At 72.1% G+C, this 55,288-nt stretch carries 58 protein-coding genes and 1 riboswitch; of the genes, 36 read left to right on the top strand and 22 right to left on the bottom strand.

The features are described from left to right. Positions 1 to 118: 118 nt before the first annotated feature. Both ABZ860_RS36190 and ABZ860_RS36195 read right to left on the bottom strand, forming a co-directional pair. Positions 119 to 1,195 (bottom strand): exo-alpha-sialidase, encoded by a 1,077-nt coding sequence (locus ABZ860_RS36190; protein WP_357229330.1) that lies wholly within the window; start codon positions 1,193 to 1,195, stop codon positions 119 to 121. 92 nt (positions 1,196 to 1,287) lie between these two features. Continuing rightward, positions 1,288 to 2,400 (bottom strand): globin domain-containing protein, encoded by a 1,113-nt coding sequence (locus tag ABZ860_RS36195; protein WP_357229332.1) that lies wholly within the window; start codon positions 2,398 to 2,400, stop codon positions 1,288 to 1,290. A 295-nt stretch (positions 2,401 to 2,695) separates the two neighbouring features. Between ABZ860_RS36195 and ABZ860_RS36200 the strand changes: the two genes are divergently transcribed. From ABZ860_RS36200 to ABZ860_RS36210, 3 genes are all read left to right on the top strand, one after another. Next, a complete protein-coding gene (locus tag ABZ860_RS36200; protein ID WP_357229335.1) occupies positions 2,696 to 3,394 on the top strand; it encodes a gamma-glutamyl-gamma-aminobutyrate hydrolase family protein in 699 nt (232 codons plus the stop codon). 108 nt (positions 3,395 to 3,502) lie between these two features. After that, positions 3,503 to 4,432, top strand: coding sequence for an alpha/beta hydrolase (locus tag ABZ860_RS36205; RefSeq protein WP_357229338.1), 930 nt, complete (start codon positions 3,503 to 3,505; stop codon positions 4,430 to 4,432). Further along, entirely contained in the window at positions 4,429 to 5,220 is a 792-nt protein-coding gene (locus ABZ860_RS36210) for an enoyl-CoA hydratase/isomerase family protein (protein ID WP_357229341.1), read from the top strand. Before ABZ860_RS36205 ends, ABZ860_RS36210 begins: the two co-directional genes overlap by 4 nt. A 939-nt stretch (positions 5,221 to 6,159) precedes the next feature. Here ABZ860_RS36210 and ABZ860_RS36215 read toward each other — a convergent pair. From ABZ860_RS36215 to ABZ860_RS36225, 3 genes are all read right to left on the bottom strand, one after another. Next, entirely contained in the window at positions 6,160 to 6,639 is a 480-nt protein-coding gene (locus ABZ860_RS36215) for a hypothetical protein (RefSeq protein ID WP_357229343.1), read from the bottom strand. A 211-nt stretch (positions 6,640 to 6,850) separates the two neighbouring features. Further along, the gene (locus ABZ860_RS36220) at positions 6,851 to 7,663 is read right to left on the bottom strand and encodes a DUF4352 domain-containing protein (protein WP_357229345.1); all 813 of its coding nucleotides are present in this window, start codon (positions 7,661 to 7,663) and stop codon (positions 6,851 to 6,853) included. 157 nt (positions 7,664 to 7,820) lie between these two features. Further along, entirely contained in the window at positions 7,821 to 8,306 is a 486-nt protein-coding gene (locus ABZ860_RS36225; protein ID WP_357229525.1) for a hypothetical protein, read from the bottom strand. Here ABZ860_RS36225 and ABZ860_RS36230 point away from each other — a divergent pair. Continuing rightward, a complete protein-coding gene (locus ABZ860_RS36230) occupies positions 8,251 to 8,421 on the top strand; it encodes a winged helix-turn-helix transcriptional regulator (protein WP_357229348.1) in 171 nt (56 codons plus the stop codon). The genes ABZ860_RS36225 and ABZ860_RS36230 overlap by 56 nt on opposite strands. Before the next feature lie 146 nt (positions 8,422 to 8,567). Here ABZ860_RS36230 and ABZ860_RS36235 read toward each other — a convergent pair whose 3' ends face one another. The 3 genes from ABZ860_RS36235 to ABZ860_RS36245 all read right to left on the bottom strand — a co-directional run bounded on the left by ABZ860_RS36235 (position 8,568) and on the right by ABZ860_RS36245 (position 10,877). Beyond that, a complete protein-coding gene (locus ABZ860_RS36235) occupies positions 8,568 to 8,990 on the bottom strand; it encodes an SRPBCC family protein (protein WP_357229351.1) in 423 nt (140 codons plus the stop codon). Between the two features lie 76 nt (positions 8,991 to 9,066). Next, the gene (locus ABZ860_RS36240; RefSeq protein ID WP_357229354.1) at positions 9,067 to 10,248 is read right to left on the bottom strand and encodes an acyl-CoA dehydrogenase family protein; all 1,182 of its coding nucleotides are present in this window, start codon (positions 10,246 to 10,248) and stop codon (positions 9,067 to 9,069) included. A 38-nt stretch (positions 10,249 to 10,286) separates the two neighbouring features. Further along, positions 10,287 to 10,877 (bottom strand): methyltransferase domain-containing protein, encoded by a 591-nt coding sequence (locus ABZ860_RS36245; protein ID WP_357229356.1) that lies wholly within the window; start codon positions 10,875 to 10,877, stop codon positions 10,287 to 10,289. A gap of 172 nt (positions 10,878 to 11,049) precedes the next feature. Here ABZ860_RS36245 and ABZ860_RS36250 point away from each other — a divergent pair, with 172 nt between their 5' ends. From ABZ860_RS36250 to ABZ860_RS36320, 15 genes are all read left to right on the top strand, one after another. Next, positions 11,050 to 12,762 carry a histidine kinase gene (locus ABZ860_RS36250; RefSeq protein ID WP_357229359.1) on the top strand — a complete coding sequence of 571 codons (1,713 nt, stop codon included), beginning with the start codon at positions 11,050 to 11,052 and terminating at the stop codon, positions 12,760 to 12,762. Then, positions 12,759 to 13,448 carry a response regulator transcription factor gene (locus ABZ860_RS36255; protein WP_357229362.1) on the top strand — a complete coding sequence of 230 codons (690 nt, stop codon included), beginning with the start codon at positions 12,759 to 12,761 and terminating at the stop codon, positions 13,446 to 13,448. The genes ABZ860_RS36250 and ABZ860_RS36255 overlap by 4 nt, the downstream gene beginning before the upstream one ends. Positions 13,449 to 13,627: 179 nt before the next feature. Further along, entirely contained in the window at positions 13,628 to 13,780 is a 153-nt protein-coding gene (locus ABZ860_RS36260; RefSeq protein ID WP_357229365.1) for a putative ATP-grasp target RiPP, read from the top strand. A gap of 95 nt (positions 13,781 to 13,875) precedes the next feature. Beyond that, on the top strand, positions 13,876 to 14,892 hold the full coding sequence (locus ABZ860_RS36265) for an MvdC/MvdD family ATP grasp protein (RefSeq protein ID WP_357229368.1): 1,017 nt from the start codon (positions 13,876 to 13,878) through the stop codon (positions 14,890 to 14,892). Then, positions 14,873 to 15,844 carry a TIGR04500 family putative peptide maturation system protein gene (locus ABZ860_RS36270; protein WP_357229371.1) on the top strand — a complete coding sequence of 324 codons (972 nt, stop codon included), beginning with the start codon at positions 14,873 to 14,875 and terminating at the stop codon, positions 15,842 to 15,844. The genes ABZ860_RS36265 and ABZ860_RS36270 overlap by 20 nt, the downstream gene beginning before the upstream one ends. Further along, positions 15,841 to 16,017: a hypothetical protein gene (locus ABZ860_RS36275; protein ID WP_357229374.1), complete on the top strand. Its 177-nt coding sequence runs from the start codon at positions 15,841 to 15,843 to the stop codon at positions 16,015 to 16,017. The genes ABZ860_RS36270 and ABZ860_RS36275 overlap by 4 nt, the downstream gene beginning before the upstream one ends. After that, entirely contained in the window at positions 16,014 to 18,197 is a 2,184-nt protein-coding gene (locus tag ABZ860_RS36280) for a peptidase domain-containing ABC transporter (RefSeq protein WP_357229377.1), read from the top strand. Before ABZ860_RS36275 ends, ABZ860_RS36280 begins: the two co-directional genes overlap by 4 nt. 10 nt (positions 18,198 to 18,207) lie before the next feature. Continuing rightward, the gene (locus ABZ860_RS36285; RefSeq protein ID WP_079313915.1) at positions 18,208 to 18,774 is read left to right on the top strand and encodes a CDP-alcohol phosphatidyltransferase family protein; all 567 of its coding nucleotides are present in this window, start codon (positions 18,208 to 18,210) and stop codon (positions 18,772 to 18,774) included. Between the two features lie 3 nt (positions 18,775 to 18,777). Continuing rightward, a complete protein-coding gene (locus ABZ860_RS36290) occupies positions 18,778 to 21,282 on the top strand; it encodes a mannose-1-phosphate guanyltransferase (RefSeq protein ID WP_357229381.1) in 2,505 nt (834 codons plus the stop codon). 435 nt (positions 21,283 to 21,717) lie between these two features. Beyond that, positions 21,718 to 22,221, top strand: coding sequence for an FHA domain-containing protein (locus tag ABZ860_RS36295; RefSeq protein WP_079313913.1), 504 nt, complete (start codon positions 21,718 to 21,720; stop codon positions 22,219 to 22,221). Positions 22,222 to 22,240: 19 nt separating this feature from the next. Then, the gene (locus ABZ860_RS36300) at positions 22,241 to 22,897 is read left to right on the top strand and encodes a MerR family transcriptional regulator (protein ID WP_182902290.1); all 657 of its coding nucleotides are present in this window, start codon (positions 22,241 to 22,243) and stop codon (positions 22,895 to 22,897) included. Between the two features lie 76 nt (positions 22,898 to 22,973). After that, complete coding sequence (locus ABZ860_RS36305; protein WP_139577972.1) at positions 22,974 to 23,444, top strand: bifunctional nuclease family protein; 471 nt, start codon at positions 22,974 to 22,976, stop codon at positions 23,442 to 23,444. 155 nt (positions 23,445 to 23,599) lie between these two features. Continuing rightward, positions 23,600 to 24,217, top strand: a complete 618-nt coding sequence (locus tag ABZ860_RS36310) for a MerR family transcriptional regulator (protein ID WP_030506528.1) — start codon at positions 23,600 to 23,602, stop codon at positions 24,215 to 24,217. Positions 24,218 to 24,282: 65 nt separating this feature from the next. After that, positions 24,283 to 24,374: riboswitch (glycine riboswitch) on the top strand. 181 nt (positions 24,375 to 24,555) lie between these two features. Then, positions 24,556 to 27,381, top strand: a complete 2,826-nt coding sequence (gene gcvP / locus ABZ860_RS36315; RefSeq protein WP_357229385.1) for an aminomethyl-transferring glycine dehydrogenase — start codon at positions 24,556 to 24,558, stop codon at positions 27,379 to 27,381. 92 nt (positions 27,382 to 27,473) lie between these two features. Then, a complete protein-coding gene (locus tag ABZ860_RS36320; RefSeq protein WP_357229388.1) occupies positions 27,474 to 28,016 on the top strand; it encodes a hypothetical protein in 543 nt (180 codons plus the stop codon). A gap of 138 nt (positions 28,017 to 28,154) precedes the next feature. On the opposite strand, the gene ABZ860_RS36325 is transcribed toward ABZ860_RS36320, so the two are convergent. Further along, positions 28,155 to 28,565, bottom strand: a complete 411-nt coding sequence (locus ABZ860_RS36325; protein ID WP_357229391.1) for a hypothetical protein — start codon at positions 28,563 to 28,565, stop codon at positions 28,155 to 28,157. Between the two features lie 92 nt (positions 28,566 to 28,657). On the opposite strand from ABZ860_RS36325, the gene ABZ860_RS36330 reads away from it, so the two are divergent. Continuing rightward, positions 28,658 to 29,272, top strand: a complete 615-nt coding sequence (locus ABZ860_RS36330) for an alpha/beta family hydrolase (RefSeq protein WP_357229394.1) — start codon at positions 28,658 to 28,660, stop codon at positions 29,270 to 29,272. A gap of 40 nt (positions 29,273 to 29,312) precedes the next feature. Here ABZ860_RS36330 and sigJ read toward each other — a convergent pair whose 3' ends face one another. Further along, the gene (sigJ, locus tag ABZ860_RS36335) at positions 29,313 to 30,197 is read right to left on the bottom strand and encodes an RNA polymerase sigma factor SigJ (protein ID WP_357229397.1); all 885 of its coding nucleotides are present in this window, start codon (positions 30,195 to 30,197) and stop codon (positions 29,313 to 29,315) included. 227 nt (positions 30,198 to 30,424) lie between these two features. Here sigJ and ABZ860_RS36340 point away from each other — a divergent pair, with 227 nt between their 5' ends. The 3 genes from ABZ860_RS36340 to ABZ860_RS36350 all read left to right on the top strand — a co-directional run bounded on the left by ABZ860_RS36340 (position 30,425) and on the right by ABZ860_RS36350 (position 32,442). Next, a complete protein-coding gene (locus ABZ860_RS36340) occupies positions 30,425 to 30,820 on the top strand; it encodes a hypothetical protein (protein WP_357229398.1) in 396 nt (131 codons plus the stop codon). Positions 30,821 to 30,915: 95 nt separating this feature from the next. After that, a complete protein-coding gene (locus ABZ860_RS36345) occupies positions 30,916 to 31,428 on the top strand; it encodes a carboxymuconolactone decarboxylase family protein (RefSeq protein ID WP_357229401.1) in 513 nt (170 codons plus the stop codon). 240 nt (positions 31,429 to 31,668) lie between these two features. Continuing rightward, a complete protein-coding gene (locus ABZ860_RS36350; protein WP_357229404.1) occupies positions 31,669 to 32,442 on the top strand; it encodes a class I SAM-dependent methyltransferase in 774 nt (257 codons plus the stop codon). Between the two features lie 162 nt (positions 32,443 to 32,604). Here ABZ860_RS36350 and ABZ860_RS36355 read toward each other — a convergent pair whose 3' ends face one another. Together ABZ860_RS36355 and ABZ860_RS36360 are read right to left on the bottom strand one after the other, a co-directional pair. Beyond that, the gene (locus ABZ860_RS36355) at positions 32,605 to 32,805 is read right to left on the bottom strand and encodes a DUF5999 family protein (protein WP_079313908.1); all 201 of its coding nucleotides are present in this window, start codon (positions 32,803 to 32,805) and stop codon (positions 32,605 to 32,607) included. A gap of 325 nt (positions 32,806 to 33,130) precedes the next feature. Further along, positions 33,131 to 33,706, bottom strand: a complete 576-nt coding sequence (locus ABZ860_RS36360; protein ID WP_357229407.1) for a TetR/AcrR family transcriptional regulator C-terminal domain-containing protein — start codon at positions 33,704 to 33,706, stop codon at positions 33,131 to 33,133. 142 nt (positions 33,707 to 33,848) lie between these two features. Between ABZ860_RS36360 and ABZ860_RS36365 the strand changes: the two genes are divergently transcribed. Beyond that, positions 33,849 to 34,301 carry a hypothetical protein gene (locus ABZ860_RS36365; protein ID WP_357229410.1) on the top strand — a complete coding sequence of 151 codons (453 nt, stop codon included), beginning with the start codon at positions 33,849 to 33,851 and terminating at the stop codon, positions 34,299 to 34,301. Between the two features lie 106 nt (positions 34,302 to 34,407). Here the strand turns inward: ABZ860_RS36365 and ABZ860_RS36370 are convergent, their stop codons facing one another. The 3 genes from ABZ860_RS36370 to ABZ860_RS36380 all read right to left on the bottom strand — a co-directional run bounded on the left by ABZ860_RS36370 (position 34,408) and on the right by ABZ860_RS36380 (position 37,534). Continuing rightward, on the bottom strand, positions 34,408 to 35,772 hold the full coding sequence (locus tag ABZ860_RS36370) for an RNA polymerase sigma factor (protein ID WP_357229413.1): 1,365 nt from the start codon (positions 35,770 to 35,772) through the stop codon (positions 34,408 to 34,410). 166 nt (positions 35,773 to 35,938) lie between these two features. After that, positions 35,939 to 36,322 (bottom strand): hypothetical protein, encoded by a 384-nt coding sequence (locus ABZ860_RS36375; RefSeq protein ID WP_357229415.1) that lies wholly within the window; start codon positions 36,320 to 36,322, stop codon positions 35,939 to 35,941. Positions 36,323 to 36,361: 39 nt separating this feature from the next. Then, positions 36,362 to 37,534 (bottom strand): AMP-binding protein, encoded by a 1,173-nt coding sequence (locus ABZ860_RS36380; protein WP_357229418.1) that lies wholly within the window; start codon positions 37,532 to 37,534, stop codon positions 36,362 to 36,364. 69 nt (positions 37,535 to 37,603) lie between these two features. Here ABZ860_RS36380 and menB point away from each other — a divergent pair, with 69 nt between their 5' ends. The 9 genes from menB to ABZ860_RS36425 all read left to right on the top strand — a co-directional run bounded on the left by menB (position 37,604) and on the right by ABZ860_RS36425 (position 46,034). After that, positions 37,604 to 38,434 (top strand): 1,4-dihydroxy-2-naphthoyl-CoA synthase, encoded by an 831-nt coding sequence (menB, locus tag ABZ860_RS36385; protein ID WP_079313902.1) that lies wholly within the window; start codon positions 37,604 to 37,606, stop codon positions 38,432 to 38,434. 133 nt (positions 38,435 to 38,567) lie between these two features. Beyond that, positions 38,568 to 40,217: a 2-succinyl-5-enolpyruvyl-6-hydroxy-3-cyclohexene-1-carboxylic-acid synthase gene (gene menD, locus ABZ860_RS36390; RefSeq protein WP_357229421.1), complete on the top strand. Its 1,650-nt coding sequence runs from the start codon at positions 38,568 to 38,570 to the stop codon at positions 40,215 to 40,217. Positions 40,218 to 40,358: 141 nt separating this feature from the next. Further along, entirely contained in the window at positions 40,359 to 41,000 is a 642-nt protein-coding gene (locus ABZ860_RS36395) for a DedA family protein (RefSeq protein ID WP_357229424.1), read from the top strand. Between the two features lie 55 nt (positions 41,001 to 41,055). Beyond that, complete coding sequence (locus ABZ860_RS36400; RefSeq protein ID WP_357229426.1) at positions 41,056 to 41,598, top strand: DUF1203 domain-containing protein; 543 nt, start codon at positions 41,056 to 41,058, stop codon at positions 41,596 to 41,598. 73 nt (positions 41,599 to 41,671) lie between these two features. Then, positions 41,672 to 42,991, top strand: coding sequence for a serine hydrolase domain-containing protein (locus ABZ860_RS36405; RefSeq protein WP_357229429.1), 1,320 nt, complete (start codon positions 41,672 to 41,674; stop codon positions 42,989 to 42,991). Positions 42,992 to 42,998: 7 nt separating this feature from the next. Then, positions 42,999 to 44,597, top strand: a complete 1,599-nt coding sequence (locus ABZ860_RS36410) for a helix-turn-helix domain-containing protein (protein WP_357229432.1) — start codon at positions 42,999 to 43,001, stop codon at positions 44,595 to 44,597. A 163-nt stretch (positions 44,598 to 44,760) separates the two neighbouring features. Beyond that, a complete protein-coding gene (locus ABZ860_RS36415) occupies positions 44,761 to 45,222 on the top strand; it encodes an SRPBCC family protein (protein WP_357229435.1) in 462 nt (153 codons plus the stop codon). Next, the gene (locus ABZ860_RS36420) at positions 45,219 to 45,569 is read left to right on the top strand and encodes a metalloregulator ArsR/SmtB family transcription factor (RefSeq protein ID WP_357229438.1); all 351 of its coding nucleotides are present in this window, start codon (positions 45,219 to 45,221) and stop codon (positions 45,567 to 45,569) included. Before ABZ860_RS36415 ends, ABZ860_RS36420 begins: the two co-directional genes overlap by 4 nt. Before the next feature lie 21 nt (positions 45,570 to 45,590). After that, positions 45,591 to 46,034 (top strand): SRPBCC domain-containing protein, encoded by a 444-nt coding sequence (locus ABZ860_RS36425; protein ID WP_357229441.1) that lies wholly within the window; start codon positions 45,591 to 45,593, stop codon positions 46,032 to 46,034. A 51-nt stretch (positions 46,035 to 46,085) separates the two neighbouring features. Here the strand turns inward: ABZ860_RS36425 and ABZ860_RS36430 are convergent, their stop codons facing one another. Beyond that, entirely contained in the window at positions 46,086 to 46,610 is a 525-nt protein-coding gene (locus ABZ860_RS36430; protein ID WP_357229444.1) for a helix-turn-helix domain-containing protein, read from the bottom strand. 219 nt (positions 46,611 to 46,829) lie between these two features. Between ABZ860_RS36430 and ABZ860_RS36435 the strand changes: the two genes are divergently transcribed. Then, the gene (locus tag ABZ860_RS36435; RefSeq protein ID WP_357229446.1) at positions 46,830 to 47,240 is read left to right on the top strand and encodes a nuclear transport factor 2 family protein; all 411 of its coding nucleotides are present in this window, start codon (positions 46,830 to 46,832) and stop codon (positions 47,238 to 47,240) included. A 76-nt stretch (positions 47,241 to 47,316) separates the two neighbouring features. Here the strand turns inward: ABZ860_RS36435 and menC are convergent, their stop codons facing one another. The 4 genes from menC to ABZ860_RS36455 form a co-directional block, all read right to left on the bottom strand. Continuing rightward, positions 47,317 to 48,417: an o-succinylbenzoate synthase gene (menC, locus tag ABZ860_RS36440; protein WP_357229516.1), complete on the bottom strand. Its 1,101-nt coding sequence runs from the start codon at positions 48,415 to 48,417 to the stop codon at positions 47,317 to 47,319. Positions 48,418 to 48,491: 74 nt separating this feature from the next. After that, a complete protein-coding gene (locus tag ABZ860_RS36445; RefSeq protein WP_357229449.1) occupies positions 48,492 to 49,316 on the bottom strand; it encodes a GNAT family N-acetyltransferase in 825 nt (274 codons plus the stop codon). Then, complete coding sequence (locus ABZ860_RS36450) at positions 49,313 to 50,422, bottom strand: M20 family metallopeptidase (RefSeq protein WP_357229451.1); 1,110 nt, start codon at positions 50,420 to 50,422, stop codon at positions 49,313 to 49,315. Before ABZ860_RS36450 ends, ABZ860_RS36445 begins: the two co-directional genes overlap by 4 nt. After that, positions 50,419 to 51,468 (bottom strand): membrane dipeptidase, encoded by a 1,050-nt coding sequence (locus ABZ860_RS36455; RefSeq protein ID WP_357229454.1) that lies wholly within the window; start codon positions 51,466 to 51,468, stop codon positions 50,419 to 50,421. Before ABZ860_RS36455 ends, ABZ860_RS36450 begins: the two co-directional genes overlap by 4 nt. A gap of 132 nt (positions 51,469 to 51,600) precedes the next feature. On the opposite strand from ABZ860_RS36455, the gene ABZ860_RS36460 reads away from it, so the two are divergent. Beyond that, positions 51,601 to 52,221 (top strand): YigZ family protein, encoded by a 621-nt coding sequence (locus tag ABZ860_RS36460; protein ID WP_357229457.1) that lies wholly within the window; start codon positions 51,601 to 51,603, stop codon positions 52,219 to 52,221. A gap of 57 nt (positions 52,222 to 52,278) precedes the next feature. On the opposite strand, the gene ABZ860_RS36465 is transcribed toward ABZ860_RS36460, so the two are convergent. Beyond that, positions 52,279 to 53,502: an isochorismate synthase gene (locus ABZ860_RS36465; RefSeq protein ID WP_357229460.1), complete on the bottom strand. Its 1,224-nt coding sequence runs from the start codon at positions 53,500 to 53,502 to the stop codon at positions 52,279 to 52,281. A gap of 171 nt (positions 53,503 to 53,673) precedes the next feature. Between ABZ860_RS36465 and ABZ860_RS36470 the strand changes: the two genes are divergently transcribed. Beyond that, complete coding sequence (locus tag ABZ860_RS36470) at positions 53,674 to 54,489, top strand: GDSL-type esterase/lipase family protein (protein ID WP_357229463.1); 816 nt, start codon at positions 53,674 to 53,676, stop codon at positions 54,487 to 54,489. Between the two features lie 26 nt (positions 54,490 to 54,515). On the opposite strand, the gene ABZ860_RS36475 is transcribed toward ABZ860_RS36470, so the two are convergent. Further along, a complete protein-coding gene (locus tag ABZ860_RS36475) occupies positions 54,516 to 55,208 on the bottom strand; it encodes an FCD domain-containing protein (protein ID WP_357229465.1) in 693 nt (230 codons plus the stop codon). Positions 55,209 to 55,288 lie beyond the last annotated feature (80 nt).

The following is a 55,288-nucleotide window of genomic DNA, read 5'->3' on the forward strand; positions in this document are numbered from 1 at the left end:
CCGGGGCGGGGCCCCCCCCCCCGGCTCGCCGCGACCAAACCCAGGATCGACCCGCGCGGGGCGCCCCCCCCCCCCGCCCGCCCCCCGCCGCGGGGCGCGGCGCCCCCGCGGCGGCGGGTCAGAGGACGGCGGCCCGCACGCACAGCACGTCGGGCAGGTGACGGGCGATCAGCGACCAGCTCTCGCCCGCGTCGGCCGAGCCGTACACCTCGCCGTCCCGGGTGCCGAAGAACACCCCGGCGGGCCCGGCGGACATCGCGTCCCTGAGCACCGAGGCGTGCACCGGGCCCTCGGGCAGCCCGGCGCAGTGCCCGTGCCAGGTGGCCCCGGCGTCGTCGCTGCGGAACACCCGGTATCGGTGGCCGAGCGGCGTGCGGTCGACGTCGCCGTGCAGCGGGAAGACGTACAGCCTGTCCGGCTCGTCCGGGTCGACCGCGATCGGGAACCCGAAGTCGGAGGGCAGACCGGACCCGATCTCGGTCCAGGAGTCGCCGAAGTCGTCGGACCGGTAGACGCCGAAGTGGTGCTGCAGGTAGAGCCGCTCGGGCGCCGCGGGATGCTGCGCCACCTTGTGCACGCACTGGCCGAACTCGGGATACTGCGCGCCCTCGGGAAGGAAGGGCGCACGGATGTTCTTGTTGGACGGCCGCCAGGTGGCCCCCGCGTCGTCGCTGCGGAAGAACCCCACGGCGGAGGCGGCGACCCCGATGCGCCGCGGGTCGGTCGGGTGGGGGATCACGGTGTGGAGGCACAGGCCGCCGCCGCCGGGCTGCCACTGGGGCCGGGTGGGGTGGTCCCACAGGCCGTCGACCATGGTGTAGGTGGCTCCGCGGTCCTCCGACCGGAACAGCGCGGCGGGCTCGGCGCCCGCCCAGACCACGTCCGGCTCGGACGGCGACGGCTGGAGCTGCCACACCCGGGCCAGCGCGGCCCCGGTGCGCTCGGGGAAGGCGACCGGCGGGGTCTTCGCCTCCTCCCAGGTCTCGCCGAGGTCGTCGGACCACATCACCGACGGGCCGAAGTGGCCGTACTCGATGCCGGCGAGGAGGCGGGGCGTGCTCCCGCGGGTGTCGATCGCGACGGAGTGGATCGCGATCGTGGAGAACCGCACGGGCTCGACCTCGAACGAGCCGCCGTCCGAGGAGCGCGCGAGGAACAATCCTTTGCGAGTACCGATCGCGAGCAGTGCGGTCATATGTCCTCCCTGTGCCGATTTCGATGATGTTTTCGATTCGAATCCTGCCAGGAAACCCTCGACGTCGCCCGCCGTTCCGTCCGAACCTTGCTCTACGCTGTGTCTCCCTGTATCGGGTCGCGGTGGATCCGCGCGAGCGGCACCCCCGAGAGCTGCAGGCGCCGTACGGTCTCGTTCACCATCGCGGGCGGCCCGCAGACGTACGCCTCGTGGTCGGCCCACGAGTGGAACCTCTCGACCACGTCGGGGAGCCGGCCGCGCATCCCGTCGTAGGCCGGGTCGTCGGAGACCACCGGCACGACCCGCAGCCAGGGGAAGGCGGCCTCCATCCTCGCCAGGTCCGGCATGTCGTACAGGTCGCACGCGCGCCGCACGCCGAACAGCAGGTGGATGTTCGGGCGGTCGCCGGAGGCGATGACGTGCTCGACGACGGCCTTGAGCGGCGCGAGGCCGGTGCCGCCGGCGACGCAGAGGAGGTCGCGGTCGGATTCGGGCGGCGTCATCGTGCCCACCGGCGGTCCGAGCAGGAGCTGGTCGCCGATCCGGGTGTGGCGGACCAGCGCCGTGCTGACCCAGCCGCCCGGCACGGCGCGAACGTGCAGGCGGAGCGTGCCGTCCGCGCGGGGCGCGTTGGCGATGGAAAAACGCCGCCACACCCGCGGCCACCTGGCCGTCTGGACCGTGACGTACTGTCCGGGGACGAAGTCCATGCGCTGCGAGGGTCGCAGCGTGAGCACCGCGATGTCCCGGGTGCGCGGCTCGTGGTCGATCACCTCCGCCAGCCACCAGGCGGGCGCGGTCTCCGCGGCGGCGGCGTCGATCATGATCTTCGCCGCCATGGCGTACGCCTCGGTCCAGGCGGCCTCGATCTCGTCGGTCCAGATGTCGGCGGCGAAATGCCTGATCGTGGCGAGAAGTGCGCTTCCCACGGCTGTGTAGTGCTCGGGGGACACGCCGTACTTGCGATGGTCCCGCCCGAGCTGGGCGAGATAGGACGCCAGCCCCTCGGGGCTGTCGAGCATCCAGACGATCCTTGTGAGCGCGTTGAAGAGCCGGTCGCGCTGCACCTCCATGCCCGGCGGGAACATGCCCCGCATGTGCGGGCACTGCGTGAACAGTCGTCCATAGAAGTATCCCGCGGCCTTCCCGGCGACGGGCTCGACGACCGAGAAGCTCTCCTTGACGAGGCGCGGATTCAGCGGCATCAGTTGTGTCCCACCCTAGGGACCGGAAACGTGCTCCGGTCTGTCGATCCACCTCCCTGACGGCTCCGGGTGACGAGCGCCGGCGGCCCCGGCTCGACCGATCGCTCAACGGGGAGTGTTCCACTCGCTCTCGGGCGTCACAACCGATTCCCCGCAAGGCAACCTACTGTGAACACTTCGTTATTTTTCGTGACGCTCGCCGCTGTGACTGGTGTGACTCATGTGAAAACTCACAAAAAGGAAAACGATCTGCGCCATGATGGGCCTGCCTGCTCGCACACCCCAGGAGATGGCCATGGCGCGTCCCATCGTCGGCATCACCACCTATCTAGAGGCCGCGCGCTGGGGTACGTGGGTCCGTGAGGCGGCGGTCTCGCCCCAGGCGTACGCGCGCGCGGTGGAGAAGGCGGGCGGCGCGCCCGTCCTGCTGCCGCCGCTGAGCCCCGTGTCCGCCGGCGACTACGTGCGCCGCCTGGACGCGGTCATCCTCGCCGGGGGCGTCGAGGTCGACCCGGCCCTGTACGGCGAGGCGCCGGCGGGGGAGCCGGACGACGATGGGCTCGGCGGGCCGCAGCCCCAGCGCGACCGGTTCGAGACCGCGCTGGCGCAGGCGGCGGTGGAGGCGGAGGTGCCGCTGCTCGCGATCTCGCGCGGCATGCACGTGCTCAACGTCGCCCAGGGCGGCACGCTGATCACGTCCCTGCGGGAGGCCGTCGGCCACGACCGCCACGAGACGGCGGCACACGTCGTCACCGTCAGCGTGTCGAGCAAGGTCGGCAAGGCCGTGGGCGACCGCGCCGAGGTGACCGGCGCGCACCGCCGGGCCGTCCGGCGGCTCGGCACCGGCCTCATCGCCGTGGCCTGGGCGGACGACCAGATCGTCGAGGCCGTGGAACTCCAGGGGCACCGGTTCGCGGTCGGCGTCCAGTGGCACCCCGAGCGCGGCGCGGACAACCGCCTGGTCGAGGCCCTGGTGGACGCCGCCCGCCCCTGACCCGTACGGACCGCTGCCCCCGAGGCGGCGCGGGCGACCTGCCGGGCGGGAGAGCGCGCCAGGGAGGCTTCGGCGGTCGTGCCGGCGCTCGCTGTTACTGTGCGGAGCATGGCGTTGCATCCCCAGGCGGAGGCCTATCTCAAGCTGTTCCCCTCGGATCTCGGCGTGGACGTCGCCTCCCTCACCCGCGAGCAGATCGCCGAGATGCGGTCCCTGGACGGGATGGTGGAGCAGCGCGGGCCGAGGATCGACCTGCCCGCGGTCAGGGACGAGACGGCGGCCGGGGTGCCGGTCCGGATCTACCGCCCGGAGCCGGGCGAGCATCCGCTGCCGGCGCTCGTCTACTTTCACGGCGGCGGCTGGGTCTTCGGCAGCGTCGAGCGCAACGACGCCCTGGGCCGCGACCTCGCCCACAGGACCGGAGCGGTCGTCGTCTCGGTGGACTACCGCCTCGCGCCCGAGAACCCGTTCCCCGCGGCCGCCGACGACGCGTTCGGCGTGGTCCGCGACGTGCACGCCCGCCCGGCGTTCTACGGCGCGGACGCGCGCAGGGTGGCGGTCGTCGGCGACAGCGCCGGGGGCAACCTCGCGGCGGTGGCGGCCTGGCTGGCCAGGGACGCCGGGATCGGCCTCGCCCACCAGGCGCTGATCTGCCCGGTCGTCGACGTCGCTGCCGACACACCCAGCTACGGCACGTACGGCAAGGGGTTCGGGCTCGACGCGGCGGAGATGAGGTGGTTCATCGAGCAGTACGCCGGCGGCGCCGACCCCCGCGACCCCCGTCTCGCGCCCATCCACCTGCCGGACAAGTCGGGCCTTGCGCCCGCGACGGTCATCACGGCCGAGTGCGACCCGCTATGCGACGAGGGCGCGGCCTACGCACGGGCGCTCGCCGAGGCGGGCGTCCCCGTGGAGCACCGCTGCTTCGAGGGCGCGCTGCACGGCTTCCTCGGCCTGCCCGGGTTCTTCGACCAGGCGCTGGAGGGCCGCGACTTCCTCGCCGCCCGGCTCAGGCAGGCCCTGGGGGTGGCGTCGTGAAGGAGTACGAGAAGCTGAAGGTCGGCTGGGCGGCCGACGGCGTCCTGCGCGTCGTGATCAGCGAGCCGTCCCGGCGCAACGCCGTGGACCGCACCGGTCACCGCGAGCTGGCCGAGATCTGGCGCGACGTGGACCGCGACGACGACGTCAGGGCGGTGATCGTGCGCGGGGAGGGCGAGGCGTTCTCGGCGGGCGGCGACCTGTCGATGATCGAGGAGATGATTCGCGACCACGCCACGCGCCTGGAGGTCTTCGCCGAGGCTCGCGACATCGTCTACAACGTGCTCAACTGCTCCAAGCCGATCGTTTCGGCGATCCAGGGCCCGGCGGTGGGCGCGGGGCTGGCCGTCGCGCTGCTGGCCGACATCTCGGTGGCCGGGCGGACCGCCCGCATCATCGACGGCCACACCCGGCTGGGCGTCGCGGCCGGCGACCACGCGGCGATCATCTGGCCGCTCCTGTGCGGCATGGCCAAGGCCAAGTACCACCTCCTGCTGTGCGAGCCGGTCACCGGCGAGCAGGCCGAGGCGATGGGGCTGGTGAGCCTGTGCGCCGACGACGACCAGGTCCACGACAGGGCGCTGGAGATCGCGACGCGGCTGGCCGCCGGGTCGGCGGAGGCGATCCGGCTGACCAAGTACGCGCTGAACAACTGGCTGCGCATGGCCGGGCCGTCGTTCGACGCCTCACTGGCCATGGAGTTCCTCGGCTTCACCGGCCCCGACGCCGCCGAGGGCGTGCTGGCCCTGCGGGACAAGCGCCCGCCCCGGTTCCGGCCGGAGCCGTGAGCTGTGACCAGCTTTCATGGTGGAATCTGGCGTGGTACTCCAAGTTGCGCTTGATGTGCAGACGGCCGGCTGCCGGCCGCCAACCCGGCCCGGCCCACTTCAGGTGAGAGGCGAAGAACCGGGCCGGGTTGTCTTTCCAGGTCCTAACCGGCCAGTCGCCGGAGCAGGCCTTCCAGATCGCGTTCGCCGTCGGGGGTCTGGGCGCCGTGGGCCAGTCCGTCGCGGATCAGCTCCGTGGCCGCAGGGCGAATGATCTGTCCTGTCCAGGCGTCGTTCTCCCGTAGGAGTCCCTCGGCCAGGGCCTCCGGCAGGATGGCGCGCTTGGCCGCTGCGATCGCACCCTCGGGCAGAGCGGCGATGTTGCGGGCGAGCCGGTCGACGTCGTCGTCCAGTTCGTCGGCGGGGACGGCCCGTTGATCCAGCCGTAGCGCTCCGAGGTCTTGGTGTCGTACAGATCGGCAGTCAGTACCGCCACATCCACCCGAACACCGGAAGGCACATGCTCTACGTCCCCCTGCGGTCTTCGACGGCACCCCGCACGTGGCCGACGCGGACGAGCTCGCCGAGGTCGAGTGGTGCGACCGGGCGGGCGTCGGGCCCGGCGTCCTCTGGTCGTTCTATGAGCCCGTACAGGCGTACCTTGACCAGGTACTGAGCTGAGGCGGATCTTCTGGCTGGCTGGCGTCATGGCGTACATCGAGGAGCGGATCGACACCGTCGAGACGGACATCCGCGAGATCCGCGAGGACATCGGCGTCATCAAGACCGGGCAGACCAACCTGCAGAGTCTCTCGCGTTGATGCGGGACGACGTCGCTGAGTGAAGGCGGGGCAGATCGAGATCCGTAACCTGCTCGCCAGGATCTTCGCGAAGCTGGACGGCGTAGCCCAGTAGCAAGACAGACGTGAGGGCCGCTCACGCAGGGGGCGGCCCTCGCTGCTACTTCGACTTTCTCGCCGCCGGCGTCGCCACAGAATTGCTGCTAACGGCTGGGACAGCGGCATCGTTCAGCGTGACCGCCGGGATCGGATCCCCAGGATTGAGCGGGCCCTGGATCTTATCGACCTCCGGTGCGATGGCTTGATACATGCGATCGGAGAGCGGGTTACGCCCGTTGATCCCATAAGCATCGCTTGCTAGAACCTTCAAATAGTCGACGAGTTGCGGACCACTGAGGCTGACGAGCGCCACTCCGTTCCCGAGGTCCTTGACGGACTTCGCTCTGACCTCATCGCTGTAGTCGACATGGCGCGTCCGCTCCCATAGGTCCTTTGAGCAGGTGATTTGAAAGGTCACCACTCCGGCGGCCTTGCGTAAGCGCTCCTGGTGCTGCTCCGGGTAGTCGGAGCAACTAGCCAGAGTGAGCAGCGCTGCCGCGACGATGCCGACTATGCCGAGTCTTCTGCTATTGATCCCCACGACATGAACGGTAAGGACCGGTCTTCGCTTCGTCTGCTGGCTGCGTTGGGCGAGAATCCTCGCGACCTCGTGGACGAGGAATGCCCTGGCCCTCGGTCGGGTGCCGTGGTAGAACCGGTCAAACCAGTAGGGCCGCCCCGCAGTAGCGGAGCGGCCCAATCCCTGGCACGGGTCTACCTGCGAGACGCTCAACCGGCGGGCGCGGTTCACATCAGGACAGGACCCATTCGCCTTTCTGGTCGGCGAACCCGCTGTTCAACGCGAACTGCATCTTGGCCAGCTTCGCCCCTTCGGGCACCTCGAACACGATCACACCCTTGCGTGAGTCGCCGCTGCTCATGGTGACGCTGCCCTGGAACGCCTGGCCTTCCTTGACCTCGGCGAACGTCGTCCGGTACTGCTGCCCCTGGTCGTCGATCACCACTGCCCCGTTGGAGGGGCTGTCCTCGTAGGTGGCTTGGCCCTTGTTGTCGAGCTTGAGCTCGATCGCGACGAAACGGTTGCCGGCCTTCGGCTTGAGGAAGTCGTTCGCCGGGGTCGCCTTCATCTCGACCTTCGTCACGGTCACGTCGACCTGAAGGCCTTGGAAGCCCTTCAGAGCCAGGGTGCCGCCGACCTGCGCGGGCTGCTGAGCCCCACCCTGGTTGTCCGCCTGGTTCTGCCCTCCTGTCTGCCCGTCGTCGGTTTGCTGCTGCGGCTCTGCGGCGGTGGTGTCGGCCGGCGCGGTCGCGGTCACCACGTCGGGGCCGTCGCCGCTGGACAGGGCGACGAGGGCGGCGCACCCTGCGAACAGCACCAGGCAGATCCCGCCGATCACCGCGAGGACGATCAGCCCCGTGTTCGACTTCTTCGGCGGCTGCGGCTGGCTTGGGTACCCGTGGCCAGGACCGTAGCCGGGCGGCGGGCCGTAGGCGGGCTGCCCATACTGCTGCGGCTGCGGTCCACCAGGCCCCGGGTACGGGTACGGCTGCTGCGGGTACTGGCGGGGGTCCGGCTGCTGGCCGGCCGGGGGGTGCTCGGTCACGGTGGAACTCCGGTGTGGTTGAAGCTTGGACGGTGTTGGGACGGATGATCCACCCGGGCGGGTTACCCGTACACCCATGCGTTGATCGAATTGTTAGCGGCCCGTTGACCTGCGGGAACAATGAAGCAGGGTCGTTACCTTTGAGGAAGGCCAAGTATCACCTGTTGCTGTGCGAGCCGGTCACCGGCGAGCAGGCCGAGGCGATGGGGCTGGTGAGCCTGTGCGCCGACGACGACCAGGTCCACGACAGGGCGCTGGAGGTCGCGACGCGGCCGGCCGCCAGGTCGGCAGAGGCGATCCGGCTGACCAAGTACGCACCGCCGCGCGCCATCCCGGCGAGCTTGATGGTCGCCGGGGGCTGGTGCCGCAGCAGTTCCCCCAAAGCCTGGAAAGCGTTGACACCGTCCGGAAGGTCTTGCTCGAACTTGTCGAACGCGTCCGGCATGTCGGCAAGCGCCACGTCGACGTGGGGGATGAAGAACTCAGGATTGGTGCTGTCGAACACGATGACGCGAACCGAGTCGTCGTCTCGCAGTGCGGTCAGCAGGTGCTTGGTCCTGACCCTGCGCCGCCTGGAGCGCAACGGGATGATCGTGCGCCGCGTGCTACCCACCTCGCCGGTCGGGGTCGAGTACTCACTCACGCCGCTCGGCGAATCGCTGCGTGAGCCGTTCGGCCGGTCGTACGACTGGACGGTCGACAACGCGGACGAAATCCAAAGGCATCAAATGGAGTACGACCGAGGCGTTCAGAGCTGAGAACCTGATGTGCATGCCCTGCGCGCGCGAGTTCCGGCATATCGCGGGTGGCGAGCCCCTTGATCACTGATGGGACGTCGCGCCGGCTCTTGTAGCCACTGGTCCCTGGAGTGTCGCGCAGCAGGGCCTGATGTGTCGGACACGACTCAGCCGAAGCGCTTGCGCAGCGACTCCAGGCCGGGGACGAAGACGCCCCGGGTGAGGATCTTGGCGATCTTCTCCGGGTCGTCGGCCTCGAAGCGCGCGTACCACTCCACGAAAGCCTGCCCGGAGTCGGTCACCGGGGCGACCCGGCAGGTCGCGTGGTAGTCGCGCATGGGCAGCGGGGACTCCAAGGTGGTGTACGTCAGCGTGCGCTCCCCGTCGTCGAGGGTCAGCAGCCGCTCGCGGAACACCCCGCCCGACCCCTCGACCCGCCGCACGGCCCCGGGGGCGAGCGGCGCGCCGTCCTCGATCTCGCAGGCGGACACGCCCGGCAGCCACTCGTGGAGGTTGCCGAACTCGCGCAGGAACGCCCAGACGTCCCCGGCGTCCGCGCTGATCACCGTGCTCGCGTACGGACCGCGCATGTGTGACTCCTTCCGCTGCCTCAAGTAAGTGCCCCACAGGGGCGGCGCGCAAGCGGCCGGAAGTGGCCGGAGGCGGTCAGAAGCTCCTGGGCAGGCCGAGCACCTGGGTGGCCAGGTAGTTGAGCAGCAGTTCCTCGGTCACCGGCGCGATCCGGCCGATCCTGGCGTCGGCCAGCAGGCGTGCGACGGGGTACTCCAGCGAGTACGCCATGCCACCGTGGGTCTGGAACGCGGCGTCGGCGGCCTCCCACGCGGCCTGCGAGGCCGTCAGCTTGGCGATGTTGGCCTCCGTGCCGCAGGGCAGGCGGTTGTCGAACGACCAGGCCGCCTTGTGCAGCATCAGCCTGGCCAGCTCGATCTTGGCCTTGACCTGCGCCAGCGGGAACGCGATGGCCTGGTTGGCCCCGATGGGCCGGCCGAAGACCTCCCGCTGCCTCGCGTAGTCCACGCCCACCCGCAGCGCCACCTCGGCCCCGCCGAGGGCACTGGCCGCCAGCAGGATCCGCTCGGGGTTCAGCACGTCCCACAGCACGGCCGCCCCCCGGTCCACCTCGCCGAGCACGCTGGAGGCGGGCAGCCGCAGGTCGTCGATGAACACCATGTTGGACGGCGTGGTGTTCGCGCCCATCTTGGGGATCGGCCGGTAGGACAGCCGCCCCGCCGCCACGGCCTCCGGCACGTTCACCAGGAACACCGTCAGCCCGTCGCTGCGCGGCCTGGCCTGCGCCGCCGGGATCGTCCGGGTGACGAGCAGCATCCAGGTGGCCCGCTGGACCCCGGTGATCCAGATCTTCTGGCCGTTGACGACGAAGTCGTCGCCGTCCCTGCGGGAGAAGGTCGAGATCGCCAGCGAGTTGGACCCGGCGTCGGGCTCGGTCAGCGCGAAGCAGGTCTCGATCTCTCCCGTCGCCAGCTTCGGCAGCAGCGCGGCCTTCTGCTCGGCCGAGCCGTGCCTGGCCAGCGTGAGCGCCCCGAACCCCGGCGTCAGCACGTACATGAACGCCGAACCGCCGGCGGAGCCGGAGGCCGACAGGGTCTCCGTGGCCACGGCCAGCTCCAGCAGACCCTGTCCGGCTCCGCCATACTCCTCGGGCACGGCCAGGCCGAGCCAGCCGCCCTTGGCGAGCTCGGCCCACACCTCCTCCGGCCAGCGCTTTTCCGATTCGCAGCGCTGCCAGTAGTCCATGTCGTACCGCGAGCAGATGTCCGCGATCCCCCGGCGCACCGCCTGGGCGCTCTCCGGCAGCGTGAAGTCCATGCCCGCCACTCTAGAACGCCGTTCGGCGGGCTGCGAGATCACCGGCGGGGGCGGCGCGCGTGGTAGACGAAGGCGGGCGGCAGGTTCCGCCACACCGTGCGCCCGGCCACCACCTCCTCGAACGCCTCGCCCAGCCTGCGGCGGAACCGCAGGGCCGCGGGCAGAGCGCGGGCGTGGACGTAGGAGAACGTCGTGAACGCGCCTCCGGGCGCGAGCGAGGCGACCACGGCCCGCAGCAGGTCCGCCTGGTGGGCGGGGGGAAACGCCGCCCAGGGCAGCCCGCTCACGATCACGTCGGCGCCGGCCACGCCTCGGCCGGCGAGGAGCTCGGGCAGCCGCGCGGCGTTGTCGACCACGAGCTCCACCCCCGGGTAGCGGGCGCCGAGGTGACCGGCCAGCCGCGGATTGATCTCGACCGCCAGGTGCCGCCCCCGCCCGCCGATGCGGCGCTGGATCTCGGCGGTGAAGGGGCCGGTGCCCGGCCCCAGCTCGACCACGACGGGGTCGCCGCGCTCCGGCACCGGCACGCACACCGCCTCCGACAACCGCCGTGAGCTGGGCGCGACCGCCCCGGTAACGGCGGGGGAGCGCAGGAACTGCCCGAAGAAGACCGCTGTTTCGTTCGCCATGCGGCGACGCTAGGGCCGCGCGACCGCCCGGGCCGCCCGCCGTCCGGGCCGACCTGGTGGCCAGGCGGATCGTCGCGTACGGCCCTTCGGCGGGCGGAGGCGGCCAGAAGGAGGAGAGGCGTCCTCCCTTCGGAGGACCGGTCCCCGCGCGGGCGGGCGGTAGCGTTCCCTCATGCGGTGGCCCCCGACGCGCCGGTTCGTCGCTCAGCGTCCCCTCACCGGCAGGTCCTTCGCGCTCCCGCGCGGCAGGGTCCTCGACATCGGCCTGGCGGTGTGCGGGACCGGGCTGGACGTGCTCGTCAGCGCCGGCTCCTGGAGTTCCTCCGGGGGATCGGGCGGCGGGAGCGGCCCGGCCCCGGCATGGGTGGGGATGGGCTTCGCCCTGCTGGCCGGGCTGCCGATGGGCCTGGTGCGCCGATGGCCCGGCCCCGTGGCCGTATACCTGTCCGTGCTGCTGGTGGTCTGCGACCAGATCGGCGCGTTCACCGTCAACACCCTGCAGGTCCTGCTGCCGATCTCGGTGGGCGTGCTGGCCAGGTCGCGCGGCTGGGGCTGGACGGCGCCGGCCGCCGTGCTCGCCTCCGCCGCGACGGCTGTGAACCTCGCCGACCCCGGCATCGCCCTCACGAGCAACACCTGGTTCTACTCCGTCGGGCTGATCGCCGCCCCGGTGCTGATCGGCCGCTACCTGCGCGGCCAGGAGGGGCGCCGCAAGGAGGACCCGGCGCCGCTGCTCGACGTGCTGCTCGCCGGCGGCGGGATGGCGCTGTCGGTGCTGACGACCTGGCCCTACTGGCACGGCGGCGAGCCGCCCGTGTGGGCGGTCGCGCTCGGGGTGATGCTCGCGGGCCTCGCGCTGGGCGTCGTGCGGCACCTGCCCGGGGCGGTCCTGCTGCTGGAGAGCCTCGCGCTGGTCGTGGCCGACCAGTACGTCCCGAGGACCGGCAACAGCCTGCAACTGCTCGCCCTGGTGGCCCTCGGCGTGTTCGCGACCCGCGCCACCTGGTCGTGGGTCGCCGCGGCCTACGCCCTGACCTGCTCGGTCGCCGCGATCGTGGTCGTGGACGACCCCGGCGATGTCACCCCGTTCCGGGTGGTGGCGCTGATGACGATGGTGACCGCGCCCGTGGCGATCGGCCGGTACGTCGGCGTGCGGCAGGCCCAGGCCAGGCACGCCGCCGAACTGGCCGCCGAGCGGGACAGGGCGGGCCGGCTCGCCGAGCGGGAGCGGATCGCCCGCGAGGTCCACGACATCGTGGCCCACCACGTGGGGGCGATGGTGCTGCGCGCGAGCGCCGCGCAGTACGCGGGGGCCGGCGGCCCGGCCGCCGAGGCGCTGGCCGACATCAGGGACACCGGCCACCGCGTGCTGGAGGACCTGCGCGGCCTGCTGGCCGTGCTGCGCGACCCGGACGAGGCGCTGGGCTCTGACCTCATGCTCGCGAACATGCTCGCCGACCCCGGCGACGTGCTGCGCGACGCCGTGGCCCGGATGTCGGCGGCCGGCCTGCGCGTGGACCTGCGTCTTGCGCCCGAGGTCGAACGGGCCCCGCTGGTGGTGCGGGCCTCGGCGGCGAGGATCGTCCAGGAAGGGCTGACGAACGTGCTCAAACACGCCGGGCCGGGGGCCCGCGCGCAGGTCGATGTGGCGATGCGCCCGGACGCGCTCACGGTCGAGGTGCGCAACGGCCCCGGGACGTCGCGTCCCCCGGACGTGCTGCCGTCCCACGGCCACGGCATCGCGGGCATGCGGGAGCGGGCCCGCGCCTTCGGCGGGCACGTCGCCGCGGGCCCGGCCGAGGGCGGCGGCTGGCGGCTGACCGCCTCGCTGCCGGTCCCGGGCGAGAGCCGGCCGGACTGCCGCGTGACGGGGAGGTTCGCGTGATCCGCGTCGTGGTCGCCGACGACCAGGCCCTGGTGCGCGCGGGCGTCCGGATGATGCTGGAGGCGGCCGGCGACATGGAGGTGTGCGGGGAGGCCGCCGACGGGGCCGAGGCCGTACGGCTGGCCGAGCGGCACCGCCCCGACGTGCTGCTGATGGACCTGCGGATGCCGCGCGTCGACGGCCTGGAGGCCACCCGCAGGATCCTCGCCGCCCAGCCGTCCGCCCGGATCGTCGTGCTCACCACGTTCTCCGAGGACGAGAACCTCTATGCCGCGCTGGGCGCGGGCGCGCTCGGGTTCCTGGTGAAGGACGACCCGCCCGCCCGGATGGTCGAGTCGGTACGGCGGGCGGCGACGGGGGAGCCCCCGCTCGCGCCGTCGGTGCTGCGCCGCGTCGTCGAGCGGGCCCTGGCGGCCGAGCGGCAGGCGGTGCCGCTTCCGCCCGGCCTCACCGAGCGGGAGGCGCAGGTGCTCACGCTGATCGGGGTGGGCCTGTCCAACGCCGAGATCGCCGACCGGCTGCATGTGGGAGTCACGACCGTCAAGAGCCACGTCGCCGCGCTCATCGACAAGCTGGGGCTGCGCAACCGCACCCAGGCGGCGGTGATGGCGCACCGGTTCGGCTTGGTCGACACCGGGTTCAACCCCGTGGCTCCTGCCCCGGGCGACCGGAAGAGCGGCACGTAGGGTCTGGGGCGGCGCCGGTGCGGGCTGAGCGCCCCTGACCTTAAGCGGCCGTTGAGCCGATCCCTAGATCGTCCAAAGTGGACGCCAAGAAGGCCCTCCTAGCGTCTGTGTCCGGCGCCCGATCGGGTGCCTTCACAGAGGAAACCGCGCCGTCCCCCCGGACGGCGGGAGGGATCACAATGTCCAAGATCAGAATCGACGACATCGCGGCGGCCGGGCCGGAGCTCGACGAGGGAGACCTCCGTCTCGTCAACGGCGGCCGGAAGTTCGAGTGGTCGAGCCACGTCATCACCCCGGACGGCACCGTCGACGCCAAGGACCTCGACTTCTGAGCGACCGCTTCTGAGTGACCGCTTCTGAGTGACCGCGCGGGGCGCCTCCCGGCGCCCCGCGCCCCATCAGGAAGCCAGACCAGGAAGAACGAGAGATGTCCGGCGAGATACTCATCCTCACGATCGACGGTGACTCCCACGCGGAGCACGTGGCCCGTCTGCTGGCCGCGCGGGGGGCGAAGGCGGTCGTCTTCGACCCGGCCGGCTATCCGGTCCGCGCGGTGCTCGACGCGGTCTACCACCGCGACGGGCGGGTGCGGCGGCGGCTGCGCACGGAGACGGCGGACGTCGACCTCGACCGTCTGACGGCGGTGTGGTTCCGCCGTCCCCAGGCGCCCGTCGCGCATCCCGAGATCGCCGACCCGGTGGCACGGGCCCACATCGAGCAGGAGTGCGCGGTGTTCGCCGGGGATCTGTGGGAGCAGCTCGGCTGCCGCATGGTCCCCGCGCCCAGGGAACGCGTGAGACTGGCCCAGCGCAAGTCCTCACAGCTGGCCCTGGCCGGTCGTCTCGGATTCGAGCTGCCGGACACGCTGATCACCAACGACCCCGACGAGTTCCTGGACTTCTACAACCGGCACCAGGGCCGCATCATCACCAAGCCCCTGGGCGTCCCCACGAGCCTCCGCGCCGACGGGGACGGCGTGGCCCGGATGTCGGAACCGGTGTCCACCCGGGACGCGGCGTACGCGGACGCGATCAGGTTCGGCCCGGTCGTCATCCAGGAGTACGTGCCCAAGCGGGTCGAACTGCGGGTGACCGTCGTGGGGCGGGCCGTCTTCGCGGCGGAGATCCACTCGCAGGAGAGCAACCACACGAGGCTCGACTGGCGCCGCTACGACCCGGGCAGCACCCGCCATGAGGTGCACGCATTGCCGCCGGAGGTGGCCGAGCGCTGCGTGCGGATCGTGCGCCGGCTCGGCCTGCGCTACGGAGCGATCGATCTCATCTTGACCCCCGACGGGCGTTACGTCTTCCTCGAAGTCAACCCCAGCGGCCAGTGGCTCTGGATCGAGAAGGCCACGGGCCTGCCGATCGGCGCGGCGTTGTGTGATCTGTTGATGTACGGCACGGTCGGAGAGGAGACCGCGCATGGTGCCGGACGCCCTTGAAACCCTCCGCGGCCTGGACGGGGTCGACCCGTCCGAGGCGCAGGAGCGCCTGCGGGAGTTGCGGGAGCGCCATCCCGGTGTGCGCTTCCGGCTGCTGTGGCAGCGGGAGGACTACGACGACTCGCTCCACTACGACCTTCTGATCAAAGCGCCGGGGGAGGGGACCGTGTCGCTGTCCTGGTGCCCCGACCGCGCCCTGCCCTGGCCCCTGCGGGGCGTGCAGCGGGCCGGCGAGATGCTGCTGCTGCGGATCGACGGCGTCGGGGTCACGGTGGTCGACGCGATCGCCTGGCTCGACTTCCTGTGGGACGAGGTCCGGCTGGTGGACCGGATCGTCGCCGCCGCCCTCGTCCAGGCCGAGGTTGCGGAGGCGCCGGTCGAGCTCTCCGACCACGAGATCCAGGAGGCGGTGGACGCGTTCCGGCGCGCCCGGGGACTGCTCACCGCGGAACGGACGCGTGAGTGGATGGACCGCCGCTCCCTCACCCTGCTGGACCTTCAGGAGCTGGTCGCGGGCGAGGTGGCCGCCGCCCGCGTCCGCGAGCGGGTGACGGCCGGACGGGTCGAGCCCTACTTCGAGGAGCACAGGGAGGAATTCGGCACGGCCCGGGTCGCCCGCCTCACCTTCCCCGACTCCGAGACGGCCCGGCGGGCGGCGGCCGAGATCGACGCCGGAGCCGGCTTCTTCGCGCTGGCGGAGCGGACGCGCGGCGCCCGGCTCGTCGTCGAGGACGTGCCCGCGGCCGAGGTGAGCACCGCCCGCCCGGGCGACGTCGTCTCGCCCGCCCCGGACGTCCTGCTCACGGTGATCTCCGTGGCCGACGCCGAGCTCGACGCGGACACGCGCCGCCGCGTCGAACGGCGGGTCTTCGACCTGTGGATCGACGAACGCCGCCGGGCCGCGAAGATCGAGTGGTTCTGGGGCACCACGGCGCGGACGGGCACGCCGTGAACAGGCAGATCTTCCGCGCCGAGGCGCTGCGCCGCCATGCCGCCCCGCCGTCCGCACCGGCCGCTGTCAAGGAGGTCGGCACCCGTACGCTCGTCCTGCTCTGGTGGGCGGTCGCGGTGCTCACCTCAGGGCTGGCCGTTGTCACCGCTCTGGTCCTGAGGGGTGGCGGGTGAGACGGGTCCCGGTCCTCCTGCAGAACTCGGCGACCGAGTGCGGCGCGGCCTGCCTGGCCGTGATCCTGTCCTTCCACGGCCACCGCACCACCGTGCAGGAGGTCACCGACCACCTCCAGGTGGGCAGGGACGGCCTGAGCGCGCTGGCCATCGTCCGCGCCGCGCGGGAGTTCGGCCTGAACGCCAAGGCGTTCTCGCTGGAGCCGGCCGACCTCGGACGGGTGCCCATGCCCGCGGTCGTCCACTGGGAGTTCCAGCACTTCGTGGTGGTGGAGCGGTGGACGCCCGACCACGTGGACATCATGGACCCCGGCCGGGGACGCAGGCGGCTCACACCCGCCGAGTTCGACGCCGGCTTCACCGGCGTGCTGCTGGCGTTCGAGCCGGAGCCGGGGTTCCGCCGCGTGCGGTCCGGCGCCGCGCGGGCGTGGCGGCACGACTTCCTGCGCGCCCTCGTGTTCCGCAGGAAGGGCCTGCTCGCGCAGGTGCTCGCGGCCTCGGTGCTGCTCCAGGTGCTCGGCCTGGGGCTCGCGACGGCGTTCCGGCTCGTCGTCGACCGGATCCTCCCGCGCGGGGACTCCGGGCTTCTCGCGCTGCTCGGCGTGGCCGTGCTGGTCGCCGTGGTCACCCAGTTCGCGGTGAGCTACCTGCGTTCTGTGCTGCTCGTCGCGCTCCGCTCGCGCACCGACGGCGAGGTGACGCGGAACCTGGTGTCGCACCTTGTCGCACTGCCGTACCGCTACTTCGCGGTGCGCGGCAAGGCAGACCTGGTGAACCGATCGAACAGCGTCATCGCCCTGCGCGAGACGCTGACCGGGCAGATTCTCTCGTCGTTGCTCGACGGGCCGCTCGCCCTGGTCTACCTGCTGCTCGTCTTCGCCTGGGACCCGCTCTTCGGCGGGTTCCTCGCGCTGCTCGCCGCGGGGCAGGCCGCCCTCCTGCTCGGCACCGCCCGCCGGGTGGGCGACCTGACCCGGCGCGAGCTGGCCGCGCTCGCCGTGACGCAGGGCCGGCTGATGGAGGCCGTCGGCGGCATCGAGACACTCAAGGCGTCCGGGGCCGAGCCGCGGGCGATGCAGCGCTGGTCGGACCTGTTCGCCCAGCAACTCGACGCCGACGTGCGGGGAGGGCTCGTCCGGGGGCTCATCGAGGCGGTGCTCGGGGCGGTGCGCTACCTCGCGCCGCTGGGGCTGCTGTGGGTCGGCGCGTGGCGGGTGCTCGACGGGTCGCTCAGCCTCGGGACGCTGCTCGCGCTGAACGCCCTGGCCACCGCCGCGCTCACCCCGATCGGCTCGCTGATGACCAGCCTGCGCACCCTTCAGCAGGCCGGGGCGCACTTCGACCGCCTGTCGGACATCCTCGCCTCCGAGCCCGAGCCGTCCACCGGGATCGAGGTGCTGCGGCTGCGCGGCGGCATCGAGCTGCGCGGAGTGGGCTTCCGCCACGACCCGCGCGGCCCGTGGACGCTGCGCGACGTCTCACTGGTCGTACGGCCGGGGCAGAAGGTCGCGCTGGTCGGTCCCTCGGGGTCGGGCAAGAGCACGCTCGCCCGCCTCCTGCTCGCCCTGTACCAGCCGACGGCCGGGGAGATCCGGTACGACGGCGTTCCCGCGGCGGAGCTCAACCCGCGATCGCTGCGCCGCCAGTTCGGCGTGGTCACCCAGGAGCCGTCGCTGTTCACCGGGACGATCAGGGAGAACATCGCGCTCAACTTCCCCGAGGCCGGCATGGACCGGATCGCCGAGGCGGCCCGGCTCGCGGGCCTGCACGACGAGATCATGGCGATGCCGATGGGCTACGAGACGATCCTGGTCGAGGGCGGCGGCCTGTCGGGGGGACAGCGCCAGCGCCTCGCCCTGGCCCGCGCGCTGCTGCCCCGCCCCAAGGTGCTGCTGCTCGACGAGGCGACCAGCAATCTGGACAGCGCGACCGAGGCCGACATCGAGGCCCGGCTGTCCCGCCTGACGCAGACCCGCATCGTGATCGCGCACCGGCTGAGCACGGTGCGGGACGCCGACCTGATCCTGGTCGTCGAGCGGGGCACGGTGGTGGAGCGGGGCACCCACGAGGAGCTGCTGGCCCTGGGCGGCCGCTACACCCGGCTCGTCGCCGCGCAGACGGCACCACGCGCGTCCGACCCCGTGGCTCCTGCCCCGAGCCACCGGGAGAACGGCATGTAGGGTCTGGGGCGTGAACGCTGCCGAGGACCGGATCTGGACGGTGCCCAACCTGCTGAGCGCCCTGCGGCTGCTCGGCGTCCCCGTCTTCCTCTGGCTCGTGCTGGGTCCCCACGCCGACGGGTGGGCCATCGCGCTGCTGGCGCTCGCGGGCTTCAGCGACTGGCTCGACGGCAAGCTCGCCCGCGCCTGGAACCAGATCAGCAGGCTGGGCCGGCTCATCGACCCGCTCGCCGACCGGCTCTACATCCTCGCCACGCTGATCGGCCTGGTGCTGCGCGGCGCCGTCCCCTGGTGGCTGGCGCTCGCGGTGCCGCTGCGCGACGTGCTGCTGCTGTGGATGCCGCCGGTGCTGCGGCGGCACGGGTACGGCCCGGCGCTGCCCGTCCACTTCCTCGGCAAGGCCGGCACCGCCGCCCTGATGTACGCGTTCCCGCTCCTGTTCCTCGCCTCCCATGAGGGCTGGTACGCCGAGATTGCCGCGATCTTCGGATGGGCCTTCGCCATCTGGGGAACTGGTCTGTATTGGTGGGCGGGGGTGTTGTATGTCGTACAGGTGCGCCAGCTAACGAAGGGGTGACCCGTGAAGGCCGTCGTCATGGCGGGCGGGGAGGGGACACGGCTGCGGCCGATGACCGCGAACCAGCCCAAGCCCCTGCTCCCCATCATCAACCGGCCGATCATGGAACACGTGCTCCGGCTGCTCAAGCGGCACGGGTTCACCGAGACCGTGGTGACCGTGCAGTTCCTGGCCGCGCTGATCCGCAACTACTTCGGCGACGGCGACGAGCTGGGCATGACCCTCCACTACGCCACCGAGGAGGTCCCCCTCGGGACGGCCGGCAGCGTGAAGAACGCCGCCGACAAGCTTCGCGACGACCGCTTCCTGGTCATCTCCGGCGACGCGCTCACCGACATCGACCTGACCGACATGCTCCGCTTCCACCGCGAGAACCGGGCGCTGGTCACCATCGGGCTCAAGCGCGTGCCCAACCCGCTGGAGTTCGGGATCATCATCGTCGACGACAGCGGCCGCATCCAGCGCTTCCTGGAGAAGCCCACCTGGGGTCAGGTGTTCTCCGACACGGTCAACACCGGCATCTACATCATGGAGCCGTCGGTCCTCGACGAGATCGCCCCCGGCCAATCGGTGGACTGGTCGTCCGACATCTTCCCGGACATGCTCGAACGGGGCTGCCGGCTGTTCGGCTACGTGGCCGAGGGCTACTGGGAGGACGTCGGCACCCACGAGAGCTACCTCAAGGCCCAGGCCGACGTGCTGGAGGGCAAGGTCAAGGTCGACTTCGACGCGTTCGAGCTGGCCCCGGGCGTGTGGGCCGCCGAGGGCGCCTCGGTGGACCCCGAGGCCGTGCTCAAGGGCCCCCTCTACATCGGCGACTACGCCAAGGTCGAGGCCGGCGCCGAGCTGCGGGAGTACACCGTGCTCGGCAGCAACGCCGTCGTCAAGGAGGGCGCCTTCCTGCACCGCGCCGTGGTCAGCGACAACGTGTACGTCGGCCCGGCCGCCCACCTGCGCGGCTGCGTGATCGGCAAGAACACCGACGTCATGACCGGCGCCAGGATCGAGGAGAACGCCGTCGTCGGCGACGAGTGCGTCATCGAGGCCGAGGCGTACGTCTCCTCCGGCGTGAAGATCTATCCGTTCAAGACGATCGAGGCGGGCACGGTCGTCAACACGAGCGTCATCTGGGAGTCGCGCGGCCAGCGCAGCCTGTTCGGCCCCCGCGGGGTCTCCGGGCTGGTCAACGTCGAGATCACTCCGGAGCTGTGCGTACGGCTGGCCAGCGCGTACGCCACGACGCTGCGCAAGGGCGACACGGTCGTCACCTCCCGCGACGCCTCGCGGGCGGCGCGGGCGCTCAAGCGGGCGGTGATCAGCGCGCTGAACTCCAGTGCGATCAACGTGGTGGACCTGGAGGCCGCCGCCCTGCCGGTCGCAAGGTTCAACACCTCGCGGGAGAACGTCAGGGGCGGCATCGCCCTGCGCACCACGGCGGGCGACCCCCAGAGCGTCGACATCGTGTTCATGGACGAGACGGGAGCCGACCTGTCCCAGGCGGCCCAGCGCAAGCTGGAGCGGGTCTTCTCCCGGCAGGAGTACCGGCGCGCCTTCCCCGGCGAGATCGCCGAGCTGACCTTCCCCGCCCGAGCCGTCGACACCTACGCCCGGGAGCTGCTGGCCTGCATCGACATGTCCGGGGTGAAGGACACCGAGATGAAGGTCGTGGTCGACTGCGCGGGCGGCACCTCCTCGCTCGTGCTGCCGAGCCTGCTGGGCCGGGCCGGGGTCGACGTGCTGACCGTGAACAACCGCCTCGACGACGCCTCGCCGACCGAGACGCTCGCCGAGCGCCGCCGCGACCTGCAGCGCCTGGCGGACCTGGTGGCCTCCGCCCGGGCCGCCTTCGGCGTGCGGTTCGACCCGGTGGGGGAGCGGGTCTCCCTCGTGGACGAGATGGGCCAGCTCATCAGCGAGGAGCGGGCGCTGCTCGTCGTGCTCGACCTGGTGGCGGCCGAGCGCCGGGGCGGCCGGGTGGCGCTGCCGGTCACCACGACCCGGGTGGCGGAGATGGTGTGCCGCTTCCACGGCGTGCAGGTCGACTGGACGGCCACGAGCCTCGACACGCTGACGCGGGCGGCCCGGCACCCCGACACGATCTTCGCGGGCGACGGCAAGGGCGGCTTCATCGTCCCGGAGTTCGCGCCCACGGTGGACGGCCTGGCCGTGTTCCTGCGCCTGCTGGGCCTGGTCGCGCGCACCCGGCTGTCGCTCAGCCAGATCGACGCCCGCATCCCGGAGGCCAAGCTGCTCAAGCGGACCGTTCCCACGCCCTGGGCGCACAAGGGGGCCGTGATGCGCTCGGTCGTCGAGGCGGCCGAGGGCCACCGCCTGGACACCACCGACGGCGTCCGCGTCGTGGAGGACGACGGAAGCTGGGCCCTCGTCCTGCCCGACCCCGCCGAGGCCGTCACCCACCTGTGGGCCGAGGGCCACGACATGGACACCGCCCAGGCCCTCCTGGAACGCTGGGCCCACGTCGTCGAACAGGCCGCCGGCGCCCACTGACATCCCTTCGACACGGCGCGCAACCGTCCCGCGAGGGGCGCGGCCGCGACTGGACTGAGGAGCGCCGGAGCGAGGAACGAGCGAGGACGCGACGAGGGAAGGAGTGGCCTGAAGGCGCCCCGAGCCGCGCGAGCGAAGGCGAGCGCAATCAAACACCGAGGGGCGCGGCCGCGACTGGACTGAGGAGAGAGGAAGCGAGGTACGAGCTTCCGAACGACGAGGGAAGGAGCCGTCTCAAGGCGCTCCGAGCCGCCGTGCCGGAGGCGCGGCAATACAACACGTGTGGCGGGATGGACCTTGAACCTCCGCTGGCTGTAGCGTTGGTCAGTCCACGCCCAGCCGCGGTCTTGACCTTTGTGCCTGATCAGCGTAAGTTGCGGCATTCGCAGTTTGAGCTAGTCCTAGAGCAAGTCGTGAGAGAGGCCGAGCCGTTCGATGCCCAGCGTCTACTGCACGCAGTGCGGTCATGCCAACCCCGAGGATGCCCGTTTCTGTTCACGATGCGGTTCGCCGCTGAGCGCTCCGGCGCCCGTCGCAGCCGACACGACCTCGACGATCTCACTCGAGGCGCTTGAGGCGGAGACGGGCCAGACGCTTCTGCCGGACAGGGCCGCCGTCGAGCAGCTGCCGCCCGGCACGGCTCTCCTGGTGGTCATGCGGGGCCCGAACGCGGGGAGCCGATTTCTGCTCGACAGCGACCTCACTACGGCGGGTCGCCACCCGGAAAGCGACATTTTCCTGGACGATGTGACCGTGTCCAGGAGGCACGTGGAGTTCTACCGCCGCGGCGGCCAGTTCACCGTGCGTGACGTGGGCAGCCTCAACGGCACCTACGTCAACCGGGAGCGCATCGAGGAGTCCCCGTTGCAGGGAGGCGACGAGGTGCAGATCGGCAAGTTCCGGCTGGTGTTCCTCACACGTGGTCCTGGAGGGCTGTGATCGGTGAGGAGGAGGAGTCATGAGCGCACAGGCCGTACGGGCGTTCATGAGCATCGGGGAGGTGCTCGCCCTGCTGCAGGGCGAGTTCCCGGACGTGACCGTCTCCAAGATCCGGTTTCTGGAGGGTGAGGGGCTGATCGAGCCCCAGCGGAGCCCGTCGGGGTACCGCAAGTTCACCTTCAACGACGTCGAGCGCCTGCGGTACATCCTGCGTGCGCAGCGTGACCAGTACCTGCCGCTCCGCGTGATCAAGGATCAGCTGGACGAGCAGGCGGCCCGCCCGCACGCCGTGTCCGACGGCGCTCCGCCGGTGCGTCTCAGCCGGGAGGAGCTCATCGAGGCCGCGGGCATCGACGAGGAGACCCTGGCCGAGATGGAGAGCTTCGGCCTGGTCGCCCCCGTGGCGCGCCGGTACGACGGGGAGGCGCTGGAGGTCGCGCGAAGCGTGGGGGCGCTGGCGCGGTTCGGCCTGCAGGCGCGGCACCTGAGGGCGATCCGCGCCGCGGTGGAGCGGGAGGCCGGTCTCATCGAGCAGGCGGTGGCCCCGTTGCTGCGGCGTAAGGCGCCGGGGGCGATCGCGGAGGCGGACGAGACCGCCCGCGAGATCTCCGGACTTCTCCAGGAACTGCACAATGCGTTACTGCGTGGGAGTGTTCGCGGCGTTCTGGGGCGGTGACCGGCACATCCGCACCTCCGTGGGTGTTACGTTGAATGCCTGGTGATATGCCGCGACGCTTGAGACGGAGCCGCCCGTGTTGCAGATGGAGGTCGTGGGGGTTCGCGTTGAGATGCCCACCAACCAGCCGATCGTTCTCCTGAAGGAGACGAGTGGTGATCGGTATCTGCCGATCTGGATAGGCATGACCGAGGCGACCGCTATCGCGCTGGCCCAGGCGGAGGAGCCGCCGCCCCGGCCGCTGACCCACGACTTGTTCCGTGACGTTCTTGAGGCCTTGGGGGTGCGGTTGCGCACCGTCAACATCGTCGCGCTCCGCGATGGAATCTTCTTCGCCGACTTGGTCTTCTCCAACGGTGTGGAGGTCAGCGCCCGTCCTTCGGACTCGATCGCGCTGGCGTTGCGTACGGGTGCGACGATCTACGCGAGTGAGGACGTGATCCAGGAGGCGGGCGTGAGCATGCCCGACGACCAGGAAGACGAAGTGGAGAAGTTCCGCGAGTTCCTGGACAAAATCACACCGGAAGACTTCGGCCGGGCGGGCTGACGTGCCGGACGATTTCGGGAGATTACGCTTCACGACGCGCCGGACGGGGTCGTTGACTGACGATGGCCCCGGTCCTACGGTGCAAGGGAAACCACGGTTGTAATTCACGAACCCCCAGATCAGACCGTGGGATGAGAGAAAGCCGGAGGTCCGCAGTGGCGGTCAGCAGCGGCGAGGGTAAGTCGGCCGGCCAGCACGACCCGGTTCGGCAGGCGGCGCGCGAGCGCGCCGGCGAACAGGGTCTGCTGTTCGACGAGCAGCCGACGGCGCTGCCCCAGGGCATCGGATACCGCGGGCCCACGGCGTGCGCGGCGGCCGGGATCACCTACCGGCAGCTCGACTACTGGGCCCGGACCGAACTGGTGCTCCCGACGATAAGGGCCGCCCAGGGATCCGGGTCCCAGCGACTGTACAGCTTCCGCGACATCCTCGTCCTGAAGGTCGTCAAACGTCTTCTGGACACGGGGGTCTCCCTGCAGCAGATACGCACCGCCGTACGGCACCTGCGCGACCGCGGTGTCAACGACCTGGCCCAGATCACCTTGATGAGCGACGGCGTGAGCGTCTACGAGTGCACGAGCGCCGACGAGGTGATCGACCTGCTGCAGGGCGGTCAGGGTGTGTTCGGCATCGCGCTCGGGCGGGTCTGGCGTGAGGTCGAGGGATCGCTGGCCGAGCTTCCGGGCGAGCGCGCGGAGGCCGCTCCGGATGCGGAGGGGGACCATCCGGCGGACGAGCTGGCCCGCCGGAGGAAGGCGCGCAGGACCGGCTGAGATCATCTCGCAGGGGTGGGAGTGATGCCCGATATCGGGTAGCCGGTAGAGTGAGGTAAGGCCGACGACCTCGTGCGGGAGAGACCCCTGGCCTTCAGGGGCGCCGAAGGAGCAAACCTCCCCGGAATCTCTCAGGCACCCGTACCGCACGGACGAGGCGACTCTGAAAAGCAGGCCCGCCGGCCAGGCGGCGCCTCACCGAAGGGGAAAGCCGGGCTCGACGGCCCGGTGAAGCTCTCAGGTCCGATGACAGAGGGGGAGACCGCTTCACGACCGGCCGCGCCACCCAGGGCGCCGGGCGGTCGCCGCAGGTCTCGACCCGCCAGGAGGCCCCTGTCATGACCGATCGGTCCACGCTTCGCGATCTTTCCGCTCCGCCCTTCGCCACCCGTCATATCGGCCCCTCCGACACCGACCGCGCCCGGATGCTGGAGGCCGTCGGCTACGAGTCGGTGGCCGACCTGCTCGCCGTGGCCGTGCCCGAGGCCATCCGCACGCGCGGCCCGCTGAACCTGCCCGAGGCGGTGGGGGAGGCCGAGGCTCTGGCCGAGCTGCGCACCCTCGCCGGCCGCAACCGGGTGCTGACCCCGATGATCGGCCTCGGGTACTACGACACGATCACCCCGGGCGTCGTCCTCCGCAACGTGATGGAGAACCCCGGCTGGTACACGGCGTACACGCCCTACCAGCCGGAGATCTCGCAGGGACGGCTGGAGGCGCTGCTGAACTTCCAGACGGTCGTGTCCGACCTCACCGGCCTCGGCGTCGCCGGCGCGTCCCTGCTCGACGAGGCCACGGCCGCGGCGGAGGCGATGACGCTGGCCCGGCGGGCCAGCAAGGTCAAGACCGACGTGTTCGTGGTGGACGCCGACGCGCTGCCGCAGACCAAGGCCGTGCTGGCGACCCGCGCCGAGCCGCTCGGCATCACGCTGGTGGAGTCCGACCTCGCCGGCGAGCTGCCCGAGTGCTTCGGGGTCCTCGTGCAGTATCCGGGCGCGAGCGGCCGGGTGGCCTCCTTCCGCGCGGTCGCGGATCGGGCGCACGCCCAGGGGGCGCTGCTGGTGGCCGCGGCCGACCTGCTGGCGCTGACCCTGCTGGAGTCCCCGGGCGAGCAGGGCGCCGACATCGCCGTCGGCTCCTCCCAGCGCTTCGGCGTCCCGCTGGGCTACGGCGGCCCCCACGCGGCGTACATGGCCGTCCGCGAGGGCCTGCAGCGGCAGATGCCGGGCCGCCTCGTCGGCGTCTCGGTGGACGCCGACGGCCGTACGGCCTACCGGCTGGCCCTGCAGACCCGCGAGCAGCACATCCGGCGGGAGAAGGCCACCAGCAACATCTGCACCGCGCAGGTGCTGCTCGCCGTCATGGCGTCGATGTACGCCGTCTACCACGGCCCGGAGGGCCTGAAGAGGATCGCCCAGCGGGTGCACCGCCACGCGGCCGTCCTGGCCGCCGGGCTGCGCGAGGGCGGCGTGGAGGTCGTCCACGACGAGTTCTTCGACACCGTGCTCGCCCGCGTGCCCGGGCGGGCCGCTCAGGTCGTGGCCGCCGCGGCGGAGCGGGGCGTGAACCTGCGCCTGGCCGACGACGACCACGTCGGCGTCGCCTGCGACGAGAAGACCACCACCGATCACCTGCGGGCGGTCTGGGCGGCGTTCGGCGCGTCCGACCTCGTGGTCGAGGACCTCGACCGGGTGACCTCCGACGCGCTCCCGGCCGACCTGCAGCGCACCTCGGACTTCCTCACCCACCCGGTGTTCCGCTCCCACAGGTCCGAGACGGCCATGCTGCGCTACCTGCGGCGGCTGCAGGACAAGGACATCGCGCTCGACCGCTCGATGATCCCGCTGGGCTCCTGCACGATGAAGCTCAACGCGACCACCGAGATGGAGCCGGTCACCTGGCCGGAGTTCGCCTCGATCCACCCGTTCGCGCCGGCCGAGCAGGCCGAGGGGTACGCCGAGCTGATCGCGACGCTGGAGGGCTGGCTGGCCGAGGTCACCGGCTACGACCGGGTGTCGATCCAGCCGAACGCGGGCTCCCAGGGCGAGTTCGCCGGGCTGCTGGCGATCAGGTCCTACCACCGCTCCAGGGGCGAGGGCGGGCGCGACGTGTGCCTCATCCCGTCCTCCGCGCACGGCACCAACGCCGCCAGCGCCGTCATGGCGGGCATGCGGGTGGTCGTGGTGGCCTGCGACGCCGACGGCAACGTGGACCTGGCCGATCTCGCCGCCAAGATCGACAAGCACCGCGACGCGCTCGCCGCGATCATGGTGACCTACCCGTCCACCCACGGGGTGTACGAGGAGACGATCGTCGAGATCTGCGAGCGGGTGCACGAGGCCGGCGGGCAGGTCTACGTCGACGGCGCCAACCTCAACGCGCTGGTCGGCCTGGCCAAGCTGGGCGAGTTCGGGGCGGACGTCTCCCACCTGAACCTGCACAAGACCTTCTGCATCCCGCACGGCGGCGGCGGCCCCGGCGTCGGCCCGGTGGCGGTCAAGGCCCACCTCGCCGAGCACCTGCCGGCGCACGTGTCGGCCGCGCCGTACGGCTCGGCGGGCATCCTGCCGATCTCCTGGGCGTACGTCAGGATGATGGGCGCCGACGGGCTGCGGCAGGCCACCGAGCAGGCGATCCTGTCGGCCAACTACCTGGCCCGGCGGCTGGCGCCGCACTACCCGGTGCTGTACACCGGCAGGGACGGCCTGGTCGCCCACGAGTGCATCGTCGACCTGCGCCAGATCACCAAGGAGACCGGCGTCACCGTGGACGACGTGGCCAAGCGACTGATCGACTACGGCTTCCACGCGCCCACGATGTCGTTCCCCGTCGCCGGGACGCTCATGATCGAGCCCACCGAGAGCGAGGACCTGGCCGAGCTCGACCGCTTCGCCGACGCGATGATCGCGATCCGGGACGAGATCGCGAAGGTGGCGTCGGGGGAGTACGACAAGACCGACAACCCGCTGCGCAACGCCCCGCACACGGCCGAGTGCCTCACCGCCGACGAGTGGTCCCACCCGTACTCGCGGGCGGCGGCCGCCTACCCGGTGCCCGGCCTGCGGGACGACAAGTACTGGCCGCCGGTGCGCCGCATCGACCAGGCGTACGGCGACCGCAACCTCGTCTGCTCCTGCCCGCCCCTGGAGGCGTACGAGGACTGATCAGTTGAGTATGTCGGCCCCGCCCGGCGGCCGGTCTCGTTAAGATCGCGGTGATCGTTCCTCATCACCTGCGACCATGCGAGGCCCCCTGTATGACGGCCATCGAATCCGGGCGGCGGTCCGACCGGCTCGACCACGCGCGCCGGCTCGCCGAGAGCGGCGACCTCGACGGCGCGGCCGCGATCTTCGCGGAGCTCGCCGCGGACGAGGACGCGCCGGACCGCGGCGAGGCCGGCGAGGGCCTGTCCGTCGTGGTCGAGCGCATGGCCGAGCGGCTGCTCGAGGACGGCGAGCCCGAGCGGGCCGCCGACGTCCTGCTCGAGGCGCTGTCGGTCAGCGCGGTGGCCGACCCGGCACGCCTGCGGGTGCTGCTCGGCATGGCGCACCTGGAGATGGCGTGCGCACAGTTCGCCGGGGCCGTGGAGGACAGCCGCCAGGAGGGGGCCGACGCCGGCACCGGCGCACTCGCGATCGAACTGCTGGCCCGCACGCTGCCGCTGCGGGGCCGTGACGCCGACGCGGAGACCGTGTGGCGCTACGGCCTCGACCACCCCGACCCCGCGCTCGCCGAGCAGGTGCTGCTGCGCCTGGGCAGGGACGTGCGCCCCGCGATGGAGGCCGGCGCGGCCGGCTGAGGGCGCTCAGCCGGCGGCGGTGACCGACGGCGCACCGCTCCCGGCGAGACCCGCCTCGGCCGACGGGCGGCGGCGCATCACGTGGAGATCAAGGACACCCGGCGCCGTTACGACGCCGCCACGTGATCCCGCCGCGTGTCAGCGCTGGGAGCGGCGGCTGATGGCGTAAGCGAAGTTGACCGCGATGATCCCGCCCCAGGCGAGGAGGAGCCCCGGGCCGCCCGCGTTCGCCACCGCGATCCCGGTCAGCGGGATGCCCAGGGCCAGCGACCCCATGGCCACGCCCACAGCGCTGTCCTTCTGCTTGCCCGGGGGGCCGGGCGGCTGGTGACGCAGCTGGGCCGCCACCTCGTTGCGTATCCGTGCGGCGATCTCGACGTCCAGCTTGTCGAGGAACGAGTCGACCAGCGCGTCCTCGTACTCAGGGCCGAGGTCGCGGCGGGCCGCCATGACGGCGCGCAGGTCCTCGCGGGTCGAGGGGGCCGCCGGCGGCGGAGGGACGGGGCGCCCGGTCGCGGGCGGCGGCTGCTGCGATGTGATGTCCGTCACCGTGACATTCTTGCTCCTTCTGCCGGACGCCGCCATCCTCCGATCGGAGGGTCGCCCCCTCCTGCTCCGGTCGGACCCGCTACCGTCACCGCATGGAGATCGAGACCCCGCACGGCCGCGCCCTGGCCGAGGTGGACGAGGCGGCCGATCCCCGGCTGCTGCTGGTCCTGACCCACGGGTCCGGGGGAGGTGTGGACGCCCCCGACCTGCTCGCCGTACGGGACGCGGTGGTGGCCACTGGGGGAACCGTCGCGCGGGTGACCCAGCCGTTCCGGCTGCGCGGCGCGCGGGCGCCGGGGTCGGCGGTCAAACAGGACGAGGCGTGGCTGTCGATCGTCGCCGCGCTCCGCGAGCGCCATCCGGGCCTGCCGCTCGTCCAGGGCGGGCGGAGCAACGGCGCGCGGGTCGCCTGCCGCACCGCGCGCGCCGCCGGGGCCGAGGCGGTGGTGGCGCTCGCGTTCCCGCTCCACCCGCCGGGCAAGCCGGAACGGTCACGGGCGGAAGAACTCCGGCAGGCGGGGACCCCGGTGCTCGTGGTCAACGGGGATCGGGATCCGTTCGGCGTGCCGGACGAGAAGGACGCCGCACGTCTCGTGGTCCTCCCGGGGGAGGGACACGAGTTCAAGAAGGACCCCGCCCGGGTGGGCGAGGTGGTGGCGCGGTGGCTGCTCTCGCCCGGGTCCTGTTCCTCGGATCCGCTGTCGTGATCGGGGTCGCAGCCTCCCCGTGGCCGGCGGGGGAGGCCGTTCAGCGCTGTGGCTCCACCGTCCACGGCCAGAGCTTCTCCGGGTTGCGCACCGCCCAGATGCGGGTGATGCGGTCGCCCGGAACGTCGAACGCCGCCACCGTCACGGTGACGCCGTCGCGCTGGGCCACCAGACCGGGCTGACCGTTGACCGTACGCTCCAGGATCGTCAGGCCGGGGGCCATGGCGGCGATGGCGACGATGTAGCGGGCGATCTGCTCACCGCCCTCGATCGGGTGGAGCGCGGCGCTGACCACGCCGCCGCCGTCGGCGATCATCGTGGCGTCGGGGTCGAGGAGGCCCATGAGGGCGTCGATGTCCTTGGCCTCCCATGCCTGCTTGAAGTCCCTCACGAGCCCGGCCCGCACCGCTGGCGGAGCCGCGAGAGCCCGCGACGCGCGAATGCGACGGCGGGCGGAGGAGGCCAGCTGGCGGCATGCCGCCGGCGTACGGCCGACGATCTCGGCCACTTCGACAAAAGAATACCGGAAGACCTCGTGAAGGATGAATGAGACACGCTCGGCCGGGGTCATCGACTCGAGCACGACCAGGAAGGCCATGTTGATCGACTCGTCGAGCGTGATCCGGTCGGCCGGGTCGGCCGTGCCGCCGCCCCGCCCGTCGATCCACTCCGTGCGATCCGGCAGTGGCTCCGGGATCCACTCGCCCACGTAGCGCTCGCGCCGGACCCGTGCGGAACCGAGCAGGTCCAGGCAGATGCGGCCGGCCACCTTCGTCAGCCAGGCGCCGGGGGATGCGATGGCCTCCTGCTGCTGCCGGGACATGGCGTACCAGCGGGTGTAGGTCTCCTGCACGACATCCTCGGCGTCGGCCAGGGAGCCGAGGAGCCGGTACGCGAGATTGATCAGCTGACGCCGCTCACTCATGATCGCGCTAAGGCTCGGATCGGGCCGGCCGTGTCCCGGCTCGGATGTGGTGGTCATGGTTTCCCCGGCTTCCTTGCTCGCGTCTTCCCTCACCGGATCGACGAGACAGCGCACCGAAGTGTGAGGCCGGCGCTTCGCCTCACATTCTCGTCGGTCGCGTCGTCGGACTACCGAGGCACCGGGTCCCACGCCTCGTACACGGTGAGAAAGAGAAGGGAAACGTCGCAATGCCCACGCGCACGACGATGAAGCAAGGCAACCTCATGATCTTGCGTGTCGCGAGTACCGTGCAAACCTTGACCGTCTTCGTCCAGGCGATCACCGCGGGATTGTTGCTGTCCTCGCCCGGCAATGGCGCACTGCACAGCGCCGGCGCGTACACGGTGTTCGTCGTGACGCTGGTGCATCTGGTCGTCGCGATCCTGACCTGGCGGCCGGGCGGCGGCTCGCCCGGGCCCATCCTGTACGCGATCGGGTTCGTGGGGCTCACGCTGGCGCAGGTGGCGCTGGGCATCGCGCATGTGAAGACCCTGCACGTCCCGTTGGGCGTCCTGATGTTCGGGATGAGCGTCCTCCAGATGGTCTGGATCTGGTCCGGTCGCCGCACGGTCGCCGTGGCATGACGGTTGGGGCGTCGTCCCCGCCGCCGGCCGCTTCCGGATGAACGACCGACTCCACCCGTGAATCCTCGCTGAGATCGAGAAGGGAAAACCTCGTCATGTCCACGCCCACCTCCACACCCACTGAGCAGGACAGCCTCCGGTCGCGTCTGCCCGACCCCGCTCGGTTCTTCCCCGAGCTGGCGACGATCGCCGGAGCCATGTCCAAGGCGACCCGGAACGGTGCGATTCCCCCAGCCACCATCGGCCTGGTGCAGCTGCGCGCCGGGCAGATCGTCGGCAGCACCTACCACACGGTCCGGCAGACCGGCCTCCTCCGCAAGGCCGGGGAGACGGAGGAGCGCATCACCGCGGTGGCGTCGTGGCAGGACGCCCCCTACTTCACGGACGCGGAACGGGTCGCACTGGAGCTCGTGGAGGCCGTCCTCACCCCGAACCCGTCGGGGGAGCGCGTCCCCGACGAGTTGTTCGCGAAGGCGTCCGCCCACTATGACGACAAGGCGTTGTGGACGCTCACCATGGCGATGAGCCAGATCTGCTTCTTCATCCCCGTCGCTCTCATCGGCAAGCCGATCCCCGGGAAGGCCCCAGGGAGGAACTACAGCGGCTGACGCCCGGCAGTACGCGGGAGGCTGTCTGTCTGATCTGGGCGGCAGAGGGGGAACCTTGCGCCCGCGCGTGCCGGTCCGTATCGTTCCGATGTATCGCACCGATACATCGGAACGGCATAGATGTGTCGCAAGGGCACAGCAGCGATCCGGGGTCACGTCGGTTCCGGCGGTCACCCCGGGGCTGCGCACGGTCACCCGGGGCTGGGCACCTGGCGCAGACCGCGGGCGAGAGGGGCTGCGATGAGGCGGACCGACTACGACACGGAGCAATACCGGGACTACGCGCGTGGCCGCGCGCTCACCGAGCAGCAGTTGCAGGCATGGATGAGCGCATTCGGCGCTCTCCTGCCCGGGCGGCGTCCGCTGACCGGGTTGGACGTCGGCTCGGGGACCGGCAGGTTCACCCCCGCGCTGGCGCGGGCGTTCGGGCCGGTGACCGGTGTCGAGCCGTCGGTCCGCATGCGCGAGACGGCCCAGGCGCAGTCGCAGCATCCCGGCGTGCGATATCCGGCGGGCGCCGCCGAGGACATTCCGGTGCCGTCCGGCAGCGCCGACTACGCCGTCGTGTTGCAGGTGTGGCACCACGTCCAGGACAAGCCGCGGGCAGCCCGGGAGCTGGCGAGGGTGATCAAGCCCGACGGGCGGCTGCTACTGCGCTCCGGGTTCAGCGACCACATGCCCAGGATCTGGTGGCTGGAGTACTTCCCTCGCGGCTATGAGGTGGACGCCTCGATGTTTCAGCCGCTGCACGAGGTCATCGAGACGTTCGCGTCGGCCGGCTGGCGCGTCGCCGACTTCAGGACGGTCACCGAGCCGTCCTCGGGCACCCGCGGTGACGCGCTCGAAGGGCTGCGCCTGCGCGCACACTCGATCTTCGCCCACTTCACTCCGGACGAACTGGAGGCCGGTTTCCGCCGACTGGAGCAGGCTGTCGCCGCAGATCCCGGCGCGCCGACGCCGGCGACTCCTGTGCCCCTGCTCACCTTCGAACGGCGCCAGTGCCGCGGGGGTTGACGACCACGCGGCGATCAATGCGCCGGCCGCCGCGTGGTCCACGGGTGGGAGCAGAGGCTCCAGCCGCTCCCACTCCGCGTCGGTCACGCCTCCTCGGCCTTCCACGCCGACCACCGTGAGGGTGAAACCACGATCGCGTCGGCGAAGCCGGGAAACGGGACCCTAGGCCGCGCTGATGGCCATGTCGGTAGGGCGGTGGGGGGCGATGACACCGCCGTCGGGCAGCAGCTCGCCGGTGTCCTCGAACAGCACGACGCCGTTGCAGAGCAGGCTCCAGCCCTGCTCAGGGTGACAGGCTATCGTGCGGGCGGCTTCTCGGTCCTTCGCGTCCGCGCTGGGACAGGCCGGTTCATGAGGGCACATCGCCGGGGCTCCGTGTCTTTATCGTTCGCTCGTTTTTGTCTTCCTGGCGTCCGTGGGGTATGACGCACACCACACTGGACTACACCAGTTTGCGGCTCGGCCGCATCCGTACGACATAGTCCGTTCGGAGCATTTCCGCCGGTCGGGCAGGGGACCCGGCCGCACCCCCGAGCAGGCTCACGCACACTGATGTGACCTAGTACACAAGAATGCCCCATTGGAGGCAACGGTCCGGCCTCGACACGCCGACGGCCGGGTAACCGAGAGATCACAGATTCCGGTCGCCAGACGCGAGCGATGCGGACGGCCCGGAAATCCCCAGGTCTCAGCCGCCGAGGCCGGCGATCAGCGCGTCGAGGCCGTGCTCGAAGTCGCGCTCGCCCTCTGCGGTGCGTGCGTCGCGCACCTCGGCGTCAGGGTCGGCCCACCCCGACTGCTGGACCTCCACCGCCACGCTGCCGAACACGTAGGCCCGCAGCGCCCGGACCGCTCCGGCCGGGTCGCCCGCCCCCGCCTCGCGCAACTGCTCGGTCTGCTCCCCGATCGCGATGAGGGCCGACCCCTTCGGCGGCTTGGTCAGGGCGAGCGACAGCACGCCCGGGTGCTCAAGCAGCGCGGCACGGCTCGCGCGGGCCCAGGCGCGTGCCCTGTCCTGCCAGGTGGCGGCGGCCGCCGGATCGACCTCCACGGTCGTCACGTGCTCGGCGAGGGCGTCCATCAGCGCCTCCTTGCCTCGCGGCAGGTGGTGGTAGATGGCCATGGCCTCCACCTGGAGCGCGTCGCCGAGGCGGCGCATGGTCAGCCGGCGCAGGCCCTGGCCGTCGGCGATGTGCAGGGCGGCGTCGATGATCCGCTCGCGGGACAGGGGGACGGGTGGTCGCTTGGCAGGCACGGCGATCATGCTGCCATATGGACCCTTACTTCGTAAAGGGCGGCGCACCCTGCGGTACGAGACCCCGCGTGGAGCGCGTACGCTACCGACTGCGACGCGAGTTCGATTGCGCACCTCCGAGTGCGCGGGTTCGATACCGAAGGGGCTGACGATGGCGTTTTTCCGTCCGCGGGTGAGCCGGGAGGCGGAGGTCCGCTACCACGCGGATCTGGAGATCCGGAAGGACTTCGACCACGTGCTGGAGAAGGTCCGGGTGGCGCAGCGGCGGTTCCAGGAGGCGAAGGCTGCGGGCGTGCCGCTCCCCGAGCTCCGTGAGGCGGCTCTGGGCCTCGACGCCGCCCTGACCGAGGCGCTGCGCGCCGCGGAGGCGGGCCAGCGCGCCACGTTCGGCGTGAAGTCCTACGACAGCAGGATCGCCCGGCGCAAGGCGAAGGCCACCCCCGACGGCGCGCTGTGGACCGACGAGGTGAACCGCCTGCGCACGCTGCGCGAGGCGCACCGCCTCAGCGGCATCCCCCGGGTGCCCCGCGCCTCCAAGACGGGCGACCCCGCCCGCCTGACCCCGCGTGACGTGCGCAAGGGCCTGGCCGCCGCCGGCCACTGAGCGCACGCAGCAGTACGGCCCGCACCCCTCAGGGTGCGGGCCGTACGAATATCCGAATCAGCCGGTCTGAGTCTCAGCCGGTCTGAGTCTCAGCTGGCCCAAATTTTCAGCTGGCCCAGTCGAGCAGCGGGCGGGTGTTGCTCGGGTGGCGCAGCTTGGACAGCGACTCCTTCTCCAGCTGGCGGATCCGCTCCCGGGTCAGGCCCAGGTGCTTGCCGATCTCGTCCAGCGTGTGCGGCTTGCCGTCGGCCAGGCCGAAGCGCAGGCTCATGATCTTGGCCTCGCGCGGCGACAGGTTGCTCAGCACGCCCTTGAGCTGCTCGGCCAGCAGCTGCCGGTCGACGACCTCGGACGCCTCGGGGGAGTCGACGTCCTCGATCAGGTCGCCGATGCGGGTCTCGCCGTCCTCGCCGATGGTCGAGTCGAGGCTGATCGGCTGCCGGCTGGTGCGCAGCAGCTCCTCGATCTGGTCCGGGGTCTTGTCCAGCTCGACGGCCAGCTCCTCCGGCGTGGGCTCCCGGCCGAGCCGCTGGTGCATGTCACGCTCGACGCGCGACAGCTTCGACAGCATCTCCAGCACGTGGACCGGCAGCCGGATCGTGCGGGCCGAGTCGGCGAAGCCGCGCTGGATGGCCTGCCGGATCCACCACATGGCGTACGTCGAGAACTTGTAGCCCTTGGTGTAGTCGAACTTCTCGACGGCGCGGATCAGGCCGAGGTTGCCCTCCTGCACGACGTCGAGCAGGGCCATGCCGCGGTCGGTGTACTTCTTGGCCACCGAGACGACCAGGCGGAGGTTGGCCTCCAGCATGTGGTCCTTGGCCCGCCTGCCGTCCTCGATGACCCACTCCAGGTCCTCGCGCACGTGCGGGGGCAGGTGCTCGCCGTTCTCGAGCGCGGTCTCCAGCTTGTACTCGGCGTACAGCCCGGCCTCGATGCGCTTGGCCAGCTCCACCTCCTGGGCGGCGGTGAGCAGCGTGCGGCGGCCGATGGACTTCAGGTAGGTGTGGACCGAGTCGCCCATGACCGAGGAGGTGTCGTCGAGGTCGAGCGTCTCGCCGTCCTCCGCCTCGGCCTCGTCGGCCTGGAGCTCCTCGTCGTACGGCTCCTCGTCGGCGGCCTTGGCCGTCTTCTTCGCGGCGCTCCTGGCGGCCGGCGCGTTCTTGGCGGCCTGCGCCGCGGCCTGGGCGGCCCGGCGGGACTTCCTGGCCGGCGCCTTGGCGGGGGTCGCCTCGGTCTTCTCACCCGGCTCGTTCTCCAGGCCGTTGTCGGCGGCCAGGTTCACGCCCGCCTCGGTGAGCTCGCGCAGGATCGAGCGGCCCTCGACGGGGCTGACGCCGGCCTTCGCGAAGGCCTCGCGCAGCTCCGACAGGGAAAGACGACCCTGCGCACGGCCTCGCTCCAGGAGCAGGTCGAGCGTCGTCGGGGTCGCCTCGCGCTCGGGCGAGGCCGCCACGGCGGTCCGGGGCATGAGGACACCTCCTCCTTGCGGAGTTCATGGTCGGTTCGAGGTTCTGATGCTTGCGATCGGGGCGCGGCGTCAGGCGGCTCAGCGCACCAGTATCAATAACGCTCTCACGCCTGGTTTGTTCCCTCACCCCGCGGGGGAGGCCGTCGAACTCGCCCGGGCGGGCCGGTCAGTCGGGGATGATGCTGACGCTGACCTGCGGCACCGGCATGGGGTTGGCGTCCTGGATGCGCTCTTGCGTCCAGTAGTCGGCGACCCCGTCCGGGTCGTCCGTGAGCTCCTTCAGCACCACGTCGGGGTCGGCCTCGGGGGTGGACCGCGCTCCGGTGGGGTCGCCGTGGCCGTAATCGTCGGGGGAGACCTCGACCGAGCCCCCGTGACCGCCCGCCGCCGGGCCGAACTTGGCGGCGGGGGCGTCGCCCACCTTCGCGACGTCGTCCAGGCGGCCGGCGAAGGCGGCGGCCGTGACCGACGCTCCGCCCACGATGACGACGCCGACGAGCACGGCGGAGGCCATCGTCTTCTGGGCCGGCGTGAGGCGGATCGGTTGCATGCGGCGTCCCCTTCCCCTGCTCTTACAGACGCACGAAGGTCATCCGCGGTTCCGGTTCTTGAGTTCGACCATATCGGGTTTGCCGTTCGGCAGGAGCGGGATCTGGGACACCAGCTCCACGGCGCGCGGCGCGGCGTAGGCGGGCAGCCGCTCCTTGGCGAAGTCCCTCAGCCCGCCGAGCGTGATCTCGCCGGCGTCCCGGGGGACCACGACGGCGACCACCATCTCACCCCACTCGGGGTCGGGCCTGCCCACCACCACGACGTCGCGTACGGACGGGTGCCCGGCCAGGACCTCGGCGACCGCGCCGGCCACGACCTTGCGGCCGCCGGTGTTGATCACGTCGTCGGCCCGGCCCAGCACGGTGAGCCGCCCGTTCTCGATCGAGCCAAGGTCGGAGGTGACGAACCAGCCGCCCTCGAAGGGCCGTTCCTCGCGCAGGCGGTAACCCGAGAACAGCACCGGGCCCGCGATCCGCACCCGCCCGTCGCCGCCGACCTTGACCTCGACGCCGTCGAGCGGCACGCCGTCGTACACGCACCCGCCGCTCGTCTCGCTCGAGCCGTACGTGGTGACGATCCTGGCCCCCGCCGCGCGGGCCTCGGCCAGCAGGCCCGCGGGGGCGGCGGCCCCGCCGAGAAGGATCGTGCCGAAGGCCGCGACGTCGGCCCCCGCGTCCAGCATCCGCCGCAGCTGGGTCGGGACCAGCGAGACGTGGTCGGCGCCGCTCGCGGCGACCTCGCCGGGGGAGAAGCGCGCGTGGACGATCGGCTCGGTGCCGCACAGCAGCGACCTGACGAGCACCTGCGCGCCCGAGATGTGCGACGGCGGCAGGCAGCACAGCCAGCGGTCGCCCTCGCGGGCGCCGAGCCTGGTCAGCGAGGCGCGGGCCGAGGCGAGCAGCGCCTCGGCCGGCAGCTCCACCCCCTTCGGGACGCCGGTGGACCCGGAGGTCGCGATGATCAGCGCGGCGTCGGACGGCTCGCCGTCCGGCTCGCGCCGCACGCCGTCGGCGGTGACGACGTGGGTGGGGCGCAGTGCGGCGAGCGTCGCCTCGAGCGCCGGCCGCGGCAGGTCGGGCGACAGCGGCAGCACGGCGGGCCCGTCGCCGGTCAGGGCCTGTCGTACGGCCTCGGACAGGGCGGGCCCCGGAGGCAGGACGAGGGCGTGCACGGGCCGCTGTCCCGGGTGGTGTCTTGGACGGCTGAGCACGGTCGTAAGGTTAGTCCCGGCGCGGTGGCCGGAGGCGACCGCCTGGCTGGTGACGACGAAGGAGCGGGTGTGACGAGCGGGGTCGACTGGAAGCGGTCGGGCGAGTACGAGGACATCATCTACGAGACCGCGGAGGGGATGGCGAAGATCACGATCAACCGCCCCGAGCGGCACAACGCCTTCCGGCCCACGACCTTGTTCGAGCTCCGCGAGGCCTTCAACCGGGCCCAGGAGGACACCGAGGTCGGTGTGATCATCTTCACCGGCGCCGGGGACAAGGCGTTCTGCTCCGGGGGCGACCAGAAGATCCGCGGCGACGACGGCTACGTGGACGACAAGACCCACGGCATCGGCCGGCTCAACGTGCTGGACCTGCAGGTGCAGATCCGCCGCTGCCCCAAGCCGGTCATCGCCATGGTGGCGGGCTACGCGATCGGCGGCGGCCACGTGCTGCACGTCTGCTGCGACCTGACGATCGCCGCCGACAACGCCAGGTTCGGCCAGACCGGCCCCAAGGTGGGCTCGTTCGACGGCGGGTACGGCTCCTGGCTGCTCGCCGAGACCGTGGGCCTCAAGCGCGCCCGCGAGATCTGGTACCTGTGCCGGCAGTACGACGCCCAGACCGCGCTCCAGTGGGGCCTGGTCAACGCGGTGGTGCCGCTGGAGCGCCTGGAGGAGGAGACCGTCCAGTGGGCCCGCGAGCTGCTGGAGAAGTCGCCCCTCGCGCTTCGCATGCTGAAGGGCGCGCTCAACGCGGTGACCGACGGCGCGGCAGGCATGCAGCAGTTCGCCGGCGACGCGACGCTGATCTACTACATGAGCGAGGAGGCCCAGGAGGGCCGCGACGCGTTCAAGGAGAAGCGCAAGCCGGACTTCTCGAAGTTCCCCCGCCGCCCGTAGAGGGCCGCGTGATGACGGCGGCCTCTCCGTTTTGCCGTACGCTTGCGGCTGCGGGAACGGGAGGAGACGGGCGGGTGGACAGGAACCGGGCCGGTCTGGGCGTTCTGAATCTGGGCGTTCTGGAGGCGCGGCGGTGAACCCGGCGACCGCCCTCTCGACCGTCCTGGTCGACGAACTGGTGCGCTGCGGGGTCACCGACGTGGTGCTCGCCCCGGGCTCCCGGTCCGCGCCGCTGGCGCTCGCCGCGCACGCCGAGTCGCGGGTGCGGCTGCACGTGCGCGTCGACGAGCGGTCGGCGTCGTACCTCGCGCTCGGCCTGGCCAAGCGGTCCGAGCGGCCGGTGGCCCTGATCTGCACCTCGGGCACGGCGGCGGCCAACTTCCACCCCGCCGTGATCGAGGCGTCCGAGTCGGGCGTGCCGCTGCTCCTGCTGACCGCCGACCGGCCGCCCGAGCTGCGCGGCACCGGCGCCAACCAGACGATCGACCAGGTCAAGCTGTACGGCTCGGCCGTGCGCTGGTTCGCCGAGGTCGGGGTGCCCGAGGACCGGCCGGGCCAGGTGGCCTACTGGCGGTCGCTGGTGTGCCGGGCCTGCCAGCGGGCCGCCGGGCCGCCGGACCCCGGGCCCGTCCACCTCAACGTGGCCTTCCGCGAGCCGCTGATCCCCGACGGCGACGCGAGCTGGTGCGAGCCGCTGGACGGCGACGCCTCCGGCGCGTGGTTCCGCGCGCGGGTCGCGCCGCCCTCCGCCGCCCTGCACATCCCGCCGACCCGGCGCGGGGTGCTGGTCGTCGGCGACGGCGCCGCCAACGTGCGGCGGTACGTCGCCGCCGCGGGCATGGCGGGATGGCCCGTGCTGTCGGAGCCCAACGGCGGCGGCCGGTACGGCGACCACGCGATCTCGACCTACCACTTCCTGCTGGGCGACCAGGAGTGGGCCGACGCCCACCGGCCCGACGTCGTGGTCACCCTCGGCCGTCCCGGGCTGTCGCGCCCGCTGCTGTCGTGGCTGCGCCGGGCCGAGGAGCACATCGTGGTCGCTCCCGACCTGACCCGATGGCCCGACCCGACCCGCTCGGCGACGCAGGTGGCCCAGGCCGTGGAGATCCCGATCGCGGCCGGCGGGGACGCCTGGCTGCGCGCCTGGCGGCACGCCGACCACGTGGCCCGAGAGGCGATCGACGGGGTTCTCGACTCCTCCGGGCTGACCGAGCCGCGGCTGGCCAGGGACCTCGCCGAGGTGGTGCCCAACGGCTCGCTGCTGTTCTGCGGGTCGTCCATGCCGATCCGCGACCTCGACCAGGCCATGCGCCCCCGGCGCGGGCTGCGGCTCATGGCCAACCGGGGCGCGTCGGGCATCGACGGCCTGGTCTCCACCTCCATCGGGGCCGCGCTCGCCCACAACGGCCCGGCGTACGCGCTGATCGGCGACCTCACGCTCCTGCACGACCAGAACGGCCTGATCCTCGGCCCGCGCGAGCCCCGGCCCGACCTGTGCCTCGTGGTGGTGAACAACGACGGCGGCGGGATCTTCTCGCTGCTGCCGCAGGCCGCACTGGAGGACCCGTTCGAGCGGGTCTTCGGCACTCCCCACGGGGTGGACTTCGGCTACCTTGCCGCCGCGACCGGCCTGCCGTACGCGCTGGTCGAGGACCCGGAGGAACTGTCCAGGGCGATCAAGGGGGACGGCCTGCGCATCGTGGAGGCGCGCACCGACCGGGTGGGCAACGCGGCCGTCCACGCCGCGATGCGCGACGCCGTCCGCGCGGCGATGCGCGACTGATCGTCTCCCGGTTGATCGTCTCCTGGTCGGAGGCGGGGCAGGTCCGTCCTTCTATCGGGTTACCCGCCATGGTCCTTTCGGCGGATGCCGCACTCGCGGGGCGACGGCAGAATGGGTGCTGTTACCGCGTTGAGGAGTGAGATGCACGTCGACGAGTGGCTGCAGACCATCCCGTCCGTCTGGGTCTACGTGCTCGTGGGCGCCGTCATCGGGCTGGAGAGCCTGGGCATCCCGCTCCCGGGCGAGATCGTGCTGGTGAGCGCCGCGCTGCTGTCGTCCAGAGGGGTCGTGGACCCCGTGGTCGTCGGGCTCTGCGCGAGCGGCGGCGCGATCGTGGGGGACTCCATCGGCTACCTGATCGGCCGCAAGGGCGGACGCCCGCTGTTCGACCGGCTGGGGCGGCGCTTCCCCAAGCACTTCGGCCCCGCGCACATCGCCAAGGCGGAGCAGGTGTTCAACCGCCACGGGATGTGGGCGGTGTTCTTCGGGCGCTTCGTCGCCTTGCTGCGCATCCTCGCCGGGCCGCTCGCCGGAGCCCTGCACATGCCCTACTGGCGCTTCCTCGTCGCCAACATCCTCGGCGGCATCGCCTGGGCCGGCGGGACCACGGCCGCGGTCTACTACCTGGGCGTGGTGGCCGACAAGTGGCTGAAGGGCTTCTCCTGGGTGGGGCTGGTGGTCGCCGTCCTGGTCGGCCTGGGCACCACGGTGTGGCTCAAGCGCAAGGCCGCCAAGGCGGTGGGCGAGGAGGAGGCCGTGCCGGAGACCGTCGGCACCTCGTGACGCGCCGTCCGTTTTCCGCCAGCCTTCACGACGGCGGCACGGCCACGATAAGGGCATGGCGTTCGAGATCAGGGCCATCGCGCCCGACGTACTTGACCAGCTCAGGAAGACCGACGACGCCGGGCGGAGGCCGCGCCTGATCGTCGATGAGGAGGGCGGCAGCCCGCTGCGCTGCTGCCTGCGCCGCTCCCGGCCCGGGGAGGCCGTCCTGCTCGCGGCCTACGCGCCGCTGCGTCGCTGGGCGCTGGAGACCGGCGCCGACCCCGGGGCGTACGAGGAGGTCGGGCCGGTGTTCGTGCACGAGGAGCCGTGTGAGGGACCCTCGTCGACGACAGGGCCCGGCTATCCCGCGGCCATGGGGGGCGCGCGGCGAATCTTCCGCACCTACCGCGCCGACGGCTCCATCCTGAACGGGCACCTGGTGGAGGCGCACCAGTCGGCCGATCCCGTCGCGGCGTCGATCCTGCTGGACACCCTGTTCGAGGACCCGGAGACGGCCGTGATCCATGTGCGGGCCGTGGAGTTCGGCTGCTTCATGTTCGAGGTGCGGCGCGGTGTGTTGGACAATCCCACTACGAGCGATGCGCCGGTTCGTTGAGGTGAACGAGGCAGCGGCGGGAAAGGACGCCTAGCGTTCGGGCGACGGCCCGGCGACGAAAGGACCCCCTCCGATGGCTGACGTGGCAGGACGATGGCACACCCGGCTCGGCGAGCTGGTCGCCGAGTACGAGGTGCCCGGCGCGACCCTGGCCTTCCTGCACGAGGGGGAGGTCCACGAGTTCGCCGCCGGCGTGCTCAACGTCGCCACCGGCGTCGAGGCGACCCCCGACTCGCTCTTCCAGATCGGCTCGATCACCAAACTGTGGACGGCGACGCAGGTCATGCTGCTGGCCGAGCAGGGGCGGGTCGCCCTCGACACCCCGGTGCGGGAGATCCTGCCGGAGTTCAAGGTCGCGGATCCGGAGGTGTCCGGGACCGTCACGCTCCGGCACCTGCTGTCGCACACCTCGGGCATCGACGGCGACCTGTTCCTCGACACCGGCAGGGGCGACGACTGCCTGGAGAGGTACGTCGAGGCGTGCGCGGACCTCGCCCAGATCCACCCGCTCGGCGCCACCCACTCGTACTGCAACTCCGGCCTGTCCATCGCGGGCCGGGCGGTCGAGCGCCTGACCGGCAAGGTGTGGGACGCCGCGCTGCGCGAGCAGGTGGTCGAGCCCCTGGGCCTGACCCACACCTGGACCCTGCCGGAGGACGTCCTGCGCTTCCGCGCGGCCATGGGCCACATGGGCGGCGCGCCCGCGCCGATGTGGGGTCTGATGCGCTCGGCCGGGCCCGCCGGGCTGATCTGCGCCCGCGCCGCCGACGTCGTCGCGTTCGCCCGCGCTCACCTCGAAGGCGGCCTGCTGGCGGACCCGGCGGCGATGTGGGAGCCGCAGGTGGACGTCCCCAACCCGCACACGCTGGGCAGGCAGTGGGGGATCGGCTGGATCCTCGACGAGTGGGACGGCCACCGGGTGATCTCCCACGGCGGCAACACGATCGGCCAGGCGGCCATGCTCTGGGCGGTTCCCGACGCGGGCACGGTCGTGTGCGTGCTGGCCAACGGCGGCCATACCGGGGCGTTCCAGCACGCGGTGGCCACCGAGCTGTTCGCCGGCCTGCTCGGCCTGGCCGTCCCGCCCGTGCTCGGCCCGCCCGCCGAGCCGTACGAGACCGACGTGGAGCGGTACGCCGGGGTCTACGAGCGGGCCGGCATGCGCATCACGATGACGGCGCGCGACGGAGTGCTCGCCACGCACATGGAGGCCACCGGGGCCCTCGCCGGGGCGCAGCCGCCCATGGACGTCGACCTCGTGCCGGTGGACGACGTCACCTTCGTCGGCCGCCCGCAGGGGCAGCCCGACTGGTGGTCGGCGGTGTTCTTCCGGCTCGCCGACGGCACGCCGTACGTCCACCTCGGCGCGCGGGCCACGCCCAGGATCGGCTGAGGCGGGGATGACCGCACGGCCGCGAGCCAGCCTGCGCCGGGTCCTCGAGGACCTCGGCAGCACCGTGCTCGACGTGGCCGTCTCACCCGGTGACCTCGACGCCGAGGTCACCGGGGTGCACATCTACGACCCCCTGGACGAGCCGCTGCTGCAGGAGGGGGCTCTCGTGCTCGCCGTCGGGGTGGACTCGGCCGAGCGGATCAGGGCCCTGCTCGACGCGGCCGGCCCGGCGGCAGGCGTCGTCGTCAAGCAGCCGGTGGAGGTGGACGAGCCGCTGCGCGCGAAGGTCCTGGAGACCGGGGTCGCCGTGCTCGGCCTCACCCGCGCCGCCTCCTGGGCTCAGGTGGCGGCGCTGCTGCGGTCCCTGCTGGCCGAGCTCAGGGGCGAAGGCGATCTCGCCGAGCCCGGAGAGCCTCCGCCGGACGGCCTGTTCTCGCTGGCCAACGCCGTGTGCGCGCTGCTGGACGCGCCGGTCACCATCGAGGACCGCTCCTCGCGCGTGCTGGCCTACTCCGAGCGGCAGGAGGAGGCCGACCCCGGGCGGGTGGCGACCGTGCTCGGCCGTCAGGTGCCGGAGCGGTATCGGCGGATGCTGGAGGAAGGAGGCGTGTTCCGCCGCCTCTACCAGAGCCGCGAGCCGATCTACATCGAACTCGACGACGAGGGGATCAACCGGGCGGCGGTGGCCGTCCGCTCGGGGGACGAGATCCTCGGCTCCATCTGGGCAGCGGTGCGCGAGCCGCTGAGCGAGCAGCGGCGGCGCGCCCTCGCCGACGCCGCCAAGATCGTCGCGTTGCAGCTCCTGCGGCAGCGCGCCGGGGCCGACACCAGCAGGCGCCTGCGCGCCGACCTGCTGTCGACCGTGCTCGCCGGCGGGCGCGAGGCGGCGGAGGCGGCGGGCCGGCTGGGTGTGGCGAGCGAGCGCCTGTGCGTGCTCGCGGCCCAGCTCACCGAGGAGGCGTACGACGACGACGCCGCCCGGCTGGAGGGCGACAGGCAGCGGTTCTGCGACGCCCTCGCGCTGCACGTCGGGGCCATCCACCCCAAGGCCGCGGCCGCGCTGGTCGGCTCCGTCGCCTACGCCGTGCTGCCCCTGCTGGCCGGCGGGCAGGAGGAGACGCGGGCCGTACGCGTGGCGGAGAGCTTCCTGACCAGGGTCGGCCCCCGCCACGCGGCCAACATCGGCGTGGGGCGCCTGGCGGCCGACCTCACCGAGGTGGCCCGGTCGCGGGCCGACGCCGATCGGGCGCTGCGGGTGCTGCGGGCCAGGGGCGCCTCCGGCAAGGCGGCCGGATACACGAGCGTGCACTTCGAGGCGCTGCTGCTCCAGCTGTCCGATCTCGTCAGGGCGGAGAAGCAGGCGCCCACCGGGCCGTACGAGCGGCTGCTCGCGTACGACGCCGAGCACGGCAGCGAGCTGGTCGCCACCCTGCGGGCCTATCTGGACGCCTTCGGCGACGTCAACGCCGCCGCCGCGCGGGTCCACGTGCACGCCAACACCTTCCGCTACCGCCTCAAGCGGCTGGCCGAGATCGGCGGGCTGGACCTGGCCGACCCCGACGCGCGGCTCGGCGTCATGCTCCAGATGCGGATCTTCGGCCGATAGCACGACCCGCCGGATGGCGTCTGGGAGCGGGGGCGGGACGTGGTCCACGAGGCCGGCGGAGCCCGACGAGTTCGGCCCGGAGCGGCGATGTGCAACCGATGGTTGCACTAAGGCTGTCCTCTCGGTTAGCCTCATGTGCAACCAAACGTTGCAGGAGGCGGACGTGGAGTTCGGCACCATCGAGCGCGAAATCTACATCGAGGCGTCACCGGAGATCGTCTTCGAAGTGGTGAGCAGTCCCGGCCACCTCAGGGAGTGGTGGCCGGACGACGCCAGCTATGAGCCGGCGCCCGGGTCGGCGGGGGAGATCGTCTTCGGAGACCGCGACGCCGGCGGGGCGGTGGTGTCGTTCACCGTCGTCGACGTGCGGCCGCCGCGGACGTTCTCGTTCCGCTGGACGCACCCGGCCGGCGAGGCGGCGGCGGAGGGCAACTCGCTGCTGGTCACCTTCGACCTGACCCCCTCGGGCGGCGGGACGCTGCTCAAGATGACCGAGTCCGGCTTCCGCGAGATGGGCTGGGAGGCCGCCGTCCTGGAGCAGCAGTACCGGGAGCACGTCACCGGATGGGACTTCTACCTCCCGCGGCTGGCGTCGTACGTCGCGACGCTGCGGGTGCGGCCGTGAGCGCCGCGACGGCCGAGCACGTCGACGACGACCTCTGGTCGGCGATCGGCGACCCGACCCGGCGCCGGATGCTCGACCTGCTGCTCATCGAGGGCGACGGCACCGCCACCTCCCTGGCTCAGCGGCTCCCGGTCACCCGGCAGGCGGTGGCCAAGCACCTCGGCGTCCTCGACCGGGTCGGCCTGGTCAGGGGAACGCCGGCGGGCCGGGAGAAGCGGTATCGGGTGGACGACGCCCAGCTCGCCCGCGCGGTGGCCCAGCTGTCGTCCGTCGGGGCGGCGTGGGACGCCCGGCTGCAGCGGATCAAGCGGATCGCCGAGGCGATCCAGCGCACCCAACAGGACTGACGAGACCAAGGAGAGCCGAAGATGGCGGACATTCTGCACAGGATCGGGGTCAAGACCCGGACGCCGGAGAAGGTGTACGACGCGCTGACGACCGTCGAGGGCCTCGCCGGCTGGTGGACCGACGACACGAAGGGGAGCGGCGACGTCGGCGGCGTGCTCGAGTTCCGGTTCCCGCCCGGGGGCTTCGACATGGAGGTCGTCGAGCTGCGTCCGTCCGAGCGGGTGGCGTGGCGGGTGGCCGACGGCCCGGAGGAATGGATCGGGACGACGATCGACTGGGACCTGCGCCAGGACGGCGACTACACGATCGTGCTGTTCAAGCACCAGGGCTGGAAGGAGCCCGTGGAGTTCATGCACCACTGCAGCACCAAGTGGGCCACGTTCCTGATGAGCCTGAAGGCCCTGGTGGAGACCGGCGAGGGAGCGCCGGCGCCGCGGGACGTGCAGATCAGCGACTGGCACTGAGTGGTCGGTCAGCCGAGCGATCGGTGAAGCCGAGCCGGGCTCGCGCGTCGTTCACCGGGGCCGGGGGCGCAGCCCGTCGAGGATGAGCTGGGCGATGTGCCCGGAGCGCTCGCGGCTGGTCTCCGCGCCGGCGTGGCGGATCGCGGCGAAGGCGCCGGCGACCAGGGCCATCACCTCGTCGACGGTGAGGTCGGGACGTACGGCGCCGGCTGCGTGCGCGCGATCGAGCAGGTGCGCGACATGGCGGGTGAGATCGGCCGCGACATCCGGGGCGGCGGTGCGCAGGTCGAACTCGGCCGCCACCAGTGCGCTCTTCACCGCTACGTTCTCTGCCCCGCTGGCCATCATCGCGGTCAGCAGCGTGAACAGGGCGGCGGGGTCGCCGGTGGCGGCGAGGGCTTCCCCTTCCGCCACCAGCTGCCTGAGCTGGTCGGTCGCGACGGCGAGATAGAGCGCTTCCTTCGTCGGGAAGTGCCGGTGGACGGTGCCGGGGCCGACGCCCGCGCGGCGGGCGATCTCGTCGAGCGAGACGCCAAGCCCTTCCGTCGCGAACAGCTGCTGCGCGGTCCGCAGCACACGCTCGCGATTGCGGCGTGCGTCGGCCCGCGGCTCGCGGTCGCTTCCGGGACCTGCCGTCGGGTTCGCTGGGACTGGTCGAGGCGGCCGGCTGGACATGTCGGCATCAGCATAACCGGGGCGCCGCACCGCATAGTATGGCCCTAACCGGGGCGGCGCACCGGTTAGGGCCGGCGCCGCTCGCGACCCGACCCGCCGGCCACGAGGGAGACCACGCCGATGACCACACGCGAGGACGCGACCGCCCAGGTGAAGCAGGTGCAGGTGCAGCTGGTGCGGCGGCTGCAGGAGTGCTTCAACAGCCGGCGCTTCGACCAGGCCGCCGAGCTGCACACTCCCGGCTTCTTCAGCCATCCGCTCGGCACCCCGGGATTCGAGGCGGGCAAACAGGCCTGGCACGCGCTCGTCGCCCGGTTTCCCGGCATCCGCGTCGTCGCCCAGGACATCTTGGTGGACGGCGACAAGGCCGCCGTCCGCTCGATCGTCGAGGGAGTCACGGCCCCGGACGACGACGCGCGGCCCATGCTGTTCGAGATATTCCGCATCGAAGGCGGCCGGTTCGCGGAGATGTGGGGGGCCAGCACGGGATTCCCAGCGGCGGCGAGCCCCGAGGACGTGGCCGCCGGATGAGCCGCCGACGGCAACCACTGATCCATCCGGCACAGGTGGAAAGGCATGAGGCGACGCATCCCTGTGCCGGCGGGCGTCAGAGCGGGATCCACTCGGTGGCGACGGTGACCTCGTCCAGCAGCGACGGGACCGGCTCGACTCCGATGCCCGGACCGGTGGGCACGGTCAGATGCCCGTCCTCGAGCTCGAAGGGCGGGGTGATGTCGGTGCTGTAGTAGCGGCGGGAGCCGGAGGTGTCGCCGGGCAGGGTGAAGCCGGGCAGCGCGGCCAGCGCGACGTTGGCCGCCCGGCCGATCCCGGTCTCCAGCATGCCGCCGCACCAGACCGCGACGCCGTGGGCGCGGCACAGGTCGTGGATGCGCCGGGCCTCCAGGTAGCCGCCCACCCGCCCCGGCTTGATGTTGACGACCGAGCAGGCGCCGAGGGAGATGGCCGCCGCCGCGTGCGCGGCGGACTCGATCGACTCGTCCAGGCAGATCGGCGTGCTGATCGAGGCGGCCAGCCGGGCGTGCTGCACCATGTCGTCGTCGGCGAGCGGCTGCTCGACGAGCAGCAGCCCGAACTCGTCCAGCCGCGCCAGGTGCGGGGCGTCGGCAAGGGTGTAGGCGGCGTTCGCGTCGACCTGCAGCGGCAGCTCGGGCCCGAAACGCTCGCGCACGGCGCGTACGGGCTCCAAGTCCCAGCCGGGCTGGATCTTGAGCTTGACGCGGACGTAGCCCTCGTCCAGGTAGCCGGCGACGGCGTCGAGCAGCTCGGGGACGGAGTCCATGATGCCGACGGAGACCCCGGCGGCCACCCGGCTCCTGGTGGCGCCGAGGAAGGCGGCGAGCGACTGGCCGGTGGCACGCAGGTGGGCGTCCAGCACGGCCGTCTCCAGCGCCGCCTTGGCCATGCGGTGCCCCTTGACCGGCCGCAGCGCCTCGTTCACGGCGTACGGGCCGGGCCGCGAGGGCAGCGCGGGGATCAGGAAGCGGCGCAGCACGTCGGCCGCGCCCTCGGCGTACTCGGAGGAGTACAGCGGCTGGGACATCGCCACGCACTCGCCCCAGCCCTCGGCGTCGGGCGTGACGACGCGCAGCAGCAGCACGTCACGCCGCGTCTCGGTGCCGAAGGACGTGCGGAACGGCGCGACCAGCGGCATCGCGATCCGCCGCAGCTCGACACCGGTGATCTTCATGCCCGTGGTTTCCGCGCCCGTGGTTTCCATGCCCGTGGTTTCCATGCCCGTGGTTTCCATGCCCGTGGTCTCCATCACACTGCGCGGCCGTCGCCGCCTCTCCCTTCGTCGAGGGCGCCCCGGCGGACGACGTAGCAGGACTTGTCGTGGAATCCGGTGACCCGCGCGCCGTCGCGCAGCAGGCCGCCGAGCACTTCGCGCAGGGCCAGCCGCCAGGCCCGGGCCGCGGCCGGGTCCGTCGCGCGCAGGGTCTCGATGTCCCCGGGCACGGCGACCAGCACCGTCTCGGCGTCGATGCGGCCCCGCACGGGCCGGCCGCCGTCGTCGTCCAGGCCCGTGACCGCGTCCGGCGGGATCTCCATCCGGGACGGCTCACGCCGTACGGCGGCGAGCACGGGCGGCGAGGTCAGATTCCAGACGGCCAGCACCCGATCGGACTCGTCCCCGGCGTTGATCGCGTCGCCCATGGTGCCGTAGAAGGCCGGGAGGTACTCCTCCGGCCGCGCGCCGAGCTTGGCGAGGTTGAAGTGGGCGTTGCGGCGCACCAGCGGATCGTACGTCCAGGTGATGGTCTCCAGGCCGCGGCCGAGCGCCCACTCCCGCTGGTGCAGCTTCAGCGCGAAGCCGACGCCCCGCCCGGCGACGGTCCCGGTGATGTGGGAGTGCAGCGCCCGCCGCGGCGGGGCCGCGACGAACCCGACCGACGCGCCGACCAGCCGGTCGTCCCGATAGGCCCCCGCGACGTAGTTGCCGGCATGGGAGAGCGCTCGCAGCATCTCCACCGTGATCGGCGCACCGCCGGGATCCGGCCGCCAGATGCCGCCGAACAGGCGGCAGACCTCCTCGAAATCCTCGATGGCGTGCAGCTCGCGCAGGTGCGGCTCGCCGCGCCCGCTCATCCGCGCACCGCCTCTATCAGGCCCGCAAGCAGCGCCGCACGGCCCGGCATCTCCGCCACGACCACGTGCTCGTCGTCGGCGTGCGCGCCGCCGCCGACCGCGCCGAGCCCGTCCAGGGTGGGGCAGCCGGCCCCGGCGGTGAGGTTGCCGTCCGACGCGCCGCCGACGGCCGCGCCCGGCAGGGGAGCGAGCCCGAGGCCGGCGGCGACCCGCTGGGCGAGCGCGAACAGGCCGGCCGACGAGGCCGGTTCGAGCGGCGGGCGGTTCGGGCCGCCGAGGACCTCCAGGCGGGTGCCGGGCGTCCGGGTCGACAGCGCCCGCATCAGCGCGTCCACGCGGAGCTGGGCCGCGACGGTCGGCACGCGGACGTCCACGGCCAGGCGGGCCAGCGCGGGCACGGTGTTCATGGTGGTGCCGCCGGACAGCAGCGTGGGCGTGACCGTCGTGCCGTCCGGCATCCCGTCCGGGCCGTCCGCCATCGCGGCGACGGCGAGGATCTGGTGGGCGAGTTCCACGCCGGCGTTCGCCCCCTTGCCGGGATCGAGGCCCGCGTGGGCGGCCCGGCCGTGCACCACGACCTCGTACGCCGAGATGCCCTTGCGCGCGGTCTTCAGCGCGCCGCCCTCGGCGCTCGCCTCCAGCACGAAGGCGGCGGCGCGGCCGCGCGCCGACTCCTCGACCAGGGCGCGGGAGGACGGCGACCCGACCTCCTCGTCACCGGTGACCAGCACGCACACGCCGTCGGGGGAGGGCAGCGCGGCCAGCGCGTGGAACATCTGGACCAGCCCGGCCTTCATGTCGAACACCCCGGGCCCCCGCGCGATCCCGCCGCTGACCGACCACGGCCGCGAACGCAGAGAGCCGATCGGCCAGACCGTGTCGTGGTGGCCGAGCAGCAGCACGCGCGGCTCGCCGAAGGTCCACCGCAGGTGCGTCACCCCGTCGATGACGATCGTCTCGGGAGGCGCGCCGAGCAGGCGGCGCCCCTGGCCGGCGACGACGGCGGCGCTGCGGGCCACCGCCTCGTGGTCGGCGGAGAAGGACTCGCAGCGGACGAGCTCCTCCAGGTCCGCGAGCATCGCGGCGGGATTCACGGTGACGGTCACCGCGGCCTGCCCAGCTCGGCACGCAGCAGCCGCCGCACGTTGCCGCCGAGGATCTTCAGGATGTCGTCGCCGGGCACGCCGCGCCGCAGCAGGGCCTCGGTGACCAGGGGCAGCCCGCGTGGCCCGTCCAGCCCGGGCAGGGCGGCGCCGGGGTCGATCCCGTCGAAGCCGAAGTCCTCACAGCACGGGGGAGTGACGTCGTGCACCACCTCGCGGACGAAGTCGGGCCCAAGCCCCACGTGGTCGATGCCGGCCACGTCCGCGACGTGCTCGATGTGGTCCATCAGCCGGTCCACGGTGTGGCCGGCGGGGTCCTCGGCGAGGAAGACGGGGAAGAAGTTGACGCAGACGACCCCGCCGGTGGCGGCGACGCCGCGGATCTGGTCGTCGGTGAGGTTGCGGTGGTGGTCGCGCAGCGCGCGGGCGGACGAGTGCGTCGCCATCACCGGGCGGGTGGCCAGCTCCAGCACGTGCTCGACCCCGCGCGCGCCCAGGTGGGAGACGTCGAAGATCATGCCGAGCCGCTCCATCTCGCGTACGGCCGCCACTCCCGCGTGGGTCAGCCGGCCGCCGGTGGCGTCCTCGCCGCTGCCGTCCGCCAGCGGCGTGCGCCCCCAGTGGGCGATCGAGGCGACCCGTACGCCGAGCCGGTGCAGGGTGGGCAGCAGTTCGACGGAGGAGTCCAGGCCGGGCATGCTCTCCAGCGCCAGGACCAGGGCGATCACGCCGTCGTCGAGCGCCCGGTCGACCTGCGCGCCGTCCAGGCACAGCCGTACGGCGTCCGCGTTGCCCTCGGCCAGCGTGTGCGCGCACTCGATCATACGCAGGGTCTGGCGCAGCGCGCCCTCGGGACGGTAGCGGTCGTCCACGAAGACCGGCAGCACCTGCAGGTCCACTCCGCCGTCCCGCAACTGGGGCAGCCACCGTTCCCTGAAGAACGCCGCCCACCGGGCCGGCGGGCGTTCGGCGACCGCCATCAGCAGGTCGTTGTGCGTGTCCGCGACGACCGCGCGACGGTGCAAATGGGAGGAGAGTTCGACCGGCACCCCGCTGACGCTACGACAGGGAGGGAGAGGGGGGATTCGTCCGGTCGCACCAAAGAGCGGCACGGCGTTCGTCCGCTTCTACAAAGGCGTTACATTACTTTGTAAAGGCGGCCTGCTGAATAAGCTGACCTCGTGGCAGCGCCGTACCGGACGATCAGGGGCATCGTCGAGCACGAGACCGAGATCCGCCGTTCGCGCTTCGTCTGCGCGCTCGCCCCTGCGGCGACGGAGGAGGCCGCTCGGGAGTTCGTCGCCGAGCGCAGGCGGCTCTACGCCGACGCGACCCACAACTGCTCGGCGTACGTCGTCGGCGAGAGCGTGCGCAGGGCGGACGACGACGGGGAGCCCGGCGGCACGGCCGGCACGCCGATGCTGGAGATGCTCACCCGACGCGGCTTCGCCGACGTGGTCGCCGTCGTCACCCGTTACTTCGGCGGGGTGCTGCTGGGCGCGGGCGGCCTCGCGCGGGCGTACGGCGGCGCGGTGGGCGAGACGCTCGACCGGGCGGAGGTGGTCGAGATGGTCCCCGCCGCGGTCGTGACCGTGTCGGTCGGCCACGCCCAGGCGGGGAGGCTGGAAAGCGACCTGCGCGCCTCGCCGTACGCGCTGCGCGGTGTGGACTACGGCGCACGGGTCGCCTTCGAGGTGGCGGTGGCCGAGGACCGGCTGCCCGTCTTCGAGGAGTGGATCGCGGCGGTCACCGCCGGCCGGGCCGTGACCGCGCTCGGCGGCACTCTCCACCTCGCCCGCTGAGACGAGGAGACGCGCGTCATCCCTCCCGCGTCATCCCCCCGCGTCATCCCTCCCGCGTCATCCCTCCAGGGCGTACCGCATCACGCGGAGCTTGGCCTGCGCCTCGGCGAGCTCGGCGGCGGGGTCCGACCCGGCCATGATGCCGCAGCCGGCGAACAGCCGGGCGCGCCTGCCCGAGACGTACGCGCAGCGCAGCGCGATGCCCCACTCGCCGTCGCCGCGCGAGTCGATCCAGCCGACCGGCCCGGCGTAGCCCGCGCGGTCCATGCCCTCCAGCTCGCGGATGACGCCGAGCGCGGCGCCGGTGGGCGTCCCGCCGACGGCGGCCGTGGGATGCATGGCCGCCACCACGTCGAGCACCGACGCGCCGTCGGACAGCCGCCCGGTGACCCGGCTGGCCAGATGCTGCACGTTGGGCAGCACCAGGAGCTCGGGCTCGTCGGGGACGTCCAGCGCCGAGCAGAGGGGGGCGAGGGCCTCCCGGACCGAGGCGACCGCGCAGGCGTGCTCGTGACGGTCCTTCTCCGAGGCGTACAGCGCGGCGGCGCGGGCGGCGTCGTCGGCCGGACCGCCGCCCCGCGCCGTGGTGCCCGCGAGCACCAGCGACTCCACCGCCTGGCCGGTGTGCCGCACCAGCAGCTCCGGCGTCGCGCCGACCAGTCCGTCGACGGAGAACGTGTAGCACTCGGGGTAGCGCTCGGCCAGCCGTCCCAGCAGCACGCGGGGATCGATGTCCCGCTCGGCGACCGCCGTCAGGTCGCGGGCGAGCACGACCTTGTCCAGCATGCCGTCCTTGATCCGCCGTACGGCCCGCGCGACCCGGTGCTCCCACTGGGGCGCCGTCAGCGAGCCGTCGGCGTACCGGATGCGGCCCGGCTCCCTGGGCTGGGTGACCAGGTCGAAGGCGCTGTCGCCGATCGTGGTGAGCCAGGCGTGACCGTCCCGGCGGGCGAGCACGACGCGGGGGACGACCAGCACGGTCCCCTGGGCGTCGCCGTCGAAGGTGAAGGAGCCGAAGGCGACCGGACCCGAGCCCGGCACGCCGACCTCGTCCTCGATGAGAGCACCGGCGAACAGCGAGGAGAGCCAGCCGCGCGCCCAGTCGAACCGGCCGGGGCCGGGCGGCACCGCCGCCCGCGCCGCCTCCCCCCAGCCCACGAGTCCCTCACCGTGTCTGATCCAGGCGTACGGCGCGGCGTCGGGCAGACGCGCCAGCAGATCGTCAGGGTCGCTCACCGCGACCGTGCGAACCACGAGGGGCCGGATAAGAGCGACACTCACCCGACTCACTCTACGCAGGATCTGAACATGTTCGACAAGAGACCCCCCTTGCGGTCCCAGGGTCCCTCTGTCAAGCCGCGATAGGAACTTGGTCATGGAAGGCTCGCCTTCCCTGGTGGCGATAGAGCGCACCTCCACGCGATCCCTACCTTTGATCTCCCGGAGGTGCCCATGATCAAGAAGATCACGCCGGTCCTGGCCACGGCCGTCCTGCTCGTGCCGACCGGCGCCCACGCCCGTACGACGCCCGCCGTGATGGCGGCGCTGGGCGACTCGATCAGCGCGGGGTTCAACGCCTGCGGCTGGTACGTCGCCTGCACGTCCCGCTCGTGGTCCGCGGGCGACTCACCGTCGGTGAACAGCCACTACCTGCGCCTGCTCGCCATGGGGAACGCTATCAAGGGGCACAACCTGAACTTCGCCGTCCCCGGGGCGACCAGCGCCGACCTGGCCGGGCAGGCGCGGCGGGCCGTCCAGGCCGGGGCCGGCTACGTCACCGTCCTGATCGGGGCGCAGGACGCCTGCGTGGGGTCCGAGAAGGAGATGACCCCCGTGGGAACGTTCCGGCGCAACATCGACGCGGCCTTCGACGTGCTGCGGCCCACCGGCGCGCGGGTCTACGTCGCGAGCATTCCGGACGTCAAGCGCCTGTGGCGGGCCGGCAAGGACAACGGGTGGGCCCGCGTCTTCTGGGGGATCGGCCACATCTGCCAGTCGATGCTGGCCAACCCGAAGTCCACCGCGAAGAAGGACGAGGCCAGGCGCGACCGGGTGCGCGAGCGGGTGATGGACTACAACGAGCAGCTCAGGCAGGCATGCGAGAGCTACGGCCTGGCCTGCCGCTACGACGGGGGCGCGGTCTTCTCCTACCCCTTCACCCTGAAGCAGGTGAGCGCGTGGGACTACTTCCACCCCAACGCCGACGGGCAGAAGGCCCTTGCCAAGATCACATTTGACGCGGGCTTCTTCTCCGACGTCGAGCCTTGATCACGCTTGTTCCACCCGCGCCTGCTTCAGCCCGCGCGGCGCAGGCGGCCGAGGGTCTGCTCCAGCTCCTCCTGCAGCACGCGGCCCGCGGCGTCGGCGTCACCGCGCTCGACGGCGCCGACGAACGCCGCGTGGGTGTCGTCTCCCGGGTTCGGGTCGCCCGCCCGCAGGTCGAGCAGGTCCACCAGGGCGATCAGGCCCTCGCGCAGCCGGGGGACGAACTCGGCGAACAGGTCGGTCAGCACCGGGTTGTGCGCGGCCGCGACGACGGCCGCGTGCAGGGCGATGTCGGCGTCGACGAAGGCGGCGTCGCCGTCCCGGGCGGCGGCCCGCCGGGCCTCCAGCGCCGCGTGCAGTGCCGTCACGTCCTCGGGCGTACGGCGCCGCGCCGCCAGCCGGGCGGCCTGCACCTCGACCAGCATGCGCACCTCGTAGACGTCGGCCACGGCGGCACGACGCAGGCGGGCCGTCCAGTCCTCGGCGGGACTCGTGGCGATGACGAAGACCCCGGCGCCCTGCCGTGCCTGGACCAGCCCGGCACCGGCCAGCGCGCGCAGGGCCTCGCGGACGGTGGAGCGGCCCACGCCCAGGGTCGCGGCCAGGGTCGTCTCGCCGGGCAGGCGGGTGCCGACCGGCCAGCGGCCCTCCACGATCTGTGCGCGCAGGCTCTCGACGGCCTGGTCGACGAGGGGGCTGCGGTGGAGCGCGCCGAGCGCCATCGCGGTTCACCTCTCAGGTTGTCTGAGGAGTTGTTCAGTGGTTAGTCTAGCCGCCATGTCGTCGCATCGGTCCCTCGGCC

Source organism: Microbispora sp. NPDC046973, from assembly GCF_040644495.1.
GTDB lineage: Bacteria > Actinomycetota > Actinomycetes > Streptosporangiales > Streptosporangiaceae > Microbispora.

Bases quoted from the DNA above. Each gene is read 5' to 3' on its own strand.
- ABZ860_RS36190 (WP_357229330.1), bottom strand. From the start codon at position 1,195: ATGACCGCACTGCTCGCGATCGGTACTCGCAAAGGATTGTTCCTCGCG.
- ABZ860_RS36195 (WP_357229332.1), bottom strand. From the start codon at position 2,400: ATGCCGCTGAATCCGCGCCTCGTCAAGGAGAGCTTCTCGGTCGTCGAG.
- ABZ860_RS36200 (WP_357229335.1), top strand. From the start codon at position 2,696: ATGGCGCGTCCCATCGTCGGCATCACCACCTATCTAGAGGCCGCGCGC.
- ABZ860_RS36205 (WP_357229338.1), top strand. From the start codon at position 3,503: ATGGCGTTGCATCCCCAGGCGGAGGCCTATCTCAAGCTGTTCCCCTCG.
- ABZ860_RS36230 (WP_357229348.1), top strand. From the start codon at position 8,251: ATGATCGTGCGCCGCGTGCTACCCACCTCGCCGGTCGGGGTCGAGTAC.
- ABZ860_RS36235 (WP_357229351.1), bottom strand. From the start codon at position 8,990: ATGCGCGGTCCGTACGCGAGCACGGTGATCAGCGCGGACGCCGGGGAC.
- ABZ860_RS36240 (WP_357229354.1), bottom strand. From the start codon at position 10,248: ATGGACTTCACGCTGCCGGAGAGCGCCCAGGCGGTGCGCCGGGGGATC.
- ABZ860_RS36245 (WP_357229356.1), bottom strand. From the start codon at position 10,877: ATGGCGAACGAAACAGCGGTCTTCTTCGGGCAGTTCCTGCGCTCCCCC.
- ABZ860_RS36250 (WP_357229359.1), top strand. From the start codon at position 11,050: ATGCGGTGGCCCCCGACGCGCCGGTTCGTCGCTCAGCGTCCCCTCACC.
- ABZ860_RS36260 (WP_357229365.1), top strand. From the start codon at position 13,628: ATGTCCAAGATCAGAATCGACGACATCGCGGCGGCCGGGCCGGAGCTC.
- ABZ860_RS36265 (WP_357229368.1), top strand. From the start codon at position 13,876: ATGTCCGGCGAGATACTCATCCTCACGATCGACGGTGACTCCCACGCG.
- ABZ860_RS36270 (WP_357229371.1), top strand. From the start codon at position 14,873: ATGGTGCCGGACGCCCTTGAAACCCTCCGCGGCCTGGACGGGGTCGAC.
- ABZ860_RS36295 (WP_079313913.1), top strand. From the start codon at position 21,718: ATGCCCAGCGTCTACTGCACGCAGTGCGGTCATGCCAACCCCGAGGAT.
- ABZ860_RS36300 (WP_182902290.1), top strand. From the start codon at position 22,241: ATGAGCGCACAGGCCGTACGGGCGTTCATGAGCATCGGGGAGGTGCTC.
- gcvP (WP_357229385.1), top strand. From the start codon at position 24,556: ATGACCGATCGGTCCACGCTTCGCGATCTTTCCGCTCCGCCCTTCGCC.
- ABZ860_RS36320 (WP_357229388.1), top strand. From the start codon at position 27,474: ATGACGGCCATCGAATCCGGGCGGCGGTCCGACCGGCTCGACCACGCG.
- ABZ860_RS36330 (WP_357229394.1), top strand. From the start codon at position 28,658: ATGGAGATCGAGACCCCGCACGGCCGCGCCCTGGCCGAGGTGGACGAG.
- sigJ (WP_357229397.1), bottom strand. From the start codon at position 30,197: ATGAGTGAGCGGCGTCAGCTGATCAATCTCGCGTACCGGCTCCTCGGC.
- ABZ860_RS36340 (WP_357229398.1), top strand. From the start codon at position 30,425: ATGCCCACGCGCACGACGATGAAGCAAGGCAACCTCATGATCTTGCGT.
- ABZ860_RS36345 (WP_357229401.1), top strand. From the start codon at position 30,916: ATGTCCACGCCCACCTCCACACCCACTGAGCAGGACAGCCTCCGGTCG.
- ABZ860_RS36350 (WP_357229404.1), top strand. From the start codon at position 31,669: ATGAGGCGGACCGACTACGACACGGAGCAATACCGGGACTACGCGCGT.
- ABZ860_RS36355 (WP_079313908.1), bottom strand. From the start codon at position 32,805: ATGTGCCCTCATGAACCGGCCTGTCCCAGCGCGGACGCGAAGGACCGA.
- ABZ860_RS36360 (WP_357229407.1), bottom strand. From the start codon at position 33,706: ATGATCGCCGTGCCTGCCAAGCGACCACCCGTCCCCCTGTCCCGCGAG.
- ABZ860_RS36365 (WP_357229410.1), top strand. From the start codon at position 33,849: ATGGCGTTTTTCCGTCCGCGGGTGAGCCGGGAGGCGGAGGTCCGCTAC.
- ABZ860_RS36370 (WP_357229413.1), bottom strand. From the start codon at position 35,772: ATGCCCCGGACCGCCGTGGCGGCCTCGCCCGAGCGCGAGGCGACCCCG.
- ABZ860_RS36375 (WP_357229415.1), bottom strand. From the start codon at position 36,322: ATGCAACCGATCCGCCTCACGCCGGCCCAGAAGACGATGGCCTCCGCC.
- ABZ860_RS36395 (WP_357229424.1), top strand. From the start codon at position 40,359: ATGCACGTCGACGAGTGGCTGCAGACCATCCCGTCCGTCTGGGTCTAC.
- ABZ860_RS36400 (WP_357229426.1), top strand. From the start codon at position 41,056: ATGGCGTTCGAGATCAGGGCCATCGCGCCCGACGTACTTGACCAGCTC.
- ABZ860_RS36405 (WP_357229429.1), top strand. From the start codon at position 41,672: ATGGCTGACGTGGCAGGACGATGGCACACCCGGCTCGGCGAGCTGGTC.
- ABZ860_RS36410 (WP_357229432.1), top strand. From the start codon at position 42,999: ATGACCGCACGGCCGCGAGCCAGCCTGCGCCGGGTCCTCGAGGACCTC.
- ABZ860_RS36425 (WP_357229441.1), top strand. From the start codon at position 45,591: ATGGCGGACATTCTGCACAGGATCGGGGTCAAGACCCGGACGCCGGAG.
- ABZ860_RS36435 (WP_357229446.1), top strand. From the start codon at position 46,830: ATGACCACACGCGAGGACGCGACCGCCCAGGTGAAGCAGGTGCAGGTG.
- menC (WP_357229516.1), bottom strand. From the start codon at position 48,417: ATGAAGATCACCGGTGTCGAGCTGCGGCGGATCGCGATGCCGCTGGTC.
- ABZ860_RS36445 (WP_357229449.1), bottom strand. From the start codon at position 49,316: ATGAGCGGGCGCGGCGAGCCGCACCTGCGCGAGCTGCACGCCATCGAG.
- ABZ860_RS36470 (WP_357229463.1), top strand. From the start codon at position 53,674: ATGATCAAGAAGATCACGCCGGTCCTGGCCACGGCCGTCCTGCTCGTG.
- ABZ860_RS36475 (WP_357229465.1), bottom strand. From the start codon at position 55,208: ATGGCGCTCGGCGCGCTCCACCGCAGCCCCCTCGTCGACCAGGCCGTC.